The sequence below is a fragment of the Vibrio methylphosphonaticus genome, assembly GCF_023634655.1.
Lineage (GTDB): Bacteria > Pseudomonadota > Gammaproteobacteria > Enterobacterales > Vibrionaceae > Vibrio > Vibrio methylphosphonaticus.
The window spans coordinates 1-57,671 of the sequence record NZ_JAMKMS010000021.1 but is presented as its reverse complement, the minus strand read 5'-3'; the positions used below and the strand labels follow the sequence as shown (position 1 = coordinate 57,671).

55 protein-coding genes (1 of these 55 running past the window's edge) are annotated in these 57,671 nt (G+C 44.0%); 23 read left to right on the top strand and 32 right to left on the bottom strand.

All coding sequences use genetic code 11. From position 1 onward, the window contains the following. The 6 genes from sstT to M9196_RS19775 all read right to left on the bottom strand — a co-directional run. Positions 1-191 carry the beginning of a serine/threonine transporter SstT gene (sstT, locus tag M9196_RS19800; RefSeq protein WP_250619240.1) on the bottom strand. The gene continues 1,027 nt to the left of window position 1, outside the view, so 191 of the gene's 1,218 nt are visible here — the first part of the coding sequence; its start codon is at positions 189-191; its stop codon lies off the left edge, out of view. A 252-nt stretch (positions 192-443) separates the two neighbouring features. After that, on the bottom strand, positions 444-1,499 hold the full coding sequence (gene rsgA / locus M9196_RS19795; RefSeq protein ID WP_250619239.1) for a ribosome small subunit-dependent GTPase A: 1,056 nt from the start codon (positions 1,497-1,499) through the stop codon (positions 444-446). Positions 1,500-2,055: 556 nt separating this feature from the next. Continuing rightward, positions 2,056-2,514 (bottom strand): copper chaperone PCu(A)C, encoded by a 459-nt coding sequence (locus tag M9196_RS19790; protein WP_250619238.1) that lies wholly within the window; start codon positions 2,512-2,514, stop codon positions 2,056-2,058. A 29-nt stretch (positions 2,515-2,543) separates the two neighbouring features. Next, on the bottom strand, positions 2,544-3,155 hold the full coding sequence (locus M9196_RS19785) for an SCO family protein (RefSeq protein ID WP_250619237.1): 612 nt from the start codon (positions 3,153-3,155) through the stop codon (positions 2,544-2,546). Further along, positions 3,152-3,574, bottom strand: coding sequence for a hypothetical protein (locus M9196_RS19780; RefSeq protein WP_250619236.1), 423 nt, complete (start codon positions 3,572-3,574; stop codon positions 3,152-3,154). Before M9196_RS19780 ends, M9196_RS19785 begins: the two co-directional genes overlap by 4 nt. Positions 3,575-3,941: 367 nt before the next feature. After that, positions 3,942-5,798: an ABC transporter ATP-binding protein gene (locus M9196_RS19775; protein WP_250619235.1), complete on the bottom strand. Its 1,857-nt coding sequence runs from the start codon at positions 5,796-5,798 to the stop codon at positions 3,942-3,944. A gap of 540 nt (positions 5,799-6,338) precedes the next feature. On the opposite strand from M9196_RS19775, the gene M9196_RS19770 reads away from it, so the two are divergent. The 3 genes from M9196_RS19770 (at position 6,339) to M9196_RS19760 (ending at position 9,506) form a co-directional block, all read left to right on the top strand. Further along, a complete protein-coding gene (locus tag M9196_RS19770) occupies positions 6,339-7,334 on the top strand; it encodes an arginine deiminase-related protein (protein ID WP_250619234.1) in 996 nt (331 codons plus the stop codon). Between the two features lie 188 nt (positions 7,335-7,522). Beyond that, positions 7,523-8,974: a catalase gene (locus M9196_RS19765; RefSeq protein ID WP_250619233.1), complete on the top strand. Its 1,452-nt coding sequence runs from the start codon at positions 7,523-7,525 to the stop codon at positions 8,972-8,974. A gap of 349 nt (positions 8,975-9,323) precedes the next feature. Continuing rightward, a complete protein-coding gene (locus M9196_RS19760; RefSeq protein ID WP_250619232.1) occupies positions 9,324-9,506 on the top strand; it encodes a hypothetical protein in 183 nt (60 codons plus the stop codon). Between the two features lie 9 nt (positions 9,507-9,515). Here M9196_RS19760 and M9196_RS19755 read toward each other — a convergent pair whose 3' ends face one another. Continuing rightward, entirely contained in the window at positions 9,516-9,890 is a 375-nt protein-coding gene (locus M9196_RS19755) for a YybH family protein (protein ID WP_250619231.1), read from the bottom strand. A 108-nt stretch (positions 9,891-9,998) separates the two neighbouring features. Here M9196_RS19755 and M9196_RS19750 point away from each other — a divergent pair, with 108 nt between their 5' ends. Next, positions 9,999-10,865: a LysR family transcriptional regulator gene (locus tag M9196_RS19750; protein WP_250619230.1), complete on the top strand. Its 867-nt coding sequence runs from the start codon at positions 9,999-10,001 to the stop codon at positions 10,863-10,865. A gap of 196 nt (positions 10,866-11,061) precedes the next feature. On the opposite strand, the gene cspE is transcribed toward M9196_RS19750, so the two are convergent. Continuing rightward, a complete protein-coding gene (gene cspE / locus M9196_RS19745; protein ID WP_102468123.1) occupies positions 11,062-11,274 on the bottom strand; it encodes a transcription antiterminator/RNA stability regulator CspE in 213 nt (70 codons plus the stop codon). A gap of 522 nt (positions 11,275-11,796) precedes the next feature. On the opposite strand from cspE, the gene M9196_RS19740 reads away from it, so the two are divergent. Then, positions 11,797-12,894 carry a DUF3080 family protein gene (locus M9196_RS19740; RefSeq protein ID WP_250619229.1) on the top strand — a complete coding sequence of 366 codons (1,098 nt, stop codon included), beginning with the start codon at positions 11,797-11,799 and terminating at the stop codon, positions 12,892-12,894. 112 nt (positions 12,895-13,006) lie between these two features. On the opposite strand, the gene M9196_RS19735 is transcribed toward M9196_RS19740, so the two are convergent. Together M9196_RS19735 and M9196_RS19730 are read right to left on the bottom strand one after the other, a co-directional pair. Continuing rightward, the gene (locus M9196_RS19735) at positions 13,007-13,732 is read right to left on the bottom strand and encodes a nitroreductase family protein (RefSeq protein ID WP_250619228.1); all 726 of its coding nucleotides are present in this window, start codon (positions 13,730-13,732) and stop codon (positions 13,007-13,009) included. 52 nt (positions 13,733-13,784) lie between these two features. Next, positions 13,785-14,843 carry an acyltransferase gene (locus M9196_RS19730; RefSeq protein ID WP_250619227.1) on the bottom strand — a complete coding sequence of 353 codons (1,059 nt, stop codon included), beginning with the start codon at positions 14,841-14,843 and terminating at the stop codon, positions 13,785-13,787. 296 nt (positions 14,844-15,139) lie between these two features. Here M9196_RS19730 and M9196_RS19725 point away from each other — a divergent pair, with 296 nt between their 5' ends. Continuing rightward, positions 15,140-15,307 carry a hypothetical protein gene (locus M9196_RS19725; RefSeq protein ID WP_250619226.1) on the top strand — a complete coding sequence of 56 codons (168 nt, stop codon included), beginning with the start codon at positions 15,140-15,142 and terminating at the stop codon, positions 15,305-15,307. 171 nt (positions 15,308-15,478) lie between these two features. On the opposite strand, the gene M9196_RS19720 is transcribed toward M9196_RS19725, so the two are convergent. After that, complete coding sequence (locus M9196_RS19720) at positions 15,479-16,147, bottom strand: pyridoxamine 5'-phosphate oxidase family protein (protein ID WP_250619225.1); 669 nt, start codon at positions 16,145-16,147, stop codon at positions 15,479-15,481. A gap of 93 nt (positions 16,148-16,240) precedes the next feature. Between M9196_RS19720 and pdxR the strand changes: the two genes are divergently transcribed. After that, positions 16,241-17,701: a MocR-like pyridoxine biosynthesis transcription factor PdxR gene (gene pdxR / locus M9196_RS19715; protein WP_250619224.1), complete on the top strand. Its 1,461-nt coding sequence runs from the start codon at positions 16,241-16,243 to the stop codon at positions 17,699-17,701. Here pdxR and M9196_RS19710 read toward each other — a convergent pair. Further along, positions 17,681-18,217, bottom strand: coding sequence for a hydrolase (locus M9196_RS19710; RefSeq protein ID WP_250619223.1), 537 nt, complete (start codon positions 18,215-18,217; stop codon positions 17,681-17,683). The two genes, pdxR and M9196_RS19710, sit on opposite strands and share 21 nt — an antisense overlap. Positions 18,218-18,237: 20 nt before the next feature. Beyond that, positions 18,238-19,119 (bottom strand): LysR family transcriptional regulator, encoded by an 882-nt coding sequence (locus M9196_RS19705; RefSeq protein ID WP_250619222.1) that lies wholly within the window; start codon positions 19,117-19,119, stop codon positions 18,238-18,240. A 188-nt stretch (positions 19,120-19,307) separates the two neighbouring features. Between M9196_RS19705 and M9196_RS19700 the strand changes: the two genes are divergently transcribed. Beyond that, positions 19,308-19,742, top strand: a complete 435-nt coding sequence (locus tag M9196_RS19700) for an Mpo1 family 2-hydroxy fatty acid dioxygenase (RefSeq protein ID WP_250619221.1) — start codon at positions 19,308-19,310, stop codon at positions 19,740-19,742. A 38-nt stretch (positions 19,743-19,780) separates the two neighbouring features. On the opposite strand, the gene M9196_RS19695 is transcribed toward M9196_RS19700, so the two are convergent. Continuing rightward, the gene (locus M9196_RS19695; protein WP_250619220.1) at positions 19,781-21,340 is read right to left on the bottom strand and encodes a hypothetical protein; all 1,560 of its coding nucleotides are present in this window, start codon (positions 21,338-21,340) and stop codon (positions 19,781-19,783) included. A 255-nt stretch (positions 21,341-21,595) separates the two neighbouring features. After that, complete coding sequence (gene nhaD / locus M9196_RS19690) at positions 21,596-23,053, bottom strand: sodium:proton antiporter NhaD (protein WP_250619219.1); 1,458 nt, start codon at positions 23,051-23,053, stop codon at positions 21,596-21,598. A gap of 169 nt (positions 23,054-23,222) precedes the next feature. Here nhaD and M9196_RS19685 point away from each other — a divergent pair, with 169 nt between their 5' ends. Beyond that, complete coding sequence (locus tag M9196_RS19685; protein ID WP_250619218.1) at positions 23,223-23,789, top strand: SPOR domain-containing protein; 567 nt, start codon at positions 23,223-23,225, stop codon at positions 23,787-23,789. Positions 23,790-23,830: 41 nt separating this feature from the next. Here the strand turns inward: M9196_RS19685 and M9196_RS19680 are convergent, their stop codons facing one another. From M9196_RS19680 to M9196_RS19665, 4 genes are all read right to left on the bottom strand, one after another. After that, on the bottom strand, positions 23,831-24,697 hold the full coding sequence (locus tag M9196_RS19680) for a glycerol kinase (RefSeq protein ID WP_250619217.1): 867 nt from the start codon (positions 24,695-24,697) through the stop codon (positions 23,831-23,833). A 7-nt stretch (positions 24,698-24,704) separates the two neighbouring features. After that, entirely contained in the window at positions 24,705-25,340 is a 636-nt protein-coding gene (thiE, locus tag M9196_RS19675) for a thiamine phosphate synthase (protein ID WP_250619216.1), read from the bottom strand. A gap of 8 nt (positions 25,341-25,348) precedes the next feature. Further along, positions 25,349-26,140: a hydroxyethylthiazole kinase gene (gene thiM, locus M9196_RS19670; RefSeq protein ID WP_250619215.1), complete on the bottom strand. Its 792-nt coding sequence runs from the start codon at positions 26,138-26,140 to the stop codon at positions 25,349-25,351. Positions 26,141-26,272: 132 nt separating this feature from the next. After that, entirely contained in the window at positions 26,273-27,229 is a 957-nt protein-coding gene (locus M9196_RS19665) for an AEC family transporter (protein ID WP_250619214.1), read from the bottom strand. Between the two features lie 295 nt (positions 27,230-27,524). Here M9196_RS19665 and M9196_RS19660 point away from each other — a divergent pair, with 295 nt between their 5' ends. The 3 genes from M9196_RS19660 to M9196_RS19650 all read left to right on the top strand — a co-directional run bounded on the left by M9196_RS19660 (position 27,525) and on the right by M9196_RS19650 (position 30,784). After that, positions 27,525-28,121, top strand: a complete 597-nt coding sequence (locus M9196_RS19660) for a TetR/AcrR family transcriptional regulator (RefSeq protein WP_250619213.1) — start codon at positions 27,525-27,527, stop codon at positions 28,119-28,121. An 81-nt stretch (positions 28,122-28,202) separates the two neighbouring features. Next, entirely contained in the window at positions 28,203-29,072 is an 870-nt protein-coding gene (locus M9196_RS19655; protein ID WP_250619212.1) for an alpha/beta fold hydrolase, read from the top strand. A gap of 323 nt (positions 29,073-29,395) precedes the next feature. After that, on the top strand, positions 29,396-30,784 hold the full coding sequence (locus M9196_RS19650) for an SLC13 family permease (protein ID WP_250619211.1): 1,389 nt from the start codon (positions 29,396-29,398) through the stop codon (positions 30,782-30,784). A gap of 140 nt (positions 30,785-30,924) precedes the next feature. Here the strand turns inward: M9196_RS19650 and M9196_RS19645 are convergent, their stop codons facing one another. From M9196_RS19645 to M9196_RS19635, 3 genes are all read right to left on the bottom strand, one after another. Continuing rightward, entirely contained in the window at positions 30,925-31,539 is a 615-nt protein-coding gene (locus tag M9196_RS19645) for an SGNH/GDSL hydrolase family protein (protein WP_250619210.1), read from the bottom strand. Positions 31,540-31,733: 194 nt separating this feature from the next. Beyond that, positions 31,734-32,390 carry a DUF2057 family protein gene (locus tag M9196_RS19640; protein ID WP_250619209.1) on the bottom strand — a complete coding sequence of 219 codons (657 nt, stop codon included), beginning with the start codon at positions 32,388-32,390 and terminating at the stop codon, positions 31,734-31,736. Positions 32,391-32,511: 121 nt separating this feature from the next. Continuing rightward, the gene (locus M9196_RS19635; RefSeq protein WP_250619257.1) at positions 32,512-32,943 is read right to left on the bottom strand and encodes a PACE efflux transporter; all 432 of its coding nucleotides are present in this window, start codon (positions 32,941-32,943) and stop codon (positions 32,512-32,514) included. A 432-nt stretch (positions 32,944-33,375) separates the two neighbouring features. Here M9196_RS19635 and M9196_RS19630 point away from each other — a divergent pair, with 432 nt between their 5' ends. After that, the gene (locus M9196_RS19630) at positions 33,376-34,551 is read left to right on the top strand and encodes a BamA/TamA family outer membrane protein (RefSeq protein ID WP_250619208.1); all 1,176 of its coding nucleotides are present in this window, start codon (positions 33,376-33,378) and stop codon (positions 34,549-34,551) included. A 126-nt stretch (positions 34,552-34,677) separates the two neighbouring features. Continuing rightward, entirely contained in the window at positions 34,678-35,553 is an 876-nt protein-coding gene (locus M9196_RS19625; RefSeq protein ID WP_250619207.1) for a LysR family transcriptional regulator, read from the top strand. 149 nt (positions 35,554-35,702) lie between these two features. On the opposite strand, the gene M9196_RS19620 is transcribed toward M9196_RS19625, so the two are convergent. Both M9196_RS19620 and glgX read right to left on the bottom strand, forming a co-directional pair. Further along, a complete protein-coding gene (locus M9196_RS19620) occupies positions 35,703-37,463 on the bottom strand; it encodes a sensor domain-containing diguanylate cyclase (RefSeq protein WP_250619206.1) in 1,761 nt (586 codons plus the stop codon). 156 nt (positions 37,464-37,619) lie between these two features. Continuing rightward, positions 37,620-39,581, bottom strand: a complete 1,962-nt coding sequence (gene glgX, locus M9196_RS19615) for a glycogen debranching protein GlgX (RefSeq protein ID WP_250619205.1) — start codon at positions 39,579-39,581, stop codon at positions 37,620-37,622. A gap of 433 nt (positions 39,582-40,014) precedes the next feature. Here glgX and M9196_RS19610 point away from each other — a divergent pair, with 433 nt between their 5' ends. The 4 genes from M9196_RS19610 (at position 40,015) to M9196_RS19595 (ending at position 44,845) form a co-directional block, all read left to right on the top strand. Beyond that, on the top strand, positions 40,015-41,403 hold the full coding sequence (locus M9196_RS19610; protein WP_250619204.1) for a carbohydrate porin: 1,389 nt from the start codon (positions 40,015-40,017) through the stop codon (positions 41,401-41,403). Positions 41,404-41,490: 87 nt separating this feature from the next. Beyond that, complete coding sequence (locus M9196_RS19605; RefSeq protein ID WP_250619203.1) at positions 41,491-42,330, top strand: MalM family protein; 840 nt, start codon at positions 41,491-41,493, stop codon at positions 42,328-42,330. Positions 42,331-42,594: 264 nt separating this feature from the next. After that, a complete protein-coding gene (locus M9196_RS19600) occupies positions 42,595-43,791 on the top strand; it encodes a tetratricopeptide repeat protein (RefSeq protein ID WP_250619202.1) in 1,197 nt (398 codons plus the stop codon). Between the two features lie 343 nt (positions 43,792-44,134). Beyond that, the gene (locus M9196_RS19595; protein ID WP_250619201.1) at positions 44,135-44,845 is read left to right on the top strand and encodes an oligogalacturonate-specific porin KdgM family protein; all 711 of its coding nucleotides are present in this window, start codon (positions 44,135-44,137) and stop codon (positions 44,843-44,845) included. Positions 44,846-44,954: 109 nt separating this feature from the next. Here M9196_RS19595 and M9196_RS19590 read toward each other — a convergent pair whose 3' ends face one another. The 3 genes from M9196_RS19590 to M9196_RS19580 are packed head-to-tail and all read right to left on the bottom strand — an operon-like array spanning position 44,955 to position 47,935. Next, a complete protein-coding gene (locus tag M9196_RS19590) occupies positions 44,955-46,055 on the bottom strand; it encodes an ABC transporter permease (protein WP_250619200.1) in 1,101 nt (366 codons plus the stop codon). Continuing rightward, on the bottom strand, positions 46,052-46,978 hold the full coding sequence (locus M9196_RS19585) for an ABC transporter ATP-binding protein (protein ID WP_250619199.1): 927 nt from the start codon (positions 46,976-46,978) through the stop codon (positions 46,052-46,054). Before M9196_RS19585 ends, M9196_RS19590 begins: the two co-directional genes overlap by 4 nt. Beyond that, complete coding sequence (locus M9196_RS19580; protein ID WP_250619198.1) at positions 46,979-47,935, bottom strand: HlyD family secretion protein; 957 nt, start codon at positions 47,933-47,935, stop codon at positions 46,979-46,981. Positions 47,936-48,357: 422 nt separating this feature from the next. Here M9196_RS19580 and M9196_RS19575 point away from each other — a divergent pair, with 422 nt between their 5' ends. The 4 genes from M9196_RS19575 to napH all read left to right on the top strand — a co-directional run bounded on the left by M9196_RS19575 (position 48,358) and on the right by napH (position 51,577). Then, the gene (locus M9196_RS19575; protein ID WP_250619197.1) at positions 48,358-49,311 is read left to right on the top strand and encodes a M23 family metallopeptidase; all 954 of its coding nucleotides are present in this window, start codon (positions 48,358-48,360) and stop codon (positions 49,309-49,311) included. A 14-nt stretch (positions 49,312-49,325) separates the two neighbouring features. Next, entirely contained in the window at positions 49,326-49,649 is a 324-nt protein-coding gene (locus M9196_RS19570; protein ID WP_250619196.1) for a bactofilin family protein, read from the top strand. Positions 49,650-49,961: 312 nt separating this feature from the next. Further along, positions 49,962-50,729, top strand: coding sequence for a ferredoxin-type protein NapG (gene napG, locus M9196_RS19565; protein ID WP_284677233.1), 768 nt, complete (start codon positions 49,962-49,964; stop codon positions 50,727-50,729). Between the two features lie 2 nt (positions 50,730-50,731). Continuing rightward, positions 50,732-51,577, top strand: coding sequence for a quinol dehydrogenase ferredoxin subunit NapH (gene napH / locus M9196_RS19560; protein WP_250619195.1), 846 nt, complete (start codon positions 50,732-50,734; stop codon positions 51,575-51,577). Between the two features lie 103 nt (positions 51,578-51,680). Here napH and M9196_RS19555 read toward each other — a convergent pair whose 3' ends face one another. The 5 genes from M9196_RS19555 to M9196_RS19535 all read right to left on the bottom strand — a co-directional run bounded on the left by M9196_RS19555 (position 51,681) and on the right by M9196_RS19535 (position 56,829). Continuing rightward, positions 51,681-52,463, bottom strand: coding sequence for a hypothetical protein (locus M9196_RS19555; RefSeq protein WP_250619194.1), 783 nt, complete (start codon positions 52,461-52,463; stop codon positions 51,681-51,683). Between the two features lie 53 nt (positions 52,464-52,516). After that, the gene (locus M9196_RS19550; protein WP_250619193.1) at positions 52,517-52,870 is read right to left on the bottom strand and encodes a hypothetical protein; all 354 of its coding nucleotides are present in this window, start codon (positions 52,868-52,870) and stop codon (positions 52,517-52,519) included. A 70-nt stretch (positions 52,871-52,940) separates the two neighbouring features. Next, complete coding sequence (locus M9196_RS19545; protein ID WP_250619192.1) at positions 52,941-53,687, bottom strand: Crp/Fnr family transcriptional regulator; 747 nt, start codon at positions 53,685-53,687, stop codon at positions 52,941-52,943. Positions 53,688-54,152: 465 nt separating this feature from the next. Further along, entirely contained in the window at positions 54,153-54,755 is a 603-nt protein-coding gene (locus M9196_RS19540) for a 2OG-Fe(II) oxygenase (protein WP_250619191.1), read from the bottom strand. Positions 54,756-55,017: 262 nt separating this feature from the next. Further along, the gene (locus M9196_RS19535) at positions 55,018-56,829 is read right to left on the bottom strand and encodes a PLP-dependent transferase (protein WP_250619190.1); all 1,812 of its coding nucleotides are present in this window, start codon (positions 56,827-56,829) and stop codon (positions 55,018-55,020) included. 142 nt (positions 56,830-56,971) lie between these two features. Here M9196_RS19535 and M9196_RS19530 point away from each other — a divergent pair, with 142 nt between their 5' ends. After that, positions 56,972-57,427, top strand: coding sequence for an Lrp/AsnC family transcriptional regulator (locus M9196_RS19530; RefSeq protein ID WP_250619189.1), 456 nt, complete (start codon positions 56,972-56,974; stop codon positions 57,425-57,427). The last annotated feature ends 244 nt before the right edge of the window (positions 57,428-57,671 follow it).

Here is a 57,671-nt window from a genome sequence, read left to right as displayed (position 1 = left end):
GCGACCAAAATAAAGACTAAAATGGGTGCAACGGCTTTCAATGCTCCAACAAACAAGCTACCAAGCATCCCGAAGCTTTGTGCTGTTGAAGGAGAAACGATCGCCAAGATAACACCGAACATGATGCCCGCAAGGATCTGGAGCACCAGATTGCCATTGGCATATCGGGCCAACAAGCTAGAGTTCTGCATTTTTTGTACCTTTATAATTGTATTGTAAGAATGTGTGTTTGCAGTTGTTATAATATAGTTGCGAACATATGTGTCCAGTTTTAATTCAGATGCAGTATGAAATAGTGCTTCATGTGCATTTTTATAGTGTTATATGTTAATTATTTGTTTTTAATTAGTGTATAAAGAAGGCCCTGGTAATTAGGGCCTGTGGGAGGTGACAATGAAACTAGTGGCAAGGCAAGTGAGCCAAATTTTTACATCGTAGGATGCCTAATAGCCTTTTTTAAGACTGCGGCTTTCGGTTTGAACAGAGCGAATAAATTTACCAAACTGCTTATCATTACTGCGTTTCTCTGCCAATGAAGCACTATTATGAGCTTGCTCTCTAAGCAGTTTGTAGTAATTGTCTAAACGCCTTGCGTCCACATTTCCGGTTTCTAACGCAGTGCGTACTGCGCATCCTGGCTCGTTACCGTGCTGGCAATCACTAAAGCGGCATTGCGCGATTAATGCTTCAATATCGCTAAAAGTTTCCGCTAGTCCATCTTCGCTTGCCGTAAGTTGTATTTCACGCATACCGGGTGTATCCAGCAACAGTGCGCCTTGCGACATCTTGTGCATAGAGCGGGAGGTTGTGGTGTGACGCCCTTTACTGTCGTCTTCGCGAATACCACCGGTTGCTTGGATTTCGGATGCCATTAGGGTGTTGACTAAGGTTGATTTTCCTACTCCAGATGACCCCATAAATGCCACGGTTTGACCTTGGTGGCACCACGAAGCGAGCCCGCTTAATGTACCAGCGTCCAACGCGTTAACCATTTCAATGATTAAGAAAGGGTCTAAGCTCTGTACTTGTTGGCGCTTTTCATCGGCATCGTGGCATAAATCAGACTTGGTGAGCACAATGACGGCTTCAGCCTGAGATTCATTAACAAGGGTTAGATATCGTTCAATTCGACTGAGGTTAAAATCGTCATTGAGTGAGCAGACAATAAATACACTATCGACGTTGGCAGCAATAAACTGCTCTTCCAGTTTTGAACCTGGTGCTTTACGGCTAAATAAAGATTTACGTTCAAGTAGGCGAACAAAAAACTGATCGCTGTCTAGCAATATCCAATCACCGACGGTCATGGGAGGGTGCTGAGTGTGGTGCTCTAAATGAAGTTCTTGCTCCTCAGTACAGACGATATAACCACTGCGATGATGGGCAATAATACGACCGACTACCGTGTTGTCATAGTCATCAAGTGTGAGTTGTTGTTGGAAGTACGATTTCCAGCCAAGTTCGTTGATGGAAATAGGATGAGTGAAAATAGAAGTCATGGTTGGTACCTAAGCGTTTTACACTATTTGAATATTTCTAATAGGGTTAGGTACTTACACATGTAAGCGTGTGCAGTATGCACGTAACCCCTGTTTATCAACACCGGGCTATCAGTCGTTAAGTAATCAAGAAAATGGAAGATTACATAGTGGCGACTAATGCTGTCAGGTGGGTGTGTAATACAATCATGAAGTCACCTTTAATGAGTGGAATCTTACTCATGTTAGCATAATAGTGATCGGCATCGTGAACGAAGGGCGTTGTAAAGCCCCAAATATAGATGCTGCCTTGGTGAGCGAATAAACAACGCACTGACGGAAAAGGGTGGGCTGAATGTAATTAGCTATCATCTTAAGGTGCTTTTCATGGTGCTTTGTTGAGAATTGCTTGGATGAGCGTTTGCCAGTGAACAACGCGGCTTTTTCACGTAAAAAATCCACCTTATCAGAAGGTGGATTTTTTAAACGTAAGTGTGTTGGATCGTCACTTAAATGAAATACTAACCAATTCTCAAGTCATAATGATGACGGGGAAGCGCAATAATTAAGGGAGGTATTAATGATGCGCATGTTTCATTTTGCTCATGCCCGCCATGACTTTTTTCACTGGTACCGTCACCACTTGTACTTCACCATTAGCAAATGTCAATTCAACATCAATCGTTTGGGTTTCTATTAACGGTTCATTGATATCCAGCAGCATGATATGCAGGCTGCCGGGTTTTAACATGATATGCCCATTAGCAGGGATCTCAATACTCTCAACTTGACGCATTTGCATCACTTCACCGTCCATAACCACATCATGAAGTTCGACCACCGCTGCGGCTTGGGAATTTGCTTTAACCAAGGTTCTGGCATGGTCACTGGTGTTTTCTATGGTGGCAAACACCGCACTGGTTGTCGCATTTGGCGCGGTAGCACGTGCGTAAGCGTCATTCACATCAATTGCCGCGTTGGCAAATGATAACGGTGCAAGGGCAAGAAGAGATAAGAGTGTTTTGTTGAGCTTCATGTGGATTCCGATTCTTGTTGTAATGGTTTCTATCCCTGATTATTCAGTCGCTTAATCGCCTCAATAATAGGAGCTGGAGTTAGGGTGTGAGGCACTTTCTCAATCAAAGTACCATCGGGTTTTAGAAAATAGAAGTAAGAGCTATGGTCAAGGGTATAGCCAAGCTTGGAGCCTTCTAGTTCTGTTTTGCGAAATATGACGCCGTAGCGATGAGCCAGTGGTGTGGTAACGTCTAGTGGGGCGGACAAACCTTCGATCATCGGGTGGAAATAGTGAGCATATTCAGCCGATGCAGTGGCGGCGTCGCGCTCAGGGTCGAGAGAGATAAATACAGGCCGAATGGTCGCTTTACTTGCTTCATCAATCTGATTGAGTGCGCCAGCGAGCATGGCCAGTGACGTTGGACAAACATCGGGGCAGCGCGTAAAACCGAAATAGACGATACGGGTTCGGGGATCTTGTTGGTCAAAGACAGCGATAGGCTTATCATTTTCTCCATACAATACTGCATTTGATGTTTTCTCGATCTGACGTTCAGCCTCGGCTTGTTGGCCGGATTCTTTTTGTTGTTGCAGGACGATATTCGCTGCGATACCAACAGCAAAAGCGCCAACAAGTAGCAGTAACCATTTTTTATTCATCGCGTCATCCTTACTGCCGCTTGCACTGAGTTCTCGCCTTCAGCGATGGTGCCGTACCATGTCATACTATCTTCAGTACAGACTGGCAGAACAATTTCACCTTGATAGACATTTGGTTTAATCATGTCTAGTTGGTATTTCACCACACCCATATCCATTTCTTTACCTTGTAAAGACACGAGTAGCTGCTCGGCTTCAGCATTTGGCCAGAACACTTGTATTTCAACGGGCATCAATGGGTGAGCTCGGTCTTTGTTGAGTTGAATTTTAACGCCATCTTGCTCACAAAGTTTGGTCGATAACATGCAGTATTCACTTAAGTCGACATGCATGGTTTTCGCTTTATTGAGCAAATTAGGCAGCACAAAGCCTGCACCGAGTGCAAGCGCAATGAATAAAAACTTTACTTTGTTGTTCAAGTTGTTATCAACCCTGAAGAAATTGGTAGGCGCATCGTAACATAATCAGCAATGGCCGCCGTGCGGTTACTTCAAAAATACGAAATACTTGATGGATATTTATCAAGACGATTGTGCAATAGTGGCAACGATAGTCCCAGAATATGGCTTATGGCTTATGGCTTATGGCTTATGGTTTACGTCTTATAGCTTTACGTCTTATAGCTTATGGTATTAGGAAGCGAATTGATCGATGCTTTTGGACAATAAAAAGAAAGCCACTAATGTTTAGCTAATCGCCATGGTTGGCAGCGAAACGAAGTGGCTCTGTTCGGTGATTGTTCACCTTAAAATATATGAATAAGTCGATTGATAGAGCCTGGGTGGATTATGCTGTACTGTCCTGCTCAACGTCGTCTTCACCACAAATAAACCCACCAGTTTGATGCGCCCAAAGCTGCGCGTAAACGCCTTTTTGTTCAATCAATTCTTGGTGTGTACCTTCTTCAAGCACTCGGCCTTGGTCTAATACAATTAAACGGTCCATCGCGGCAATGGTTGATAGGCGATGGGCAATCGCAATCACGGTTTTACCTTCCATTAGCTCATTTAGACTTTCTTGAATCGCCGCTTCGACTTCAGAATCGAGCGCCGATGTCGCTTCGTCTAGAATCAAAATTGGGGCATTTTTGAGCAGGACACGTGAAATAGCAATACGTTGTCGTTGCCCTCCAGAAAGCTTCACGCCACGTTCGCCGACTTGCGCATCGTAGCCAACATTGCCAAATGGGTCGGTCAGCGTTTCTACAAACTCATTGGCATGAGCCTGTTTGGTTGCAGCGATAAGATCATCTTCCGAGGCGTCCGGACGACCATACATGATATTTTCTCGGATAGAACGGTGCAACAATGAGGTATCTTGCGTGACCATACCAATTTTACTGCGTAACGAATCTTGTGTGACATCTGAAATTGTCTGACCATCGATACGAATCCGACCGCCCTCGACATCATGGAAACGAAGCAATAGATTCACAAGAGTTGATTTTCCAGCACCAGAGCGGCCAACTAGCCCCACTTTCTCGCCCGGTTTAATGTTGAGATTGAGGTTGCTAATTACGCCTTTATTCTCACCATAGTGAAAGCTCACGTCATCAAACTCAATGCCGCCTTGAGCGACGACAATCGGCTTGGCATCTGGTTTATCTTGGATAGCGATAGGTTTAGACATTGTTTTAATGCCATCGACGACAGTACCCATATTTTCAAATAACGCGCCCACCTCCCACATGATCCACATCGACATGCCATTGATTCTCAGGGCCAAACTAATCGCGATGGCGATAGCACCAATGGTAATGGCGCTCTCCATCCATAGGTAGATGGAAATACCAGCGATAGAGAATAATAAAATGTAGTTCGCCAGCTGCACACAGACATCAAACCCTGTCACGAGACGCATTTGTCTGTGGACGGTATCGAGAAATCCATCCATGCCTTCTTTAGCATATTCCGTTTCTCTTTTACTGTGAGAAAAGAGTTTAACAGTCGAGATATTGGTGTAACTGTCTACGATCCGTCCTGTCATCAAAGAACGAGAATCCGCTTGCTCTGCTGCTACTTTTTTAAGTTTAGGGACAAAATAAAGTTGAATTCCGATATAGGCGAACAGCCATAAGAGCATTGGAAGCATTAACCAAAGATCGGCCTGCGCCAAGATAAACAGCATTGAAGTAAAGTACACCATGACATAGACAAAAACGTCAGCCGTTTTCATCACTGTTTCGCGAACTGCTAAGGCCGTTTGCATGACTTTAGTCGCGACTCTTCCAGCAAAATCATCTTGGTAAAAGGACAAACTTTGCTTTAGTAAATAGCGATGCATTTGCCATCGGATCGACATGGGGTAGTTGCCAAGTAACGTTTGATGAGTCAATAACGAATACACCAAAATAAGGGCTGGCATGACGAGCAGAATAACGAGCCCAACCCAAAAGAGTGTGCTTCCGTTTTCTGCCATAAAGGTTTCTGGTGTGCTTGCTGTTAGTAAATCGACCAATTCACCCATGAAGCGAAATAGTGCGACCTCAATAATAGCAACGGTTGTGCTGAGGAGTGCCATAAGAATTAATGGCTTTTCGAACCCGCGAGTATAGTGTCGACAAAAAGCAATGATGCCCTCTGGCGGTTGCTCGGGCTCCTGCTTTGGGAAAGCTTTTGTGAAAGATTCAAAGCGTTTAAACATGGTTCACCTAGGTGCTATAAATGCTCGGGAGCATTCAGAATAAAACGAGGAAATCACGCCATATAGGCAGAGAGAACTGTTAATTAATAATGTGTTGTCGAAGTTGGTTTTCTATTTTACATGGCGAAGATTCCATTTCGCAGAGGCGCACAATGGGGTGCATTAAATTTATGACGAAATTGCAACGCCGACGAAACGGAAACTATTACAAAGTTCAAAAGGCTACGAAATTAATTGTATAGCTTTCAATCTACTGTCTCAAGTTGTGTCATTAGATTTGTTTAAACATGAAGCAATATTGTTAATTTTTTATTGCTGTTGTCTGGCGTGTAGGAAAACGTGGCAGATAGAGAAGCCGTTACTCGATAATTTTACTGACTTGATTGGATATTCAGTAAATATAGCTGCATATATCTTTATAGGCAGCTAATTTACTTGTTTTATTGTGTGGAATAGGGGTGAATTCAGTTAATTGACAATTAACATTTTGCTTACAATTCAAAAATGGTTGATGAAGTTTGTAGAATGAGTGGACTCAATATGAATCAAGGAACTGCTTTACATCTAAAATGGCCACGCCAATCGAAACCACAACGCTCAGTTCAAAATGCGAATTGTGTTGTGATGGTGCCGCCCAAAGAATTTGGCTTCAATGCTGAAACAGCAAAAGATAATGAATTTCAACAACCAGTGACCATGGACTCGGTTGCTGTACGCTCAGCTGCAATGAGCGAATTCAACACTATGGTCGCGTCGTTGCGTAAAGTTGGCGTGCAAGTGGTCGAGTTTGATTACCCTAAATCAGACCAAGAAACGCCCGACGCTGTGTTCCCAAATAACTGGTTTAGTACCACGCAAGATGGAGCGTTTTATACGTTCCCGATGGCGTGTCACAACCGTCAGCATGAAGTCCGTCCTGAAGCGTTAATGAAATCACTACGCGCCGCTGGGCGAGTAGTGATCGCAACGGATTCCTTGGAAAGCTACGCCAAGCAAGACGCGTATTTAGAAAGTACGGGTGTGATGGTTAAAGACCATGTTAACCGTACCATCTATGCTGCGTTATCTCAGCGCTGTGAAAGAGAGGCGCTAGAAGATTATGCTAAGCGTATTGGTTACCATCGTGTTGTCTCTTTTCAAACGGCACTCCCGTCTGGACTACCGATTTATCACACCAATGTGATGATGGCGATTGGGGAAGATTTTGCTGTTATATGCGCTGACCTTATCCCTGAATATGAGCGCCGATTTGTGATTAAATCTTTGGCGAAGTCCAAGCAAGTGATCACCATCAGCGAGCAGCAGATGAATCATTTTTGTGGCAATATTCTGCAACTGGAAACGGTGAATGGAGACAAAATCATTGCCATGTCGCTGTCGGCATACCATGCGTTTACTCCCTCTCAACGACAGCAATTGGGCACCCATGGGAAACTACTCCCTTTCGACGTTTCTACTATTGAGACAATTGGCGGTGGAAGTGTACGTTGTATGTTGGGTGAGGTGTTTTTACCGTCGCGAGTTAAATCACTGTAACCGATGTGTTGTTTTCATTAGCTGAAAGGATTTGTTGGCACCGTTATGATTTCCTTAGTTAATTGTGGCGAGTAATTCGATAGATTTTTCTTATTGAATTGATAGCTAGATTCCGTTGTCTATTTCCAATATCCACGCATATAGTAAGTGTATTCAATCGGCGATGATTTGATCACTAAGGATTTACGATGACTAAGAAATTAACAACAGCAGCAGGTTGCCCTGTTGCGCATAACCAAAATGTGGCAACTGCAGGTAAACGTGGTCCAATGCTACTGCAAGATGTTTGGTTCTTGGAAAAGATGGCGCACTTCGACCGTGAAGTAATTCCTGAGCGTCGTATGCATGCTAAAGGCTCAGGGGCTTACGGCAAGTTTACCGTAACCAATGACATTACCCAGTACACTAAGGCGGCTATTTTTTCTGAGGTAGGAAAAACGACCGAGTTGTTCGCTCGTTTTACCACGGTGGCAGGTGAGCGCGGTGCCGCGGATGCGGAACGCGATATTCGCGGTTTTGCGTTAAAATTTTATACGGAAGAAGGAAACTGGGATTTAGTTGGTAATAATACGCCAGTCTTCTTTTTGCGTGATCCACTCAAGTTTCCAGATCTCAATCACGCGGTGAAACGCGATCCTCGCACTAATATGCGTAGCGCAGAAAACAACTGGGATTTTTGGACGTCATTGCCTGAAGCATTCCATCAAGTCACCATTGTAATGAGTGACCGTGGTATCCCGGCGACCTACCGTCACATGAATGGCTTCGGAAGTCATACTTTCAGTTTGATTAATGCGGACAATGAGCGTGTTTGGGTGAAGTTTCACTTCCAAACGCAGCAAGGGATTCAAAACTTAACGGATCAAGAAGCGGAAGCGCTAGTTGGGCGTGATCGCGAAAGTCACCACCGAGATCTGTATGAAAGTATTGAAAATGGTGAGTATCCAAAATGGACAATGCAGATCCAAGTGATGACTGAAGCTCAGGCTAATGTGAGTAAGTTTAATCCATTTGATCTGACTAAAGTATGGCCTCATGGAGATTTCCCACTGATCGAAGTTGGTGAGTTTGAGCTTAATCGTAATCCTGAAAACTTTTTTGCCGAAGTTGAGCAATCGGCATTTAATCCAGCGGCGATTGTTCCGGGAGTCGGCTTCTCTCCAGATAGAATGTTGCAAGGTCGATTATTCGCCTATGGGGACGCCCAGCGTTACCGTTTAGGGGTGAACCATCACCAGATCCCAGTTAATGCACCACGTTGCCCAGTACATAGCTATCACCGTGATGGAGCGATGCGTATTGATGGAAATTACGGCTCAACAAAAGGTTATGAACCTAATCAGTATGGTGAATGGGCTGAGCAAGCCGAGTATGCAGAGCCAGCGCTAGCAATCGAGGGAGACGCGGGTCATTGGGATCACCGTGAAGACAGTGATTACTTCACCCAAGCCGGTGACCTTTTCCGCCTGATGACGAAAGAACAACAACAACACTTGTTTGAAAATACGGCTCGTTCTGTCGGTTCAGCCTCTAAACCTATTCAACTCAAGCATATTTGGCATGCGCTGCAAGCTGATCGTGCATACGCAGAGGGGCTTGCTGCGGCGTTGAACATTGATATGGTTGATGTGGAGGGTTAGCAATGAAATGGTTGGAGAGAGTATGCCAGCTGGACCATGTCTTTTTTAGCATTGACAACAGAGTGGTGAAAACGTCGATGCAGTGCCAGTATTGTTATTAATATCACTTCTATAGTAATGCCTGGGTATTATCCCAGGCATTTATTATTTCAGCTCGTCAATTAGCACGAAGTTCTTTGTGAACGCCTGGTAGTGATGGCCTGTCTCGCTCCGGTATCCCAACGTTTACATCACGGTTGCACCGCGTCTCATTTATTCTTCACTTTTGATCTAGATCAATTATGTAATTTCTAGTGATGAAGTTTATACTGATACAAGATTGGGAATAGAACCGTACAAAAGGAATTGTATGTTCAAAGTAATAGCGGTGGTAATGGTATTAGCCGGTGTCGTTGTTGGCGCAAAATACAATAGGGAAGTGAATGAGGTACTCGACGTTGAACGCTATGAGTATGTCATGGATAAAGTGCTTGAAAGTCATCTTGTTTTTGAGGAGCTGGGCGAAGAACTCACCCAGCTTTTTGAACCATAACGAAACGGGCTATCGCTCTCCCTGAACTTCAAAGTCATCGCTAATAAGTCGCGCTTGACCGTCATCTTCTACAACCCACAGCTCACGATGAACTACCCCGAAGGCTTTATTCATTGTCCAGTTTGACGTCAATATATAGCCATTTTCGCCGTGAGCTTGCCACTGCGTGTCTGTGTATTCAACCTCTTTAAACCCTTGGTCCATAATGTTTTGCCAAAATGCTTGTATGGCGTTTCGGCCTTCGAATGTACCAAAAGGGCGAGCATGCATGATGCAATTTTCGTTATATTGTGCCGCACAGCCTTGCGCATCTTGATTGTTAAATGCTTCTTGCCATGCTGCGATACCTTGTTTGCAGGCGTTGAGTATTGATTGGTTTGACATAAGGAGCCCTTATTTAAATAACGGAATATGGGTTTAGCATAGCGCTATGATTAGTTCGGAAAAATAGCTATATTAAAAAAGAATGTTTAATAAAACAGAACAATAATAATGAATCGCTTAAGACAAATGTCCATTTTCGCTCGTATTGTGGAGGCTGGCTCTATTTCAGCAGCCGCAGACACATTAGAAGTATCAAAGTCGGTTGTGAGTCAGCACCTAAAGGCACTTGAGACAGAGTTAGGCTTAACGCTACTCAAGCGAACAACGAGGCGACAGACGCTCACAGAGGCAGGTCGCAATTTTTATTCTCGCTGTAAGGATCTCAATGGCATTATCGATGCAGCTTGGTCTGAGGCTCAAGAGTTGGTCGAAGAGCCAACAGGACGAGTCAGAATAACAGCGCCAAACGCTCTCATGGAAACGCTCATAACGCCGATTATTGGGGATTTAATGCAGCAATATCCGCGTTTAGAGCCAGAATTGATAAGCAGTGATCAACATATTGATTTTTATGAGCATGATATTGATTTGGCGATTCGAGTAGGGCAGTCGAAAAGCAGTAATTTAAAGCAGCGACGTTTGGGTCAGTTTCGAGATGTGCTATGCGGGGAAGCATCGTTGGTGTCTCGCGTGGCGCTTGATGACCTCAACTATATATCTAATCACTGGCAAGGGCGGCAGATCCATCATGTTTTAACAAACACAAAAGAGGGCAGTGTGGAATACCACAAAGAGGCGCGCTGCATGACAAATTCATTCCATAGTAGCTTATCACTAATCTCTCAGGGTGCGGGGATAGGGCTGGTACCTGATTTTTATCTGCCATTGGTGAGCCCAAAGCTCGTGCCCGTATTACCAAACCATCATTTGTCACTAAATTCTATTTATGCGCTTAATCCATTTAGTCATAGCGTACCGATGTCAGTAACGGTATGCACTCAAGCAATTGAACAGCAACTCATCAAGTTAGTTTAATTTGCCTAAAATACTGGAAATATAGAAATATAGAAATATAGAAATATAGAGAATGACATTAAAAAGAGGCAGTGTGCGTTTTTGTTTTGTTTAGAGTACTTAAAGCTGAGGATTAGCGCTTGGACGTAACGAAGAGGTATAACGAGAGAGGATAAAAAAGTGGCGCAAACAGTAAACTGTTTGCGCCGCTCTTAAATTAGATAGCTACTACGTTTGCAGCTTGTGGGCCTTTTTGGCCTTGCTCTACTTCAAAAGACACTTTTTGGCCTTCAGCAAGAGTTTTGAAACCTTCAGAAGCGATAGCACGGAAGTGAACGAATACGTCAGCACCGCCGTTGTCTTGAGTAATGAAACCGAAACCTTTCTCTTCGTTAAACCATTTTACGATGCCAGTAGTTTTGTTAGACATGAGAGCCCCTTAATATATTTAATTTCATAAAGTTATCGCGAGATTGCGATGCGCTGATAGCTCGGAATTATTAAATGTTACGATGAAGCAAGGGAAACACTGAGGATAACAACACTAACGTGGGCATTCTAAGGCTTTACTTTTACTTGATGTTTCATTAATAACTCTGTTCAACAGAGCGAGACAAATCATACCCGACCCCTGTGGTAAGTAAAGCGTTATTTTGTTTTTTTCGGAATATATTTCACTATATTTTCTATCGTAATTGCAGCTTCTCGCGCTTCTGGTTGATTTTGTAGATTTATATGGCTGATTTAAAACAATTATTGTCCGTTAAAGACGAGGCCTATAGTGCTGGGTCAGGCGGTTAAAATAGTTTCAATGAATCATGTAAAAGCGCGTTCAACCTTGGTGAAAGGTGGAGTATTGACTCTATAGATTAGAGGTCGTGGGGTGTACATTAATCGATATTTTTGTCAGCGATTGTGAACGATAGTGGGCTAGTCTTACGTAACAAACTCTATGTACAACAACCTTCGGTGGAAAATGGTGTTGTTGCCAAATTTAACCTCTGTGAGGTCGATAAAACGCGGCGCGCTACTTATAGTTAGTGCGGCAAGCGTATTTGGATGCTTTCAATCTAATGACCAAAGCGAGCTCTTTAGTGATTATCAAAGCCGTGTTGCCTCGGTTCAGGATCAACCGGTTCTTAGTGTGCCTGCTGTCGGCTTGGTAAGCTTGCCTGCTAAGCGCGATATGGTGAGGGCGATCCCTGTGACGACTTTAGGCCTAGTACAAACCTATCAGCTACGTAACTGTGGATTATTTGGGCTGGTTGCAGAAAAGAACTCGTCGCTTGGCAAGGTGCAAGATGAGTTTCGATTTTTTGATTACCAGATAAAGCTCATTGCAGGATTAGAAGCGTGCTTAATGTCGGACAGTATTGACAGCGATCTTAAGTCCGAACTTCAAACAATACTCGACAGTAAATATCAACACCTGCCCTATTATTTCTCTAACCTTGTGCTATCCAGCGACGCAATGAGATCTCAATTGAATAGCGATGGGTGGTTGGCATCGGACGTGAGTCGAATGGCGATTTATGTCCAGCCTGCTTTGGCTCAACTCAATCAAATGTCGGATTACATCATTGGCATCCAAGCGGGAACCCAAATATCACAAGAGAGGCCAGAGTCACTAATAGAGTATCAAGAGGTCTTAGAAAAACAGCGTGTGATTGGTAACCTGCTGTTTTCACTGAAAGCAAGCTCGAAGTGGCTCAATGCTATTACCCATCAGCTAAGAGAGTATGACTCAAAGGTAGTTTGTGGACCAGGCAGAGACATGACTCGATTTCGTTACTTGGTGAACGTTTTTAATCAAATATTCATCGCAAACGTCCAGCCTTATTTGTCGTTGCTTAATTCTGAATATCGAGTAATTGAGTTGGATCTTCGTGTCATTGACTCGGCGTTGCTGGCCGGTAACCATGAGCTTGTTCATTACCCGACTCACGACATCTACCAGCAATTTACTAAAGCGACGCAATCACACGTAGGGTATTGGAAAGCCTTGTTTCGACGCTGTGGAAAAACGCTGAAGGACGTCCGTAATGACTGAAGGTATGAGGCGAATCAGGCGTTATGATGCCGCCTGATTGACGCTTACGCATGGTTGGTATGGAGACGAAGTGCGTTATCAGCACCGTCAGACCGACAGCGATGAACGATCATCAATGCTTAAACACCACCTCAGACAGGGGCACTCGGTGGCGCTCACCATATATGCCGTCATCAGCACGCACACCACAGCTAATGATCATCGTGATTTCATGTCGTGCATCTATTGCTAGTAATTGTTTGGCGCGAAGTGAATCAAAGCCTTCCATAGGGCAGGTGTCATAACCTTGTTCGCGCATGGATAGCATAAAAGTCATTGCCGCCAATGCAGCACTTTTGTGCAAACAAACACGTACATCTTCCTTACTTACCTCTCTAACCATGGGTTTGTTACGGCCAATCCAAAAACTAAACAGTTTGCGTGCAATGCCTCGAAGCCCGATTTTGTCGTTGTTGTATAGTGTGGGAATGAGCGAGTCATAGTACTTAAGCGCGCGTTTGGTGGTGGTATCTTCGCGCCCAGCAAACGCGGCGCGAACTTTTTCCGCATTCATATGAGCGCGCTGTTGCCAAATGTTTGGTGTTACGGTGACGACAACCAGTTCATTTGCCGTTTTTGCAGCATTCTGTCCCATACAGATTTCAGCCAATTTTTGTCGTTTGTCTTCACTTATTACGCGATGGAATGCCCACATTTGCATATTACTGCTGTTTGGGCTGAGTGTTGCAAGTTCTAGCGCTTTGTTAACCGCGTTATGGTCAAACTGAGCTTCGGTGTCGTATTTGCGCACTGAACGTCGAGAGTTAAGAATGTGTTCTAGAGATGGAGACTGAATCATAATAAAGTGACCAAACAGGAAGTTTGGTCACTTTCTAACAGTTATTGAGGGTCTATTCAAGCTGCTGAGAGGAAGGCGGTTTAAGCTTTCTAAACGATGCTGTCGACAAAGGCGTCTTTTCTAGCAAAATAGCGATAGCTGGAGTGAGAATAAGCGTACCAATGAACACCAATGCATCTCGAGAGAAAAATTCTACGCCTAGTATCCCCGCCAGGTTATTTAAGCCAATGATAATAAGCAAATGCACGACATACATAGGAAGCACCAGTTTTGCTAACTTATGGACGATAGGGTAATTGCCGAGTTGTGGCTTACTTTGTAGCCATAAAAAGATTCCTGTTGCCCAAAATACCGTCCCAATCAAAAAGTCGTTACTATTAAATTCATGCCCTAATTGATGCAAATACAAGGCTTCAGAATAGTGTAGAGCGATTCCTAAAGCTGCCAACAATATCGCTTTCGAGGCCGATAACGTCCAGCGCCGACGGCGAATTTCAAACCCAATGGAAACCATTAGGAAGCTAATAAAAGGACCATTTCGAGTAAAAATAGCAGTTTCGTCGTGAGTGATTACCTGATAGCTACCTGCAATAAGGCCGTAGGTATAAATGATGGCAGCAAACGGGATAAGCAAGGTTCGGCAGTGGTTGTCAACAAACCATGCGATCATCAAAACAGCCAAACATAATGAAGGTAAAAACCACAAGTGCACTAGCCCACCTTCGAACAGTGAGTTTAGTGGATTTAGCAGTAGGTAGTTCCAGTATTGCTGACGTTCGGCAAGGTAACCAAGCTCACTGACAACCGCGAGGTTAAAGGGAGTGAGCAAGTAGACCACACTCCACACTACCCAAATTATCATAATAGGATAACTGTAACTTCGCGCTGTACTATAGGGATTATCATTGAGTTTTGGCTGTATCAGATAGCCAGCAATGATAAAAAATAGAGGAACAGCGAAGCGAGCCGCTTGGTTAGTGACATAATTGAACCATGGCTCATCACTAACGAACCCGTGGGTTAAAAATAGCTGACAATGTATAGAGATAATCGCGATTAGCGCAACAATTCTGGCCAGTTCAAAGCTACTCACGATCTTATTATTCGACACACCAACCCCTTGTAAATGATGATAAGAAAACGGTAACGCGCCTCTTAGAGATTATCTCATGTGTTATATCAATAGTTGTCGAATTTGCTTGCAACTAAGTGTAACAATTGGCGGTAGACCGCATATTTACGCAACTTCAACGACAAATAGACGACATCTTGTTGGGCTTAGTCTGATAAAAGTTCGCCAAATAGAATAGTTGTTTAGTTAATCTGAACGCTACTTTAAAAATGCTTGATATTCTGAACGAAAAGGCTGAGTTAGCATTCAATGAACCATAACGCGAGGAGACGCATATGTGTAAGTTGGATGACGGTTACGAAGATCTTATGTTTGAAATTGACGATGCAGATATAGAAATGCTGGGCTGGGATGACAAAGAGTGGTGGTTTGAATTGATAGTCTTTTTGCTGATTTTAGCCTGCGCGACGGTCATTGCTTTTTTCCGTGTCATCGGTGATTAATGTCATGAGTGCCACATTAGAGTGGCAAGTAGACAAACTTAGCACTGAATCGAAGGTTAACGATGGAGTTGGTAGGGATTGACCAACTCACATGAAAAGACGGGTTTATTTCAAGAGTACGAGATGCAGGTGTTTACTGGCCAGTCAACCTGCAGCAAGACATAGGTATGTTCATTGATTGGATTCGTCATACCAACGGTTAGGGTAGGCGTGATGATAATCGGGTTCTTCTATCTCAGGATCTAGTCCTACACACGCTTCAAGCGGGCCAACGATGGTTCGGTAGGGCAAAATACCTGCCCATGCTTTAATACTCATATCCGCGTCATCATCATTTACCCCGTGACGCCCAATTTTCACTGAGGCTTCACTCAATTCAATGGCGAGTAAATCCGTGGCAGCCAACTCTTTTTTATTACTCAACCTTACCTCTTGGGTTCTGCCAGGGGCAATATGTTCGATAAAGTGATTTAAGATTCTATCTTTTTCATTGATGTCATCAATGGCCGTGAAACGACCAAAAACCATAGCGCTGCGATAGTGAGCGCTGTGATGAAAAGCGGAGCGGGCTAATACCCAACCATCAAAAAGCGTAAAGGTTAAACAGGTTGCTTGCCCGGATTTTAATGAACGCAATAGTCGACTATTTTTTGCACCATGAATGTACACATGATTGTCTAATCGCCATGCCAACATAGGAATCACAACAGGCCCCTGCTCATTTGTGATAGCAACATGGGCAATCAAGGACTCATCAATGATATCGTGCAGTGCTTGTTGCTCAATTACGGCTTTGTGGCTGCCCTTTTTTATTTCGGTACGTTTAGTTTGTGACAACATGCTGTTTCGCTCCCTATTCAATGTGATACCGTTAAAGTAGTAAATATCTGGCACCATTAAGAGTGCCAATTGGTAGATAAATGTGGATCCAAAATGGCTGACATTGATACGGCAAACCTCGTTTTAGTGAATGAAGGGAAGACACTTCAACAAGCGTTATTTGAGCAGATTAGAGAGAGAATTCTTTGTGGTTCATGGCTAGCGGGAGCAAGGCTACCTTCAACACGCGCGTTGGCTTTGGAATTAAATGTGAGTCGAAATACCGTCATACATACTTATGATCAACTATTGGCAGAAGGCTACTTGGTTTCTAAAGCCAAATCTGGTTTTTTTGTTGCGGTGACGCCTCCTGATAAGTTTCTAACCACAATCGGGTCGAAATCACCAGCGAGTCAAGGCACTAATAATTCACCAAATAACGGTTTGTTTGCACCCGGTGTCGCTGATTTTTCACAGTTCCCAACCAAACAATGGAACCGATACTTGCAGCGTCATGTTGGGCGTTCTTCGCTTTTAGGAACCCAAGATTTACAAGGCTTGATCGCGTTAAGAGAAGCACTGGCGGCTTACTTAACCAGTAGTCGTTCGGTTGAGTGTTGTGCCGACCAAGTCATCGTCACATCAGGTGCTCAACAATCCATTGCCATCGCGTTATTGGTGACACAATCAGCGAGTACGACAAGGCCGTTTTTGGTTGAATCCCCTGGTTATAAACAAGTGGTTAAAGTGCTGGATCTCTTTAACATCAACTATGACTATGTAACCGTGTCGTCGGTATCTGGTCTTGATGTGGATGCTGTGCTGTCTAGCTCAGCATCAGGGGTTTATTTAACGCCTAGCAACCAATATCCGATGGGGTGCTCGCTCAATACGGATCAAAGGTTGCAGCTTATAGAGTGGGCGAAACGTGGTAAGCGATGGATCATAGAGGACGATTACGACAGTGAGTTTCAGTTTGACAGTCGGCCTTTTCGAAGTATGCAAGGTTTGGCGGCGCATGCAAGTTCCGCCGATCAAGTAATCTATATCGGATCGACGAGTAAGGTGATGTTTAACGCACTTCGATTGGGCTACATGGTGGTCCCAAAGCATTTAGTAGCAAGGTGCTTAGAGGTTAAAGATGCCTTGTCTGGTGATACGCCGTCGCAGACTCAAGCTGCTCTCGCTGATTTTATATCCGAAGGAGGATTGGTTAGGCACATTCGTAAGATGCGTCGTATCTATGAAGCGAAATTTCAGGTAATAAAAACAAAAATTAAGCAACGATTTTCTGGCGATTGGGTAGTGGTATCCCAAGGTGCTGGCTTACACATTACCGTAGAGTGGCGTTCAAAGGTGGATGAGGTGTTGTTTGCCAATCAAGCGGAGCAACGGGGTGTAGTAGTGCGACCAATGCGTTTTTACCGGCCTGAACAGGATAAAGACATACCGCAATGCGAGGGGCGTAATGGTGCGATCGTGCTTGGGTTTGGCAATGCCGCTATTGATGACATTGCTCCAAGTATTAACCAGCTATCGATTCTTTATTATCAGTTACTTAATGATCTTGAGTAATGCCCTGAATTGGTCGCCTTCCGCTGTCTTTTGCAGTTCAAAAAGAGCCATTTCAGTCGAGGTTAACGTAGCGCCGGCGTGTGTTAAGCGTTGAATCGCCAATGCCTTATTTTCTGGTGTGCGTGAAGAGATAGCATCGGTGACCAAATGAACGTGAAAACCTTGAGAGAGTAAGTCTATTGCGGTTTGGTAAACACAAATATGTGCCTCAATACCGACCAGTAGTATATGTTTTTTATCCGGGTCGACAGCACGGCGAACGGCGGCCTCTTTCCAGGCACTAAAGCTGGTTTTTGCGATGGCTTTTCTATCTGGCAGTTCATCGCTTATCTCGTTGATTGTTTTGCCTAATTTTTCAGGGATTTGTTCTACCCACACAATGGGTAAGTCCATAAGCAGAGCAGCTTTAGTCATGGTATGTAAGTGACCAAACAATGCATCCCTGTCATGCATGATTTGAGCAAGCTTGCCTTGCACATCGACAATCATTAATTGGGTATCGTTTTTCTCTAACAAAGTTGCCTCCATTCTATATTCTATCGTTCCAGTATTGCTTCAATGAACCAGCTTCCCGCTTGGCCTAAGCCACTTCGCCAAGTCATCTCCACCGGCCAAACCATCGCATTATCATAACGACCTACATCAAGTTTTTTAACTAGACCAAGGTCTAGGTAAGGCTTGGCTAACTGTTCTGGATATAAACTGAAGCCAACACCGAGAGTGAGTAAGTCATGCAATTGATAGCTGCTTTGATAGCGAATGAGTTTGGGACTGAATCGTAAAGACTCGACCAGTTCCGTCGTGGCAATTTGACCTTCGTCAGTGAGAAGCTGAGGGTAGTGTTCCAAATCTTGTTGTGTAATTTCCCCCTTGAGTGCCGCGAGTGGGTGCGTAGGGGACACGATAAAGCACCATTGGATCGAGTCGATGACCGCGTGGTCTGTTCCTCGTATGGGATGAAGTTGTGCCGGGGCGATCATAATATCCGCGCCGAAGCTTTCTGAGTTTAGCGCCAAACCTTGGGTTTCAGCATCAATAAGATTCAAGTCAACATCAGGAAACCGTTGCAGCATCTGAGCGATGATATCGACGAAACGGGGATATAACGTCATGCTGTGGGTCGCGATAGTAAGTTGAGTTTCTTCTCCTCGTTGTAGCGAGCGTGCTTTTTGTTCAATGGCAGTATGGCGAGGCATTATATCAAGCGCTTGAAAGTACAGTGCTCTTCCTTCATCACTTAGTGAAGGACTTTTTCCGGCTACTCGTTCAAACAACACGACACCTAAATCCAATTCCAAGGATTGCACTGCCTGATTGACGGCTGAGGCACTCACACCTAACTGTCGTGCCGCAGCAGAAAAGGATCCTAGCTCAGTGATGGTGACAAGATATTGAAGCCTTTCAAAGGTTAGTAACATGAAAATCCCAGATGAAAGTAAGCGGTTAGAGTTTACACTGTAAACCTATTTGATCGATTTTTCTTGACCATGTATTCGCAAATCGACGCTTTTCCCGTTTTGCGCCAAATAGGTAATGATCAGCAGGCAATGCTTGGCTTTCTGTTCTAGAGTAATAATTCCACAAAAGAGAGTGAACGAGGAAGAGAATGAAATCGTTACAAGAATGGTTGGATGCTTATGGGGAAAGTCATCAAAATAACACGAATCGGAAAATTCATAAGGTGGCGGTACCTGGAATCTATCTATCGATCGTTGGGCTCATTTGGTCACTACCTCCATTGAGCCTAGGGGAAATGAATATTAATTGGGTATGGTTAGTGATGTTACCGGTGATGGGATTTTATGCTCGACTATCTAAATCCGTGCTGCTTCAGATGTTGTTATTTACTTTAGCATGCTTAGCCACGATATCCTTTTTGACCCTATTCGGCGTTCCGATTCTCACCTCATCTGTTGTGCTTTTTGTTGTACTTTGGTTGTTACAATTTGTTGGACACCATATTGAAGGAAAGAAACCTTCATTTTTTGATGATATTCAGTTTTTACTGATAGGGCCTATCTGGGTATTTCGCCAAAAGTAAATTTGGCCTCACAGTTATCGAGGCCAAAATCATAATGTTTACTGAACTAAAGTGTCATGATAATCCAGAAATGAATTTCCGATAGTTTGCACCGAGAGATGACTAGGTTGGTTAAACCCAGAGTTATCCCCTTGCCAAGTAAGATGCCCCAATATTGATGTCACTGTTTGTCCAGAGTTAATCGGGTCAAGGTATGACACTAAAGGTTCGGCAGAGAGGTCTTGGCATTGAATTGTACTGTCGTTTCCTAAATCGTTTAGCGTGCAGTCAATACCATCTATCGGCTGCCATCGCCATAAATGAGCAGGCGTTGTGAGCTGTACAGTGACAGAAAACGGTTCAAGAGAGTTTGTATAATAGGGTGAAATGATACCTTCTAGTTGGATCTGGTCATGTGTGGAGTCCCACCAAGTTAGTGTAATGTGGGCGGTCGGGGTATCGTCAACATTGTTTGGGTCTGAAAAACCAAGAAATTCACTAAGGTTTGAAAACTGGTCGTTATCTAAGTCTTCCTCACTGTCATTTACGAGAGGGTTGAGACCAAACAGTATTTCATAACCATCCCACATTTTGTCATTATCCTGGTCATTAAAATTAATCAAAACTGGGTTGCTGAGCATCCAAGATGGAATTGTTTTTTCAAAAGTGAGGGTATCATCGACGGTATTTCTAAGGACAATATGACTCGTCATTTCAAATTGGTCTGGCATATCAGCGCTGGGTTCAGTCTTATGATATTGCGCGGTGAGCAGCATAGTATTATCGACAGATTTAAATTGTAAACTTCCCCCAGCAAGAACTAATGGCGTCCCAAGCGATCTTGGTAGATTAGAGTCTTGCTGGAAATATTCTAAATTTATCGATGAGATATCTATATAGCCAGTATCAGATAAATATATTTTCCCTGAGTGGTTAGTATAATTGGTAAAGAAGATGTTATGTGAGTTTGAGAAATATGCAGAACTTTTTACGTCAACTAATATTGATTCGATAGAGGTATTCGTATTAATACTGATGTTATTTTCTTTAATATGCTGGCAAGAAGCTAAATGTGAGTCTTTGATCGTGCCATCAATTTGAGTATAACTACCATCAGGTTGGGTAATTTTAAAGTTCGCGTATGAGGTGCTCATTGTTATCGGTTGCATGAGCTGTATATCAGATTCATACACATTGATCTGTAATGTCCCATTTAAGGTTACACCACTGCCATCAAGGTCACATTGCTGATAGCGTTGAATTTGATAACCCGTCTGAGTGAGAGTATCAATGTGAGTCGTAGTAGTGCCGGTGCCACTGAAACAGTTCAGTCCTTGTTCTTCTTGATTTAATGGGGCGACAGAATTCTGAGAAGCATAGGTTGTGACATTTGAGGTATACGGTGAACTGTTAAAAAGTAATGTATTGCTGAGTGTCGCAGCCAATGTTTCCGGTGTAATAAGTTTGGCCTGTTCCATATTGCCTTGGTAGATCGGCTGTGTATTCAAGGATGGAAAATTTTGGCTATTATTAGCACTTCCATCACTGCTTCCTCCACCATCACAGGCGGTAAGTACACTTACTGCTATTGATGCGGAAATATAAAATTTAATATTCATTCTTGTATCCAATATCGATATGTAATTTGCCAAAAATGAAAGTATTAATAAAAGATATTATTAATACTTTCATATCGCGAAGGGGGAGTTACACCTACTCGATTTTGGTAGGTTTATATTATTGATAAGGGAATGTTATATTAAGGCAGGGTGTACAGAACGTGATTATATTCGCGTTTGTAAAATAACCTGTAAATTATAATGTTCTTGTTAAAGAAAAACGAGAATAACTTACGTTACTCTCGCTCTACTTCTTTAGAATAAATGACCGTTCAAACTAAGATGAAGTAAGATACTTGCCGCATAACCAAGTGCGATAACGGGGGCCCATTTTAAATGACCAAAGAAGGTATATTTTCCATGAGCCGCACCCATTAAAGCAACCCCAGCGGCCGATCCGATAGAGAGTAAACTACCGCCGACCCCTGCGGTTAAGGTGACTAATAACCAGTTGCCTATTGAAAGCTCTGGGCTCATTGTCAGAACGGCAAACATAACCGGAATGTTGTCGACAATGGCAGACAGTATGCCAACCATGACGTTAGCCCAGACGGGATCCCATTGGGTGTACATGATTTCAGAAACTACACCAAGGTAACCGAGTAAGCTCAATCCCCCCACACACATCACCACGCCATAGAAAAATAGCAGCGTATCCCATTCGGCATGGGATACTCGGCGAAATACATCAAAAGGGACAATTGAACCTAAGCGTTTGAGTGCCATTTCATCATTATTGGCAATGGCCATGGCTTTCTTTTTTGCAATAGAGCGGGGCAGAGTTCGGCGTAGGAAAAATCCAAAAAACTGTAGATAGGCAAGCCCCATCATCATTCCCATTACTGGTGGGAAGTGCAGTACTGCATGAAATGCGACGGCGGTAGCGATGGTGAGTACAAACAGACCAACAATCCTTAATGCACCGCGCTTGAGCTCAATATGTTCGTGAACCGCGTCAGGTTGTGTCTTTGGAACAAAGAGAGACATAATGACTGCGGGGATAAGGTAGTTAACGACAGAAGGCAGAAAGAGTGGCATGAACTCAGAAAAAGAGACATGTCCTGCCTGCCATACCATTAACGTCGTAATATCGCCAAATGGACTAAACGCTCCGCCAGCATTGGCGGCGATAACAATGTTAATGCAGGCAATGTTGACAAACTTCAGGTTACTTCCACCCACTTTAAGCACAACAGCGCACATCAACAGAGCTGTGGTTAAGTTATCGGCAATAGGGGAGATGAAAAAAGATAGGATGCCGGTTAACCAAAATAACGTTCGAAAATTGAATCCTTTGCCTACCATCCAAGATTGAAGGGCATCGAACAGTCTCCTCTCTTCCATTGCGGATATGTAAGTCATGGCAACGAGCAAGAACAATAGCAGCTCTGCGTATTCAAGCAGGTTGTGCTCTAAAGCGGCTTTGGCGACGTCAACTTGATCGAATTCTTTATAAACGAATCCAATGATGATCCATATAAGACCTGCAGCGAGTAATACCGGTTTGGATTTTCGTAGTTGTAGGTACTCCTCCATCATCACTAAGGCATAAGCGAAACCAAAAATAATCAGCGCAGCGTAGCCAGCAGTTGATTGGGTTAGGTTTAGTGGCTCAGTAGAGGCGATAGCAGAAGCAAAGGCGGAGTGAGAAAAAAGAGTGCTGGCAACTAAAAAGAGTAGAAAAAAAAAGGGTCGTTGACGCGTCTTAATCATGTTTTGATCCTTCAAAAGCAAATAAAATCAGTCGTTAACATTAAGTACACGATATTTTAAAGTGAAATCAACAAAATCGTTGTGAGCTAACTCTTATCTAAAGAAAACGCTGTTCATTTTTTGACAACCTTCTCTTCTCATCTAGTCTCTTAAAGAATAAGGAGAGAATATGTCATCTAAAGGATTGATACTGCTTCTATTATTGCTTGTTACCAAAACGGTTAATGCAGAAGTGAAGGATTGCTATGCGGTCAGTGACGTTGCTGGGTCTCGTCAGTCTGCAACGATGGTACCTACGCTTGATGCTGAATGTCCGATTGGGGATGGGTTTTGGGGAGACGTTGAAACCTCGGCTAAGCCACAGACATATTGGATCCAGTGTGGCTTTTTTCGCTCTTCTATTAGCGTGGATGAGTGGCAGCGGCTTCAGCAAGGGTTAGGTGTCAGTGTCTGGGTTAAACCAGAAAAAGAGGGCTCGCGCTGTTTGATTGGGCCATACGATAGTTATGCCCAAGCCAAGGTTGTGAAATCTTCACTGCAAGCGCTACCTGACTATAAAGATGCCTTTCTGAGAGCTCTACCACATGGTGTCAGTGTTAAAACGATACACTCGACCAAATCAGCATTGGCCGATAAAAAAAGCGAGGCTTCGTCAACGAATGCCAAGTGGCAAGTGGCAACCCCTTATATGATTGCGGGTGAACACGCCCGGCAAGATTGCTTGTGCTTTTTTTAGCCATTACAACGCAATGTGGTATGGCGACTGATACCATTACATTAGTAAGCGCGGATACCAAACGGTCTGAGTTTTAGCGGTAGTATGGTATCGAGTTGGTCTAACTCATCAGGGAAAATTTCAATGAGATCAAACTCATGGTCGTGATACAGCTGGCGGGTTTTTTCAATCGTCTTGGTATCGATAGGGCCGTTATCGGTTCCCCAGAATTGAATGTACACTTTGCCTTGTGGCAGGTAAAAGTCGCTAATCACATCGGTGTCTATCGGAAGTTGGCGTTGATAGGCGTGCAGTACACTGCCCATATAAAGCCAGTTATCGATGATGAGTTCGCCTTTGGATTGGACATAATGTCCATCTAGGGTGCGGTGTTTTGCCGAAAACTTTTGTTTAAATCGAGAAAAAGAGCGGTCTGTTGATTGACTATCTGCGTCGCTGCCTTTGAACTCCCCCACAGATTGCTTTAGCCTTTTATTGCGAAGTAGGCTAGGGTGCCAAAGCACAAATGTGGCATCCTTTACTGAGTCGACACGCTGATAGGCGCCTGCTCTTAAGCCGCTTTGTGTTACTAGCCAATGTTGTCCATCTCGTTTAATCCAGCCCAACTCGCTGAGTAGCAAATTAATTTTTTTGGCGGGCATGGAAAAATACTCGCCGATTTGAGTCGCACTGATGTGCGCGTCTGAAATGAGAGTATCATCAATAATCAGGTTTGTTGGCCAGACAATAAAGCGCCCATATTTTTCACTTTCTCTATACTCCCCACCAAAGCGAAAGCCGATGTCAGTAAGTAGCCACTTCGACTCATGCCAAGAGACGTATCCCGCTTGCTTCAACGTGGTGAATAAATCTTTGGCAACCATATCTCGGTGTTTCGCCAACGCGGATGTGGAGAGTTTATCGTTCATTGTAGTCCTAGAGTGGTGGCGATTGGGCCAGTAACAGTGTTAACTCACGGGCGGCTTGTTTCGGAGAGCTTGCATGGCTAATGGCAGACACGAGCGCAATACCATGAACGCCAGTTTGGGCGATGGCAGAGATGTTTGTCTTGTTGATACCCCCAATCGCGACAATCGGTAACGTCGTTTGGGTGAGCGCATTTTCCAGGCCAGCGAGCCCCCATTGCTTTTTGATATTACTTTTAGTGGGCGTCGCAAAGATAGCGCTCAATCCAATATAATCAATGGGCAAGTGATTTGCCTGCTTAAGCTGCTGTTCATTCTCAATGGACAATCCGAGTAGCTTGTTTGGTCCGAGCAATTGACGTGCGAGTTCAACAGGCATATCGGATTGGCCCAAATGAACCCCATCAGCATCCATGGCTAACGCGACATCAACGCGGTCATTAATGATTAACGGTACGTTCGTGCGTGCTAATAGCGTCTTTACCGCCGCCGCTTTGTTAATAAAGGCACGTATATCATGATGTTTTTCTCGTATTTGCACCATGGTCACGCCACCTTGAATTGCCTGTTCCACGACCTTGAGTAGGGTTTGAAGATCCTGTTGTTCATCGGTGACGAGATAGAGACTATAGGGGGTTAGGGGCATGTTGAGTCCTAGATCTCGTTGATATTTAATCGTGTAGATAGCGTCTCAGCGTCAAGCTGGTATAAGGTATCGAGTAAATTAAGTTGCAGTGAGCCTGGTCCCTTTGATTGCTCGGCTGCTATTTCACCGGCTACGCCAAATACCGCTGCAGCGGCCGCGCCAGTATTATCACCAACCGCCGCAAAAGCGCCAGTTACCGCCGATAATGAACAACCCATCGCAGTCACATAGGGCATCATGTCATGACCGTTATTTAACGCAATCGTGGATGTTGCCGTCACAATGTAATCTGTTTTACCGGAAATAACGACACTACATTGGTATGCATCAACGAGTGCTTTAGCCGCGGTTAGTGCTGTTTCACTGCTATCTAAGGAATCCACGCCTTTATTGTGTCCTTGCTCTCCTGCCATCGCGATTACTTCAGAAGCATTACCGCGAATAATTAAGTGCTTTGCTGTTTCTGCAAGTTGGCGAGCGGTGGAAGTGCGAAGTTGACTTGCTCCGCAACCAACGGGATCCAGTACGATAACTTTATTGTGCAGATTGGCTTGCTCGACGGCAAAAAACATACCTGGTCGCCATACACTATCGATGGTGCCGATATTGATGACCAATGCACCAGCAAAAGCCATCATTTCTGCCATCTCTTGCTTTGAGTGCGCCATGATAGGCGAAGCGCCAACGGCAAGAAGCGCATTGGCGGTATTGTTCATAGCAACGAAATTAGTGATGTTAACCACAAGTGGTTTGGTTTCACGTACTTGCTGTAAGTACTCGACAATTTTAGTTGTGTTCATTATTAGCCATTTTTAAGTGAGATATGGCAAGTATTCTAGCAGAGAGTGGTTGGTTTGCTACGCAATTTACTTGCTCACTACATGTGGTTTATCGTCGATAAGTAACCAGCTTGCTGCATTGTTCGTGGTTTGTTAAAGAAGTGCAAACGATGACAAAATAACAATACCTAGCGTACAAGTGAGTGCAGACAACACCGTGCTGAAAGCGATGATGTTGGCGGCGAGAGCAGAGTTGCCTCCCATTGCTCGTGCCATAACATAACTGGCGGCCGCGACTGGAGCCGCATTCATGAAGAAAATGATACCCATTTCTATGCCTTTAAAGCCCATAAGATAGGCGGCGGCGGTGATGCTTATCGGTGCTAGCAGCAGTTTATAGCCTGTGGCAAACCATGATGCAGATTGCTCTTTTTTCATCGAGCCTAGGTTTAACGAACCGCCGGTGCACAGTAGCGCCAAAGGTAATGTCATTCGTGCAAAGTAGTTCCCCGCATCGACGGCAATGTCAGGGACGGGGATAGATAGGCTGTAGAATACGAGCCCGGCTACAATGGCGATGATAAGTGGATTTTTTGTAAGGGTTCGAAGCATGACTTTTCCCGCTTTTGCACCGGAGGCTTCAGAGCGAGGCGTCAGACAAATAACCGCCTGAATATTGTATAAAAATGTGGTAGCGGCAACGTAGAGGGCGGCAAGAGCAACCCCTTGGTCACCGTAGGCATTCGCGACATACGCCAGTCCGATAATGGCCGTGTTGGAACGAAATCCACCTTGAATAATGACGCCTTTGTCTGGTGAGTTCCTAAACCAATAATTCACCGAGACGGTGGTAAAAACGTAAAACAAGATGCTGGCAATCAGACCAAATCCCACAAATTGACTTGCTGCAGAGAAGTCATGTTTAGCGGTCACTATGCTTAAAAATAGCATGGCAGGTAAGGTGACCTGAAAAACCAGTTTTGATGCGACATCGATAAAATTTTCGTTGATCAAACCAATGCGTTTAAAAACGAAACCAAGAACCAGCATCAAGCAGATTGGACCGGTGATAGATAAAGAAAAATGCAGTTGTTCCAGCAGAACATTCATAACGCGTTCCATATTGATTGAGAGAGGCTGTAGCGGTTATTTTGAGCGATAGTAGTGTCCCATATGTGGGCATATAATTAAACGTTTGCATTGCATTGAATCCATGCGTATGAGGAAATGCGCCGTGGCGGGACAGAGCAGACGCTAGCAGGCAACCAAATGCTTGTAGATAATCAAAACATTTATTGGCATCGGTGTTGTAGGCAAATAGTGATAACGGTTATTGATAAATAGTACGACCGTGCTAAATTAGAAGTAGCGAACCTGTTTAAGGGAAAATGAGTTTGAGGTAAAAATGAGTAAGGGCAAGATAACCAAAGAATACATCCTCGGCCAAGCCTTCGAGCTAGCCAGTCGTGAAGGTCTGGAAAGCTTAACGATTGGCGGACTTGCCAAACAGTGTGGGCTGTCGAAAAGTGGCCTATTTGCCCATTTTAACTCAAAAACAAACCTACAAGTGGCAGTGGTTGAATACGCCGATGTTACCTTTCAACAGCGCGTGATTGGTCCAGTCAGGGCGCGTGAATATCAACAGGCTCACATGAAAATCAATCACCTGATTGAAAATTGGATGAGTTGGAATCAGTCGTTTCAAGGCAGCTGTATGTTTATCGATGCATGGCGTGATAGCCAGCAGGATGAATTACAGGCGGCATTGCGTAGCACGATTTACCGCTGGATAAACTACCTGACGATTCAAATTGAAAAAGGGATGGTGAGTGGTGAGTTTAAGGCGGATTTGGACCCAAGGCAGGCAACGTTTGAACTTTACGGGCAATACCTGAGTGCCCACGTGTTTTATTCACTTGTTGGAGAGCAGGAGAGCAGTCAGCGTTTTAGACAAAGTGTTGAACGTTTGATGAACTCTTGGGTGAATCCGGACATTAAGTAGGCTAGAGATAATGTATTTATCCTAGCAGCAATTTGGCATAAAAAAGCACGATCGTACGAATTCATTGAAAGGAAGCGAGTCATGAGCGACAAAATATATTTCAATACATCAAAGAAATTTAGCTTTAAAAAGCGATTGGTGAACTTTACCACTCGTACTCACTACATATTAGCTCCGAATCATGCCAAAAATATGGCAAGAAAACTGCTGTTAACACCAGTACGATCTACCCCCAAAAATGCCCAGCCTAATGGTTTGGTCGTAGGGGATGTTGTCACGGCGGAAGGGGTATTGAAAACATACCGCTTAGGTCAGGGACCGGTTTGGATTTTGACACATGGTTGGTCTGGTACAGCGAGTCAGTTCTACCCTTTGATGGAGTATATTGCTCAGCAAGGTTTTACTGCGTTGGCGTATGATCACCCTGCTCATGGGGAAAGTGAAGGCCAGTATGGGCATATTCCAGCTTTCATTGGAGGGTTAGAAGGGCTTTTGGATAGCGAAGACGAGGTTGCAGGTTTAGTTGGGCATAGCATGGGAACCGCTGCTGCGCTTGAGTGCAAGCACGCTAAGCTGGTGGACAAGCCTTTATTGCTCATTGCTCCGGTGTTGGATTATGTCGATAATTTATTCAGCAGTGTTGCTCGCTCGGGATACTCGATGCGTCTTTTTGAAGCGGTGGTCGGGGATATAGAAGATCAGTATCGTTACCCCATTCAGTCCATTGACCCCTATCAAAAGTTGTCACGCCGTCAAGCACAAACCATCATTGTTCATGATGAAAACGATAAGTTCACCAAGTATGACGTGTCCGAAAAGGCATCAATTGAAATGGAGCGAGTCACTTTAGTCACGACTCAGGGTCAGGGTCATGGGCGAGTGATGCAATGTCAGGAGACAAAGGAGAGTTTCAGCCGATTACTGGTTAATATGCCCACAGATAGGTCGTGAACCTAAAGCTAAAGGGCGTCGTGCTGATAAAAATGAACAGGGATAGTATGTTAGGCTAAGTTGTTGTAAATATATCCATATTGTTGATGTGGTTAACAGATTGATAAATTTGTATTATGCGCTTGGTTGGCTATGTGGGATCATCATTTGGTTCCACAAGTCTTAACAATCGAGAATCAGCGCTTTACCCTTATTCTAATTTTTATATTGGGCAGAGTTAGCTAACATGATCGCACTTAGATGCCGATTTTTATTGAGATTTGTGGTTTTGGGGAATTCACCCCAGGGGACTCCACCCCAGTTAACAAAAGGAAGCCATAATAATGAATAGAAATGATAGTGTTCCTCTACCCTCCAATACCCGAGAATGGTTTTTAAACCGCAATAGTCTAATTATTCTTGCTGATATCGTGCTGTTTTTTGTCCTTTATAAAACCTTACCATTTGACCCCAATGTTGTGCTTGGAATTAGCATTCTGTCCTTTGTTGCTGTGCTCTGGTTAACAGAAGCCCTGCACGTGACAGTCACAGCAATACTTGTTCCTATTATCGCGGTGTTGTTTGGGATCTTTGATACTCAGACTGCGCTAAATAATTTTGCAAACTCCATCATTTTCCTGTTTTTGGGGGGCTTTGCTCTCGCTGCAGCGATGCACCGGCAAGGGCTGGATAAAGTTATTGCTGATAAAGTGTTAGTGGTTGCTAAGGGGCGGATGAGCGTTGCGGTGTTCATGCTGTTTGGCGTCACTGCCGTGTTGTCGATGTGGATTAGTAATACGGCGACAGCGGCGATGATGTTGCCATTGGTGCTAGGGGTGCTCAGCAAAGTTAATGAAGAAAGCGGTCATAACACGTATGTATTTGTGCTGTTAGGCATCGCTTATAGTGCCAGTATTGGTGGCATAGCAACCATGGTTGGTAGCCCGCCTAATGCGATTGCAGCAGCTGAGGTGGGGTTAACGTTTACCGATTGGATGAAGTTTGGTTTGCCGACAGCGATGATTTTACTGCCGATCGCACTAGCGGTACTTTTTGCTGTGCTAAAACCAAAGTTAGACGGTGAGTTTGAAATTAATCATCAAGCGGTTGAATGGGATAAAGGTAAAATTGTCACCTTGCTTATCTTTGCCGTAACGGTGTTCTTTTGGATCTTTAGTAAACCAATTAATGCCATGCTTGGCGGATACCCAAAATTTGACACTATTGTGGCACTAGGGGCGATCGTCGCGGTGAATTTCGCCCGTGTTGTCCATTGGAAAGATATCGAAAAAACGGCGGATTGGGGCGTTTTATTGCTATTTGGCGGTGGTATTTGTCTAAGTAATGTATTGAAGGCAACGGGGACCAGTGTATTTCTCGCCAATGAGTTAAGCGCACTTATCTCTCAATTTGGCTTAGTGCTGATTATTTTTGTTATCGCCGCATTTGTTGTGTTCCTAACGGAATTCGCCAGTAACACAGCCAGTGCCGCATTGCTTATACCGGTCTTTGCCGGTGTTGCAGAAGCTTTTGGGTTGTCACCTGTTGTGTTATCTGTGCTTATTGCTGTCGCGGCATCGTGTGCATTTATGCTGCCGGTAGCCACGCCTCCTAATGCGATTGTTTTTGCTTCTGGTCACATCAAGCAACAAGAAATGATGAAGATTGGTATTTTGTTGAACATCGCTTGTATTATGGCATTAACGCTCATAGTCATGATGTTCTGGGCATAGGGATGCGCGCTTCCCCCTTTTCTGGTCGACAGCTAAGGGGGCAGCTGTCTAAATCTCTAAATTTCTCATTATGAGCTGCAGCGTAATTTGGATAGATTGCAACGCGGTTAGTCTAATAGCTCTGTAATTTACAGATCTATTTACGCGATAAGTTTGGCAACGACATCTTTGAGTTGATTAAAAATGACCTCAGCGCCAACGGCAGATAAGTGAATGCCATCGTCTTGATAGAGCGCCGAATAACCATGTTCTAGCGCGTACGCTTCAAATGCTTGGTAAATGTCGACCACTTCAATGCCTAGAGGACCATGGCCATACATGGTGATCAAACGTTTGCTGTATTCCGAGCTTAATGTTGCAATGGCATCGCGAATACTGTTTACCGTTTCTTGTTGGTGTGCAAACAACGGTAAAGAACCAATCGGGTCAATCGGTGAGGTAATAATCACGATCGGTCGAATGTTATGATGCTGTGCTTGTGCAATCATTGCGTTGTAATTGCAAGCAACCTCATTAATTGGCGTACCCCAGTTTAGATCGTTTAGACCACCAAAGATCACAACCACATCGGGTTGTTGTTCTATCACTTGCTGTTGGAAGCGTGACAGCATCCCTGTTGTGGTATCACCCGGAATTCCCAAGTTAATAAATTGACTCTCGGCAAATGTAGACGCGAGAGATTCGGACCAGTTTAGCCCTTTTTTTAGCCCCCAACCTGCGGTCAGGCTATCGCCAAGTAACGCGACTTTTTTCATGAATCATGTCCTGTTGTGTCGTCTTTGCTTAGTTTCTTGTTGCTTAATTGCTTAATTGCTTAATTGCTTAATTGTTTAAGTTAGCGTGTAGTTAGCGGCTTAGATCATGTGACTGGGAATGCGACAATTGAAAAAGCTGAATACAAAAAGCCGCTTAATAAAGCGGCTATTGAGATGGCTAAGTGGCGCCAGAACTAGTGTTGGCTGACATACTCTTTAAAGCGTGCTTTTGTTGCATCATCCGCTTTGTTGTACCAAAAAATGAGCATCTCTTCAGCGGTACTATCTCCAGCAGGTGTATTGACGTTAGCGGGCAACGTGACTGGGGTAGCCGTGGTTGCAACAGCGCCAGCGGCGGCAATTGCTGCGATGCCCCCTTTGCGGTTGTAATCTTCCGCTTCACGGCTGTAATCACGACCAATTTGCATTCCGTCTTTAACGAGTACATCTTGCTCTACTGCAATCACATTACCTTGCTCATCTTTTAATGACCAAGCAAAGGTATCAATATCTTTTTTAGCCTGTCGCTCGTTTTGATAACTTGGGACTTCTAGCGTCAGTGTCGTGTTACTTGCATCAAATCGGGCAATGACCACTTTACTTGGTATGCTGACACGTTCCTCGCGATTCAGATCAAAGTAAGGTTCAAAGCGAAACACTATTTGATTGGTACCATCAGGCAGTGTTGCAGTCTCGCCAGACGAGAAAAACCCATTTGACTTTGAGTTAGCCTCACCAGCGTTGACAGACAGTAAGTCAACTGACTCAGGGATGTTAATCGTAACGTCAGCGACTGCGAATGTGCTACTGCTTGCTAAAAGAGCGCAGGTAAGAATTTTAAGTGCTTTCATTATGGGTGTCCTTCAAGGATTATTCTCTGTAGTTTAGCGCATCCTAGCTTGCCTACATTGCATAATGAATGCAATGAGTTACTGAAGGAACCAATAGAATTTGACAAAAGTTGACATCGCTCTATTTATTGTCGAGTTGTAAATCAGGTAATGGGTAAATATTGTCGTACATCAGATTGAAAAAATAAGAGTAGAACAAAGCAATAACAACGAAACCAATGTCAGCCACAATCGCATCAATAAGAGACAAATTTAATGACCAAGCAAGCAAAGGAATGGTGGCAAAGAGCAGCCCAAATTCAAATAGTATGGCGTGGAAAACACGCTGAGTGCTGCTTTTTTTGGTTGTGCCATTTAATTTGTACAGGCACGCATCGAATACATAATTGTATATAAAGTTCCACAGCATCGCGATGAGGGAGAGCCCAACCGCTGTAATCGTGGCGGTTTCTGCACTGGCACCAAATATAAACATGCATATAGGTGCTGCGATTATCAGTAGAAATAACTCGAATAATATAGTGTGTCTCAATCTATCTGCGGGGGTACGCATCGCTTTCCTTGCTGCCATTAGTCCGATCTCTGTCACAATTCAACATATTTTGTAAATTCTATACGATTTGTTTAACACCTGAAAGGATTAAGTATCTATTTTTCGAATTGGTCGGAAGTGTGATAACTCTAATAAAATTTTTTATCTATACTACTGTATAATAAGGAATTGATGATATCTCCCTAACTTATTCCAACAACGGATACCATAATATTGGTGAATTTTTAGCGGGATTTTGAGTGATTTCCTTACGTTTTTTAATAGTATCTATATGTATTTCTAATGGGTTGGCTTTATCTACGAATGTTATTTTAGTAGCATCGCTGTTGCTCAACGTAGAGCACCCACGAAAGGTACGATCCATTGATATCAGTACCATGAAGAAAGGAATCTTAGTGTGGTATATAAATAACACGACTAATTGAGATTTCCGTGCATACATCCCATACCAGAGCGTTATTACTGCCCCTCGCACTCCTCACTGCAGCAACTTCTGTCTGCGCAGAAGATACAACGCATTCGACAGAACACCAAGAATCGACGTCGCTAACGAAAGAATTAGAACATAAGCCTTCCCATGGGCAACCTAGCTCTGAGGGATCAGACGACGAAGCGCTACCAGATAGAAAGCTTGCCGCTTTTCCTGTCCCTATTACTGATGATGCACTTGGCGTTGGCTTAGGGGTCAATGCGATGTATTTGCATGACCGAGCAGAAGGCGCGACAAACCCGTCTACGAGTATGTTTTATGGTCAGTACACCGACTCTGGAAGTGGCATGGCGATCGTCGGGCATGAGCATGTTTTCGCCCATGACGCATGGCGTGCAGGATTCTGGGCTGGACATTTTAGTTTGAATCTAAAATACACGGGTCGTGTAGGGATGCAGTTACCAAAAGCGGCAAAATATGCGAGTTATTCAAATTTTGTATACGGCGAAGTTCGCAAGCAAATAGTCGATGATTTGTATTTTGGTGTTCAAGGGCTGTGGAGCGGGGGTAATGCGGATCTTAAGGAGAGCGCAACCGCCGAGGAAAAGAAAGAGTTTGAACGTCAAATGAGTGGCCATAATGGCGCATTAGGTCTGTTACTGACCTATGATTCTCGTGACAATATGATGGGCGCCACTCAAGGTCTTAATTTAGACTTGAGTACCTTGCATTACTCAAAAGACAGTCGGACGGGCAAACGGTTCGATCGATATGATGCAGAAATGAGTCAGTATTTTCCTGTGGGCGATGACGTTTTTGCATATCGTGTGATTGGTAAAGAAATTGTGGGTGACGCCCCAGAAAACGAGTTTGTGACACCGGATTTACGTGGCGTCGACTGGAATAAATATCGTGGTACCGCCACTTATCAGGCAGAAATTGAATACCGGCATAAATTTTCAACATTATGGAGTGGTGTCGCCTTCGCTGGTGCCGCTATTGTTGAAAATGAAGATCGACACCTTTCCAATAGCGTGAAGTCTGAAGTTATTCCTAGTGCCGGCGTCGGCGTAAGATACCTCTTGAATGCGAAAGAACGTTTTTCAATTGGTGCGGATGTTGCCGTGTCTAAAATGGGCAACACGAGCTTCTATATTCGATTTGGTGAAGCGTTCTAGTAGAGGGTATTCCCCTCATCAATGCACTATCTCTTATTATTGATTTTGTCGATAGGTTTTGGTGCAGTTATTGTGCTATTGTTTTACGATAGTATGGTTATTAATAAGTGATTCAAAGGGTTGGATATGCTGAATATTGAACAGCTAGTGGCGTTTGTTGCAGCAGCAGAGCAAGGTTCCTTTTCCGCCGCGGCGAGACATCTCGGAAAAAGCCAAAGCTCGGTAAGTATTGGTGTGAATAATCTTGAGGTTGATCTCGGTATTAAGCTGTTCGATAGAAGTACGAAGTATCCTAAGCTGACTCCTCAGGGAGAGCGGATGCTTTCACAGGCAAAGGTACTTTTGAGACAAGCGGAACGTATTCGTAATTACTCGCGAGCAAGCGTTGAGAACGTAGAGGATACGTTGAGAATCGCAATTGATCCATTGTTACCGTTTAGCTTACTTGAGTCAGCAATTGAAAAGATGTCACAGCGGTTTCCATTTACTCATGTGGACGTCTCTCGACTCAGCGCCAATAAACTGACTGCAGCTATTGCAAATGACGAAATAGAGCTTGGATTCAATATTGCTGCTGATGCGGTGCCAGAGGGGTTGGATTTTGTCTCTATTGCTAACATTGAGTGGGTATGTATCTGTAGCCCAGATTCGATATTTGCTGACATGGCGCAAGTAAGTAATGAAACCTTAATAGGGGAAAGGCAAATTGTTTGCCGCAGCATGATGCTTAACCCGGTATTGAATGCGCAAGGTGCTTTTTCACAAGATATTTGGCAAGCGGACGATCAAGAAGATGTGATTAAGCTGGTTGAACAGGGAATTGGATGGGCAATAATGCCAAAGGATTTCATTGTTGAAAAGCAAAGGCTCGGAACACTAATCGATTTTAGGCCAGAATTTCAACGCTACGAAATGTTGAATTCAGCCGACGCGCTTTGGAAGTCAAATGCACAGTTAGGACCAGCGGCTAAGTATTTATGTGAAGTTCTCGGGGTCATCTAGCCTGGAACGAGATTTGTAAAAAAGCCTTATCTGAACACTCAGATAAGGATTTTTTATTACCGTGTTAACGAGGCTGTTAGCTAAAGAGCTAAAGAGCTAAAGAATTACAGAGCTAATGAGTTACAGAGCGAAACAGTGAAGCTCGCTGATTACTGATAGAAGCAGACAATATTTCTTCCTTTCAATTTAGCTTGTTGCAAGCTTTGTTTTGCTCGTCCTATTACCGCGTCAGGTGTATCACCGATAACCGTTGCCCCAATGGTGACAGAAGCCTCGATCCATTTGTCATGCATATTGATTGGCTGCTTCTCTATGAGCTGTCTGAGCCAATCGAGCTGTTTGCTCGCTCCCTCTTTATTCTCGGCCTCGAATAGAACCGCGAATCCGCCATTCTCATCACGCGAAATGCAAATGGCACTTGGTTTCTTGAAGTTTCGCTTAATAGTATCCGCAATATACAAAATGATGGTGTCACCTAACATATCACCGTGTTGGGCGTTCATATTACCCAGCCCATTGATATCAATAAGCGCGTAAAATACGTTCTGATTGCGTAATTGCTGTGACAGCGCGTGACGCATGGCCTGTTTATTGTCGAGCCCTGTAAGTGGATCCTTACTGTGTAGTGCTTGAAACAATAACAAGTTAGATAGTGCGACTTCAGAAAAGTCTCTAATCGCTCGCATCACGCCCTCAAAAGCAAAAAATGAGCTCTTCAGGTAAATCACACCGATGAGTGTCTCTCTTTGATAGAGGGGCATTGTATAATGGCGTCCCTTTATTTGGAGCTTTCTTGCAATCGCATCGGAATCGGAATTGTATGAATAGTTAAGTTCTCGACGTGTTAGCACCGACGGCAGCGTCTCAGTGTGATGAATTATCTGAGTATTGCCGTGAAAGTCGATGGTCTTGACGTTGCCTGACTCGTTGTCATACAGGCAAAGTTGCATCCCTTTGTGAAAAGTAAATTGATTAAATATTGATTTAAGTTCATGTTTAAAATGGGAAATGTCTGGTGATGCATTGAGCTTGGCCAACGATTTATTAAGCTGGAACGTAATATAATTAATCGACAGTATCAATAAAAGCAATGAGAGCATGACCACAGCGGTTAATGATATTTGATAAGAGTTGAAGAGAATATCTGCACGATTTGTGCCTGATACAAACACCCAGCCACTTGGGTTCTGAGCATCAAAAATGCTCATTTTATATTGGCCGTTATAATAATATTCATACTTGCCACGTTTTTCACCTCCCTTGATTCGCTCCTGGAGTCCGCTGGAAAAACTAATAGAAGGCGATCCTATTCTTAATGGGTCAGGATGGAAGACCAATCGTCCCGTTTCGGCGTCAATCACAAAAACGTAACCCGTTTTCAACGTTTTTAAGTTCGCTAAATACTGGGTGGTATGTTGAACATCAAACTCTATCCAAACCTCACGTTGGTTTTTAATATTGGCCTGCTTGATGGCGAAAACCCAAAATCCATTGGCTTTTTGATAGATATTAGAGATGGCGTATACGTTGGAAGATGCCTTATATTCATGCCACTGTATTGCCGTTGTAATCACAGGGGAGAGCGGTACCCCATTTATGGGAAGGTAATCATTTTCCACAGAATTAAAGCGAACGATATTTTTATACAGATAGGTATTCGATAGGACATCGTTGGCGAGGGTATTAAATTGACTGGTATCGACATTGTTTTGTAATAGGTCCACTTTACCAAACGTTGCTTCAATTTGTGCCCAAACTAACGCCGATGCCATCTTTACGTTGGATTGCGATTGTTCCATGGCAAGATCTTGAGAGCGCTGATACTGTTGGTACGAGATAAAGATGAGCGTGGCGATAAGTCCAAAGGTGAAAGGACGGAAAACACGTAATAAAAACTTTGCTAAAGACATACGATATTCAATTAATTGAGCAAGTATGAGATATTACTACTGCTGGATAGTGTTTTTCAAAGGAATATTACCTAAATAAGCCGTATTTTTAATAGCTCTGCCAGAGAAAATAAAAGAGCTCAAATATAAAGCTCTTTTATTAACGTGAGTCGGGATTTATTGGTTAGGAGAAAAATGTAATATCGCCATAGACATAGGCGCTTGTAGAATCTCACCTTCTGCGTGACCGACTTCTGCGTCAGATATGTGGGTATCACAAATGGTTTTCCAGCATTGCTTTCTGTCACTCGGAAGCGAAAAGCGTGCGGGTGCTTTGGTTTGATTTATCAAATAAAGCATTTCATCGCCATCCTCACCAATACCGAGGTGCAGCGCAACGCTACTCAATCGATTCCAGTCTTCCATACTCATTAACTTTCCATCGACACGGCTCCAGAAGATCCGGTTATTGTTGCGGTTTTCACCACTGAACGCTTGAATGAACGGCACCATATACTGTTGGCGCGCGGTAATCATATCCGCTAACCAAGTTTTAAAGTGCTGTTTGGCTGCGCTTTGCTCCCAATTTAACCAACTTAACTCGTTATCTTGACAGTAAGCGTTGTTATTTCCTTTTTGAGAGTGAGAAAGAACATCGGCTGTTAAAATATGCGGAATACCAAAAGAAAATAATAACGTTGCCATAAAGTTTCGTTTTTGTTTTTCTCTGGTCGCTAGAATAACTGGGTTGTCAGTCTCGCCTTCCACGCCATAGTTTTCGGAGCGATTATCACCATGACCATCACGATTGTTTTCCCCATTGGCTTCATTGTGTTTATGCTTATAAGACACAAGGTCTTGCATAGTAAAGCCGTCATGATAGGTGATGTAGTTGACGGTAAGTTTATAAGGCCAGTTGGCAGCACTGTATAAGTCACGAGAGCCCATAATACGCGTGGCAAACTCTTTCAAATACCCTTGATCCCCACGCCAAAAGCTGCGTGTGATATCACGTAGTCGGTCATTACACTCGTTCCAGCCAAATGGAAAGTTGCCCACTTGATAGCCATTCGGTCCAATGTCCCACGGTTCGGCGATGAGCTTGGTTTGTTTCAGGGCTGGGTCTTGAGCAACGGCCCTAAAAAAAGCCGCGTCTTGGTTGAAGTTGTCACCATTTCGCCCCAATGTCGCCGCCAAATCAAAGCGGAAGCCGTCAACTTTAAACTCTTCTACCCAGTATCGAAGTGTGTCCATCACTAGGTTAAGTGCCGGTTGATAGTTAAGATCAACGGTGTTGCCACAGCCGGTAAAGTTGGCGAAGTACTCTCCGTGTTTGAGATAAAATTGATGGTCTAGTGCTTTAAGGTTAAATACAGGGCCATTGTCGCCACTTTCCGCCGTATGGTTATAGACCACATCAAGAATGACTTCGATGCCATTTTGATGCAGCGTTCTAATGGCCGTTTTAAGTTCTATAACCGCATCACGGTCTGCATATCTTGGGTCTGGAGCCATGAATACATAAGGGTTGTAGCCCCAGTAATTCACCTTGTCCATATTCAGTAGGTGCGGTTCATGCATACATGCAGCGACGGGCAATAGTTGCAGTGAGGTGATGTTTTGATCTCGATAAAACTTCAACATATCGTCAGTAACGAGACCCAAATACTTTCCTCGATGCTCAAGTGGCACGCACTCATTGAGTTTGGTTAAGCCTTTGACATGAGTTTCAAACAAAATCATCTCTTCACGAGGAATACGTGGTGATGTTGAGCCTTGCCAATCAAAGTTATCATCTACAACGACACATTTTGGCAGTAACGAACTCTTGGAATCATCAAAAGGAGGAATGTAGTGCAGAGGTTTATCCAATCCCTTTGCATATGGATCGGAGATAAATTGCAGTGAATCTGACTTCTCAATAACGAAGTTGTAACGTTGACCCGCATTTATTCCGTCAATACGAGTGTGCTTGATGCTGGCGTACTCTTCATCAAGCGAGAATAGCTGATAGTTGTCTTCGCTATCAAATATCGCCAGTTTGATTTGCTCGCAATCTGGCGCATGAATAGCAAAATTACATCCCTTGCTATCTAAAGAAGCCCCTAAAGGGTAGGGACTTGATTGAATTTTTGTCATAAGCGTTATTTTACTTTTTAGTTGTTGCTGACAGTGTTTGTTTTTAACAGTTAATAGGTTTGTCAACTTTAGGTCAAGCCTAGATCACAGAAATTTAAATGTAATTTTATTTCACTAATTTTACCAATTCGTTAAAAATAGTGACTTAAAGCGTACTTTGCGCGTCAATACATTACCAATATCTATACTACTCCCCCCCAAATCTGTGATCAGCGCAAAAAAAACAACGTGCGGTTATTTTTCTCATCCTTTCTCATCCCCCCCTTTATTACATGAAGGCGGAGGACGTGTTCCTCATACTACTTCGTTAATCTCCATATCGTTCAATCAATTCGGGACCCTAAACCGATATTTTCAAGTTTTGAGAGCGTGGTACTGCCTCCATCGCCCTCGACAAGAATGAATATAACAATAAGTTAAACGGAGTTTTCTAATGAAAAAAGTAAGTGTAATAGCTGCTGCAGTGGTTGGTGTGCTAGCGTCGGGCGCTGTAATGGCCGAAGATAAAGTACAAGAAGGTTGGCAAGTAAATGGTTATGGTCACCTTCTTTATAATGCTGGTGAATCGCTTCAACTAAATGAAACGTGGGAACATCGTCGCGACTATCGTGCTGCGGGTGCTGCGTTTTCTGGTAACCCAAACCAAGTTGAGTTCACGGTTACAAAAGGTGATAACTACGAGAATGGTGCATGGTCAAAATACGTTCTAAAAACGGAATACGGCAATAATGAAGGTGGTAATGGACGTGGTTTCTACGGTTCATCAGGTGGTAATGACGGTCACCTTCAATCTGGTCAATTAGAATTTAAAGAAGCGTATGTTGAACTTGGTGATTTGTCTATGTTTGCTGAAGGAACCAGCATTTGGACTGGTAAGCGCTACCTGAACCGTCAAGCTGGTATTATTACCAAAGAATTTTGGAAACAGTCATCAGGTCTGGGTGCGGGTGTTGAGTATACGTCACTAGGCTTTGCCGATAAGATTGGCTTTGCAGGTGTATCCGCAGATGTCGGTGATGGATACTGTGTTAATGGCAACGGTGAAACAGTGAACGGTAAAGAGTGTGGCACTGTTGGCAATGATAACCAAAGCAGTACGCTTACGTCTTTAGACTTATACCTGTACGGTGTGGAAGCGCTAGGTGGTAAGCTTGATTTTGATGTCAAATACCAAACTCGTGCAAATATGGATGAAGTAAGAGTAGACAAGAATAATCCAGATGCTGCAGACCGTGGAATTGGCGCTGGTATCTCATATTCTCGTGATTATTATGGGCTAGATGGTTGGTCGTTAACGGGTATCACTTACGGTCAAGGTATCTCCGCGACTAAAGGCACGAACTTCGGTAACTGGAATGGGGACTGGAACCAAGATGACCGTTCAATCTTCGTTACATCATACGGTGTCTTGAACATTACAGAAAACTTCCAGCTTGGTTCTGAATTGGTTTACTGGGATTTGAAAGCACAAGATGGCAAGCGAGTATTCGGCACTCAGTGGGGTCAAGAGACAGTTCAACGAGGATTTGTTGGATTGACACCGTCTTATAAAGTGAGTGAAAACTTTAGATGGGAAGCGGTTCTTACTTATGCGAACGAAACTGTTGAAGATGGCGCTCGTTGGGGCCGTGAGGATGACTCTACGTCGTTCTATACCGCAACACTGGCTCCAGTATTTACGGTTAATGCAGATTACTTTGGTCGTCCACAAATTAAGCCTTACGTAGCTTACATGTCTTCAAGTGATGACGGCTATAATTGGTCAAAAGAGTCTAAAGGGAGCGAAACTCGCTTCGGCATTGAAGCTGAAATCTGGTTCTAATCACATAATGTGATGAAACCGTATTGAGTTTCCAATGAATCAAAGGCAGTCTCATGGCTGCCTTATTCTTTTAAATGGTGGAATATTATGAATAAAAATATTTTGGCGCTAGTACTTGGACTAAGTGTTGTGGGTTGTGCGAGTCATACTGGTGTCGAACCCACCATTTCAATTGCGGATATGAACGCGTCTGATACGTGCTGTGTGAGTAAAAAAGACTTCGCATGGATCCCGCTTGATAAAACGGAAAATGTTGGCTTTTCCATCGATACTTCCTCGCCGGTATGGGAGTTTAAAACGGGAAAAAGCTATTTCAATGCGTTTGAATTTTCTCCTCAATCTGGCAATGTAAAAGTTACTATAGACAGTAAAATGTTAAATAAAGAGGTCTTTGCGCCGACGGTTCAATTATTAGATGCCGATTATAATGTGGTCCGCACTATAGGGTTAGATGACTTTGATGTTCGATTTTCAGATATGTTTGACGCCAATCGTTATGTCTCAAGTTTTGAGGTAGATGCCCAGTCCCTACCTTATATGGTTGTGTATACGAGACCATCAGATGTAGGAAAGGTTGTTTCAGTCCCACACCCTGCAAAAGTAAGAGCACAAGAAAGTGGGGAGCCTTTACCTATTGTGACGGATCCTAAATTTATTCAAAGCTATGCTGGTGAACTAAATCTTGAAGTAGAAACATTAACGTTGGGCGCTAGAAAAACTGAGCCTGCGGTTGTTAAAAACACATCTGCCGCCGTTGTTCCCGCTGCCGTCTTATCTGACACAGTCAACTATTATCACACCGCAATTCAAAAGGCCGTTGCACAAGACAACATCCCGAAAGCACTCAGCTTACTTGATGAAGCGAAAGCCTTAAATATCGAAGGTGCTCAAGAAGTATTTGTGAAGGCCATTAATAGTAAAAAGTAACATCACATACAGTTTTTAAACCCTGGATAACACATGATTCGCTCAAAGCGATTTCTGGTCCGGGGTTTTTTATTGCTTAGAATTATTTACAGGGTTTAGAATTTGTTGCTGGGAAAGGGGTAAAGTGTCGTTTTGGCGTTGGATTGAGCAATTACAGGGGAAAAGATGTAAAACCGTGTGACGGATCGTTAAAGACACTTCATTTAATGGCAAACCTGCCGTTACTATAACTAAGTAATTAACACTTAATGAGCTTTCTATTTTATGTCGACACTTTCTATCGCTATCGGTGCAACAAGCCTTTCGCTCATTTTGGCGTTTGTGTGGATGTTTTCCTTATCTATTCGAAAAAAACGTTTAGAGCAAGAACGCATCGCGCGAGAAGCAGCGTATCGACGGACGATTGAAAAGGCTCGACAGCAAGAGCGAAAAGATCGAATTTTTAAAGCTGAAACTGGTCATACACCAACCATGCTCTTTTTAGCGAAAGAAGCGGAGCGGAAAAACATCCAAGAAGCCTTGTATTGGTATCAAAAAGCCGCGCAGTTGGACAACATCACTGGCATGTATGGCATGGTTCGTTTAAGTGAGTCTAAACGCGAAGATATGGTGCTTCGTGAGCAAGCCAACTACTGGCGTTTGTGTATTGCGGGAGCTGAAGGCGATTTACACGCGAAGTTTGAGGCAGCGAAAGCCTTGGTTCATGGACGGGGTGTGGAGTGTAATATTCCTAAGGGCATTGCTGTGATTGAAGAGGTGGCGCAAGAAGGCAATTTGGAAGCCATGCTATTTATGGGAGACTGGAGTGTATCGCCTGACAATCCGCTGCCTTCACCAAAACAATCCACGCGGTGGTTCATGCAAGGCGCAGAAAAGCAAAATATGGAAGCCATGACAAAGCTCGGGCTTAATTATCTTAAAGGAGTAGGGGTCGAGCAAAGTACGGAGCGGGGTTGTTATTGGTTAGAGCGAGCCTCTGAAAAAGGCAGCGTAGAAGCGATGTTTTTTGCGGGAGAAGCCTGGCGAGACACGGCACCTAACGGGGCTGCTATTGCTTATATATGGCTTTTTATGTCAGCACATTTGGGGTATGAACCGGCTAAAGCCGTGCGTGATAGTGTTGGCTCGACGTTAGGTGTGGACTCTGTGGTTGGGTTGCAATCATTAGCAAAGCCGGTACTCAAAAAATTGCAATTAAGTTCCATGGTTAAGCATTCGCTTATTAAGGCCCTCAACAAATTATATAAACGTCAACTGCCGTTATTTGAATTAGAAGATAAGTTAAAGGAGGAAAACGAGAGTTTGACAGATTCTGCTCGCATTACGGCGGATGAGAGCCCAATGAATGATACGCAAGACATTCAAACTCAGGTAACGCCCGATGAAGATTTTCCAAGCAATTCTATGGAACCGAATTTCTCTGGTAGCTATTCAGGTTACCAACAAAGCTATGTCAAATAATTACCTTTAGAAACAAGCCATCTCTGTTATGGGAATGATTTCGAGAAAATCATAAATGAAACAAATACTTTCACTTTTAATTTCAGAAATCATTTGTGATTAATTGTTGCGAATATGTTGTGTTTTTTGGGGCTAATTTGTATTTGTAAAATCACCTTTCGTACTTTTCTTGTGACACTTATCACTTAAGCTTTTCTGTTGACACTTCCATGACATTACCACATCACAAATCCATATTCTGAGCCCCGTTCAGTGTTGCAATCAAGGATGCTTGGCAGTGGCCTTGTTGTTAGCACGTTAAATCTGATGCCCTTGGCATTCCTGTTCTATACGGAGCTTTATCATGAAAACTTTAAAACTGACTCTAGCAGCAACACTTGTTGCCGCTGTTGCTCTTCCTGCTAGCGCAACTTATGTTGACGTTCGTGGCGCATACAAAACAGAAGCAAAAACATACGAAACTCGTGTACGTGCGGGCTTTGATTTTGCGGAAGATTGGCAGATTCACCTTGAAGGCACACAAGCTCAAGGCGATAAGTTATTCAGCAACTCTGGTAAAAACGTTGCAGCATTTGAAACAGAGCTTAACTATAACTGGGCAATCAACGACAACGTGACGTTGACTCCTGGCTTCGTATACTGGAATGGTTCGGATCACACTGAATACCGTCCTTACCTAAAAGCGACCTACGCAACAGGTAACTTCTACACGGCAGCTCGTTACCGTTACCAAGCGGCGACAAACAGCGTTTCTGGCCAGACCACCAACGATACTAACCAAGTTGACGCTTGGATTGGTTACAACGTGTCTGATTTCAACCTAGAATATAACCCAGCGTACATCAACCAAAAAGATGGCGGCGCATACACGGGTACGGGTAATAACAAAGCAGATACTAAATGGGAGCACACGTTCCAAGTTAAGTACACTGGTTTTGAATCTTGGGCACCATACGTAGACTATCAAATCCTTGATAAGACTTACGCAAACGCTCAACGTACAGAATTCAAAACAGAAAACCGTGTTCGTGCTGGTGTAACGTTTAACTTCTAAGCATTATTGAATCGTCGTTTACCTTACGATGATAAAAATTTTAAAGGCAGTGCGATATCGCACTGCCTTTTTTGTGTTGCCAACAAAATAGCTTGCTGAAGACTGCGCGCTAATCCAAGCTCTTTTTAAATCGAGATGCCGCGACAACAATACCACCTAAGGTGAAACACACTAGCCACACCGTGTCCCTCCAAACATCAATTAAATCGGCACCACGTAAAATAATACCCCTAATCATGCGCATAAAGTGAGTAGCGGGTAGTGCTTCTGCAATCCACTGAGCGGCTTGTGGCATGGCTTCGTAAGGGAACATAAACCCGGACAAAAGAATGGAGGGGAGGAGTATAAATACCGTCATTTGCATGGCTTGAAGCTGGGTTTGCGCAATGGTGGAGATAACTAACCCTAATGTCAGACTGGCGGCGATGAAAAGCAGACTGCCTAGCAATATTTGACTTAACGCGCCGTTAATTGGCACATTAAAAATCAAAGAGCCAAGGCCGAGGATAATGAAAATCTGAATGAGGCCGATAAAAATATACGGCACAATTTTACCAATCATCAATTCAATGGAGTGGATGGGAGTAGTAATGAGTAACTCCAGATTACCGCGTTCTTTCTCACGCACGATCGCTGCGCTGGTAAACATGATCATAGTCATGGTGAGGATAACGCCCAGTAAGCCCGGAATAATATTAACAGCAGAGCGCTGACTGGGGTTATATAACAGCGTGGCTTCAAAGGTTTTTGTCTGATTAGCTTGATATCCCGCGATAGAGAAATCAGCAATAGGCATGGTTTGTAGTGCTAACAGCGCCGAACTCACCATGGTATCGGAACCATCCACTAACCATTGCCCAAGTATAGCGTTATGCGTGATACGTTGTCCAAGATCTGGGGGAATGATCAACGCGGCTCTCACAGTACCACTTTTAATCGCGGCTTCCGCTTCTGCCACTGTGGGATAATTGGCTTTGATGCTCACCACTTGAGTCACTCGCACAGCTTCGGTAATGATCCTCCCGGGAACCGACTCACTTTGATCCACCACGGCAATTGGGATGTTTCTGACGTCAGTGTTCATCGCGAAGCCAAATAACAAGAGTTGGATCAGCGGTATCATCACAACCATGCCAAACGTGATTCTATCGCGTGATAACTGGCGAATTTCCTTGACCATAATCGCGCTCATTCGAGATAGGCTTTTCATTGTCTTCCTTCTCCCGTTACAGAGACAAACACGTCTTCAAGGCTAGGCCTTGCGGGTGTCAGTTCGGCGTGTTGAAGCTCTGGAAACTGGCTACGCAACCAGCCAATTGGGTCAACGACAGATTGGTTAACTAAAATGCGCAGGCGGATCCCCAATTGCGCCGCAGAGCGCACTTCAGGTCGTTGCAGGACCTTTTCTTTCAAAGCACGGAGTTGGTCGGCTTTGACCTCAATGATATTGACGCCCATATTGTTCATCAAGATTTCTGGTTCATCATCGGCGCGCATTTCACCCGCTTCCATGATGGCAAGTCGATGGCATCGCTCGGCTTCGTCCATGTAGTGCGTAGTGACAAGAATCGTGGTGCCTTGATCGCTAAGATCAAACAACTGCTCCCAGAATTCTCGACGATTCTCAGGATCGACCGCCGAGGTTGGTTCATCTAGAAACAGTAATTCGGGTTTATGCATGGTGGCAGCCGCTAAGGCGAGTCTTTGTTTTTGTCCCCCACTCATGCCACTTACACGTTGCTTTTGCAGGTTACTTAACCCATAGACAGAGAGTTGCTCGTCCAAACGCTGCTTGCGCTCTTGTGCCGTCATTCCAAAGATTTGTCCGATAAACTGCAGATTTTCGTTTACCGTGAGATCGTCGTAGAGTGAGAACTTTTGTGTCATGTAACCGATTTTTAGTCGTAATGCTTCGGATTGCTCTGGAATACTTAAACCCAATACCTCAATCTCTCCGGTTGTGGGTTTTAGTAGCCCGGTAAGCATACGAATCGTTGTCGATTTTCCGCAGCCATTTGGGCCAAGAAAGCCGTAGATGCTGCCTTTTGGTATTGATAGGCTAATGTTATTAATAGCAGTGAAGTGGCCAAATTTTTTCACCATGTTTTGAGCCGAAACCGCGAGTTCAGACATCTATTTCAACCCTTCTAAGTCAACTTGTGCGGGCGCGCCACTTGGTAGCTGTTCAGCTTGGCTGCCAAGATCCACCTCGGCGAGATACATTAAGCGCGACCGTTCATCTTCTGTGAGCGCGTAATACGGCGTAAAGGAAGGATCGCTAGCCACCCAGCGTACCTTTCCTGGCAGGGGGGCCTCGAGCCCGTCTACATAAACGTTGACCTCAAGACCGGGAACAAATTTAATGCGAACGGAAGCGGGGACATAGACTCGCGCGTACGGGACTCGCTCTGCAAGCACCACAGCGACGAAGGCACCAACCGACACTCGTTCGCCTAAGTTGTAGGGCAGGTTATCTAACACCCCGTTACGCGTTGCCACGATGGTCAGTTCGTCGAGTTGCTGCGTTTGCAGTGCGACTTCAGCATTCACGGCGGCAAGTGCGGCCTCAGCTTGGGTAATATCCTCAGGGCGAGTCCCTGCGGTCAGCTTAGAGAATTCTTCTTGGCTGGAATTTAGCTCTGCTCTGGCAGCATCGCGGTTAGCGACCGCTTGATCTTTTTGCGATTGGCTAGCGAGCTTTTTTCGTACCAGCTCTGACGCCCGAGAATAGTTTTGTTGTGCTTCAGTCAAGCGTGCTTGTGCCATGTCTACTTTTGCTTGGGCGGCAGCGATGTCTTCTGGTCGTTCACCATTTGTTAATCTAAGTAAGTAGGCGCTAGCTTTAGCTTGCTCGGCGATCGCATGAGCAAGGATGGCTTCTTGGCGTTTAGTATCCAGTTTGACAAGCACATCTCCCGTCGAGACTTGGCTGCCTTCACGAATGGGTAACTCTCGGATAATCTCACTGGCGGTGGCAGAAAAGGTAATACGGTCGCGCTCAAGTGTCCCCAGTGCTTTGTTCTGTTCTTCAGATTGACACCCCAACAGTGTGACAATCAATGGAAAAATAATGAGATATAGCCGCTTCATATTGAGCCCTTTTTGTATCGTTATACGATCAATATTAGAAGGCTTCTTGCCGTTTTCTAGCCAATTTTCATGAAGTTATGATATGAGCGTGATTTTAATTACTTAAATAAGGGGAGTGATGTCAGTAGGCCACGTTCTTTTGATGTTTGGGTTGATTGATGTAATGCCGAGTAAGCGCGAGGGTGGAGGCTTGTTATTATGATTAAATCGAAGGATGTTGCGGCTCTTTTGTATGGATATTAAGGTTAACTTATTATTTTTATTAATTATTTGACAACAAGTCACGTCCTGACATTTCCCAGTTTGTTTAGACTAGTACCTAGCAAAACGATTGAGTAAATTAATAGCATTGCCACCGTTAATCGTGTTATCGCACATTGCTAGTCCTCCTATTCTCAGTCATGGAAAAGACAGATACGTACATGAAAGACCAGTTAACCATCTCTATTTCAACCATCAATGGCTCAACGCATTGGCAACTTAGCAAGCGGATGCGCCGCAGTCTTAAAAGTTTAGTGAGCATCACCGTCGTGGCGATAATGTCGACGCTGCTCCTTATTCAGCATTTATACAACAGCGTTGATGATGCGCAGCTAAAGCAAGCCAAACTGACCAATGAATCCCAGAGCATGGAAAGTGAGTTGGCAAACCTACAACACTTAAAACAAGCGTTAGAGCAGGATTTATCTGAACGGGAGGAGAGGATCACCCATGTATCTGAGCGACTAACGGAGTTAGAAATTGTGCTCGGTGTTGCTCAAGATGGCAGGGTAAACGAGTTGGATTCTCGGTTAGACACGGCGGCGATTCACTCTAATGTTCGTATGACAATGCTGACGCAAATACCGAGTGGTTCACCGGTTGGACAGCAACGCATTTCTTCTCAGTTTGGCAAGCGCATTCATCCGGTATCTAAAAAAGCCAAGATGCATCGGGGGCTGGATTTTGCAGTGAATACAGGAACAAAAATCTATGCGCCTGCTGATGGCGTAGTTGAGGTGACAAGGAAAAGCAGTAAAGGGTCTGGCAATTTTTTACGTCTTCAGCATGCCTTTGGCTTTTCAAGCTCTTATTCGCACTTGAAGGGTTTCAAAGTGAAAAATGGTCAGTTTGTTCATAAAGGCGAATTGATTGCCCTTTCAGGAAACAGCGGTTTGTCTTCTGGTCCTCATCTTCATTACGAAGTGAGGTTTGTTGGTCGAGCATTAGACCCTAAACCATTTGTGGATTGGGGCGTCAATGAGTTTGAAGAAATTTTTGAAAAAGAACGAGGAATACGATGGGAATCTTTAGTAAAAACAGTGGAACAACGAGCCGCGCAACAACTACAACTCTCATTGCCAAAGGCTGTACTATTAGCGGAAAACTCAAACTAGAAAATGACATTCAAGTGGATGGGTTTTTAGATGGGCAAGTGAATGTCGAAGGGGCGATTATCATCGCTGAATCTGGGCGTGTAAAAGGGGAAGTCTTCGCTAAGCATATTATCGTCAATGGATTATTTGAAGGAGATTGTCATGCTGAACATATCCAAATTTTGTCGAATGGTAGAGTAAAAGGCAGAGTGTGGAGCAATAATCTTAGCATTGAAACCGGTGGTAAATTCTTTGGCGAAACGGCAGAACTGGCTGAAACAGAGATTGTTGAACTGAGTGCGAAGAAAGGGGTGGATACCAACAACACCGCGAAAGAGCGCGGCATAAAAACGGCCTAGTCACTGAGTAATATTCTGATACTAAAGGTTAAGTGACATCGAAAGCTCATCAGTCACAACGTGGTGCCGATAACGACGACGTTAACGGCTATAATTTAATAGTACGTTAATAAATCTGACGTTGTGGCGGGTCTATGGATCGTAAAAATGTCAGCAGTGTGATCAAAGTGACCCGACTATCTTGATGTAAATCAAGCTACCTCATGTATTACCAAAAAGAGTAATGTTAATCGAATTAAACCACATTAGATTTATGGCATAAGTTGAACGCATAGCTCACGTGAATGACTGAGCGTAGTTGAGGCAATTGCGATGTCACGTTCGAAAATGTCGGAAAGCCGCCGACGATTCTTAAGAGATGCCACCAGAACCGCAGTTGGTGTGGGCGCAGCCGCTACATTACTAGGACTGCAATCTAAACAAGGTCAAGCCAAAACCAGTGGTGGCGTGCCTATTCGCCCTCCGGGTGCGCTGGAAGGCAATCAATTTGATGAAGCCTGTTTGCGCTGCGGGTTGTGCGTTCAAGCTTGTCCGTACGATACGCTTAAATTGGCGACGTTACTGTCGCCTGTCGCCTCTGGCACCCCTTACTTTACCGCAAGAGATATTCCTTGTGAGATGTGTGACGACATTCCCTGTGTCGTCGCATGCCCAAGTGGCGCCCTTGATCATGCATTAACGAACATTGATGACTCTCGTATGGGACTTGCGGTACTCATCGATCATGAAGAGTGTCTTAACTGGCAAGGTCTTCGCTGTGATGTGTGTTATCGGGTGTGTCCTTTGATTGATGAGGCGATCACTCTGGAGCCGATTCGCAATCAGCGTACGGGATACCACGCCAAGTTTATCCCTACCGTACATTCCAACGCTTGCACAGGGTGTGGAAAATGCGAACAAGCGTGTGTGACGGAAGTCCCGGTCATCAAAGTGGTGCCTATCGAGTTAGCCAAAGGCTATATGGGCGATCACTACCAACTCGGTTGGGAAGAAAATGTGGAGCTGCGAGACGGTACATTTCCTGAAACGCCAGAGATAGCGCCGAGTGAGCATATCCGCATTAATGATGGGAGAAAATAGTCATGGCTAAAAATCTCGCTAAAAATGCCGGTAAAGATGCCATTCGCGAACTTGGCTGGTGGAAAGCGCATCGTTTTTTGCTTCTAAGACGTATCTGTCAGGTGTCTATTATTGCGCTATTTATGATTGGTCCGACATGGGGTGTGTTAAAGGGCAATCTCTCATCCAGCCTGTTATTTGATACCATTCCACTTAGTGACCCGTTATTGGTGCTTCAAACCTTAGCAACAGGGCATTGGCCGGAAGTGAATGCCTTAATAGGTGTGACGATTGTTATTGCGTTTTACATGGTCATTGCGCCAAGAGCGTTTTGTGCATGGGTATGTCCTTTAAATTTGGTGACGGATTTAGCGGCATGGTTAAGAAGAAAGTTAAATCTAAAAGCCAGTTATAAATGGTCACCAAAGATTCGTTATTGGCTGATCCCTGTAATATTACTTGGCAGTGCTGCCTCTGGTTCATTGTTATGGGCTTGGGTAGACCCGGTTGCGACGCTGCATCGTGGGCTGGTGTTTGGTATGGGGGCCGGTTGGATACTTATCGTATTAGTGTTTTTACTAGACTTAGTATTGGTTGAGCATGGTTGGTGCGGGCACCTTTGCCCATTAGGTGCGACTTATGGTGTCATCGGTCGTAAAAGCGTAATCCGTATCACCGCCACCCATCGAGAGGCGTGCACCAAATGCATGGATTGCTACAACGTATGCCCTGAGCCAGAAGTGCTTCGACAGCCTCTTAAAGAAGGCGATCGCCGTGTCATGAGTCAGGACTGTATCAGTTGTGGGCGCTGTATTGATGTCTGTGCACTCAACGTGTTGGAGTTCAAGGTCAAACCTAAAGCTGATTAACCGTATCACGGTATCAGACAGCTACCCGGCAAGAGCCGATGGGCTCTATTCGTGTCGGGTAGTATTTGCTCCAGCCTTAGATAGTCTATTACCCATAATTAATTTATTGCCAATTGATGGGTTTAATATGGCAATGACGGTCTGCTGAAAAGACAATTAACCAAGCACTTTCTTGCCAGTTAACATAGGTATCATCAATCGCTTGATAATTAGTCGCTTGAACATTAAGGCATTGAATACTTAGCTGTCCTTCTCTTTTCAATTCTAGTGTTAAACTTCCTGCGTGCTTTGGCACAGTCAGTGGTTGTGACAGTGTTTTTCCTTCAAGCCCTTGGATGATTTGAGTGCCATTGAGATAAAGGTCCGATGCAGTGTGTTGATTAGGCGTAGACGCATCGATGACAAATACGGGTACCGTCTGTTCAGATTGAGTCACAACCGGTCTTGGGACGGTATACAGTGAATAGTTATTAGTGCTGCTATCGCCAAAAGCAAAGACCCAATAAGGTTGTTCTGCGTCGGCAATAATTTGCGTGCTTGCTTTCACGAGTTGTGTATTGCGGTCAAGCAGTGCAATGGTGATTTCTTGATTGTTTAACGTATTAAAATAGTAAGAAATAGTTGAGCGCGCACTGCTACTAAACAATATGTGTGGTTCAGTTAGGGTTTGCTGGTGGTTTTCATTGCTGTAGGCAATGACATGCGCCACTGAAAAGTCACTTCCGCCATAGACATAATCGAAGACATGCAGATCTTGTCGCACCTTGAATCCATCAATGTCAGGTGTCACGTTCACTCCGCCGTCACTGCTTCCACCGCCACAGCCATAAAGAAATAGGCTAGTGGTAAGCAGTACAAAAATGTCGAATGAGCGAAAATTATGCATAGTGTTGTTCTCGAATTAATAAAAGGTAAAAGCAAGGTGAGGCAAAAGCGTGGTCATTTAGTGAGAAAAAGATCGCGGCTTTTGATATATAAAGCCATCCTTGGGCATCGAAATGGTTTGAGGATATGTCGCCATCTTGGTTTTGGGCTGTTCGCAGTAACGGAATAATGGCTGGTCATATAATCTAACGTATCTTTAATCACTTGATCCCACTGCGAGTCAAATGCAGTGGTAAGTTGGTTCGATTTAGGGGACGTGCACCAGATCTTATTACTGATTTGTGGACAAATATAAATATGGCCTATTTCATCAACAATGACTTCTCCTTTTAATTGGCTATCCCGAAACTTTTTATTTACGTCATCTTGTGCATCGGTCTTGATTTCGATTGAATAGATATATGGCATGTTATTTTCCTATGGTTATACGTAGCCCTCAGGTGTCATCCTGATAAGCGTCTTTAATGTCAATTAGTGCTTAGAGAAAGTGGCGAGGGTCTCTAATACTTAGGTCAATACCATCCAGTTGGTTTGATAATTGCGAAACATCATTAATGATGATCTTACTTCGATTAAGCTCAACAAGGCGCGCTCGTTCAAGCTGTTTCATGACTTCATTGACCCGTTGTCTAGCAATACCCGTCATCTCACTGAGTTGCTGTTGCGAGATAGCGATTTCATTGCAGGTTCGATGTTGATCTAAGTGTGCCAAAATTTCTAGGATCTGATAAACCACTCTAACGTTAAGGGCTTCACTGTTTATTAGTTGGCTTTGTAGCCATTTCGCTCGTGATTCAAAGGTGAGCGAATAAAACCATTTGTATATTTCATGACTACTTTTGGTAATGTCTCTTAATTGCTCGTTATTAAAGTTCACCACTGTGCATGGTTCTATTTCGATAAAAACAAATGACGACAACGACGATGTACTATCAATATAGTTTCCAAACCAACCACCTTTGCCGATAATAATACAATTTGCAGTTTTTAAATTTGGTGTTTGAATACATACAGCCAACGTGCCTTGTTCAAGAAAGTTAACGCCTTGATTAATTAGGCGAGAGTTATCTAAATCCCGCTCTACAACCTGTTTTCGCTTAGCGAGTGTGACTAATTGTTGTTTTAAAGCCGAAGAAAGCTCCGTCGTCCACCTTAGGTTTTGACTGTCTACATTGTCGGTCATGCTTTCCTCGCCACTATTCATCAACGCTATTTTCTCTATCACAATCTACCATCGCGAGTTCAATCTTTAGCTCGTCACTGAACTGGCTGATTTATAAAGAAGTATACTGTCTACCTTGAAGTATAGTCACCTTGTATCCGCTTTGCTTACGCTGTAGAGCGTTTTGTACTCATGCCTTGATGTTGAAAGTAGTATAGAAGCAACGTTGTACAAGAAATATCCGTTAGCGGACACTTCTCAATAACAATTAAAAAAATAATCCGAAAGGGTTACTTTCTGACTCGTGGAGCAATTATTTTTAGCTAGTCGTAAAAAGGTAGTAAGTAATCAATAGTAAACGGGCGAAACCAAAACTCAGTATAGAAGAATCAAAAGGGCGGAAAGCACAGGGGGGATGGTTTGAACTTCAAAGCTAGCCTTGTAAGTAAAGAATGAGAGTGTATTGTTCGTGGTAAGCATCCTATTCGACCGTCAGTGACAAGAAGGTCGAATAGGAGAAGGTAAATGCTAGTTGGCAATATCGAGTTGGTTATCTTTCACGCCATTCGTTCTAAACCAGCCAGCAATGCTAAATCGCTCACGGTGAGTAGGAAGAACTTCATGCGGAAATTGCTCCGAGAAGAAAACCAGTAAACGTCCGGATTTTGGCGTAATACGGGTGAGCTCGTTGTCATCAAGATCGTAAACGACTAAGTCACCACCATCCTCTTTTGACCATTCATCATTCATATAAAATACGGTCGTGAGACGACGGTTTTCGTTGTCACGAAAGCAGTCTAGGTGTTTTTGGTAAAAGTCGCCCTTTTCATATTTTGCGAAATGCGCTTCGTATTCAAATAAGCCGAGAAAGAAGTTTTGATTGGCGGCTTGGCGAATCATTTCCATCTTGCTTAAAAATTGTTGCACGGGCTCGCCAAGATCCTTGGATAGCCAACAGATCTTATCACTGCGAATTGCGCTTTCTCGCACTTCTTCATCGTTTCGGCCAATACAGGCTTTTTTCCAATTTTCAGGCAAACACGCTTTCAGTGCGTCTACTTGTTCTGGAGAGAGAAAGTCATCCCAGATGTAATAACCTTGGGAGTCTAAGGTGTCGATAAGCTTTTGCATGATTGGCGCCGTGGTTGTCAGAAACAGGAGGGCGCTTTATAGAGAAAACTAAGACTGCTATCAATTCAGGTTTGTTATCGTCACGGTAGAAGAGGGTGATAGTCCCCTTGATAGTGGCATCAAGGGGGGGAGGGGCTGTGTAGTGTTATGTTGATTATAGAGCCCCAACCTTTATAGGGTGAAGCTCTAGAAATCGATACGATAGACCGAGGTTGTGCCACTGACTTCGTTGCCCACGCAGCCGTTGTTTGTTGGGATAGGGCTACGAAATCAACGAGGTAAACCTTGGCAAGCTGTGGGCAAATCGCTGGTGGACGTCCATGTAGGTTTGCATATAGATCTCGTCAATGGTGTCGGGGCAAGGAAAGCGGCTAGAAAAGTCCATGTGTTTGCGGTCAATAGACAACTTCGCGGCCTCGATGATATGTGCGATGAACATACGAGGATCTTCCAGTCCAATAGAGATTCGCATGGTCGTGGGTTTTATTCCAGACTCCGCTAGCGCTTCATCGCTAAGTTCAGAGTGCGTGGTGAGTGCCGGGCACAGCGCGACGGTATTGGTTTGTCCTAAACTCACTTGCATTCCAATGGCGGGCTCAAGCATGTCGAAGAACTGTTTAAACACGTCACGGTTAATCGGGGCGCGATCACCATTTCCTTCCATATCAATGGTAAACAGCGCGGCCGGTAAACCTAGGTACATATTGTGTTGGCAGTGCTCATAATTGTCACTATGTGGAAGGGCTGGGCATGAGACATTGATGTCGGGATGCGTATCGAATAACTTGGCTAAGGTTAGGGTGTTAATGGTCTTTTGAATGACTCTCATCTCGTAGGTTTTCATGCCGTTGAGTACTTCAAAGGCTTTATCAGCATCAAGAAATGCCCCTTTGATGTAGTAGACGTTCCAAAATAAGGTTTCGTTCCAAGGGATAGTCACGGCTTCGCCATTAGGCTTAGTGAACGGAATGTCCTCACCTTTTGGGGCAAACATGGTTTCATTACGTCCGATGACCACCCCCGCTGTCGTGGTGCCTGAACCTGCCAGCTCTTTCGTGTATGAATGAACAACAAAGTCAGGTCTCTCCATGGCATCATCGCGTTTTAATACCGGGTGCAGCAGAGGGGTTCCGACGGTCGAATCGACAATGACGTCCCAGCCTCTTTGGTGGGATTCATAGCTGATTGCCGCGACGTCTAAGACGTAGCCGTGCGGATTACACGGAGACTCTAAATAGACGTAGATTTTTTTCCCATTGGCTAAGCGGTCAGCGTATTTTTCAGCGATGGCATCTAGGCGCGTCGCAAAATCATCACCGCCGTATCCACCCACCCATTCGACGGCAATATTGAGGTTTGAAGACTTACCAAACCAATCTTCTAGTAGCTGATAAGATCCACCATAAATATTGCGTGAAGAGAGCACGATGTCTTCATAACCTAGTAGATGACTAAACAAGCCATCGATAGCAGCCATACCTGAGTTGAAGTTCCAAGCTAGGTATTCATTCGCTCGTTCACCCGCTTCAATATCCACCATATGATTGGCTAACGCGATAGACGTTGGGTTGAGCAAACGCGAGTAAATGTCATGTAATGGTTCTTTACCATTGAAGGCATCTTCAATCCATTCAGTACAAGCAAATAAGTAGGTCGCTGTGCGTGTGATCACTGGGCTGGCAGAGAATATAGCCGAGACATTATCGAATATTGGGTAAGCGCCCTTCGATGCAAAATGACCATTGTTGGTGGCAATAGACTGGTATGTGGAACGCATCGGGTTTTGCAAATTATCGAGAATTTTTGCAATCTGAAAAGATAAGAAACGCTTGGCATTAAACCACGCAATTCGGTCACTTTTATCGAGATCAGAAAGACCATCGATCGTCAGTGCCCACAAGTCATGAGTTTTACTGTTTGCTTGATAAAGCGTGGTCGCGAGCTCGACCAGCGTTGTGCCATATTCGCTGTTTGGGTCGATACCAAAATGCTTAGCTTGCTCAATGGCGAGTGTTTGTGCTTTTTCATGTTTGGTTGTTTTTCTTAGTGGGCTCAATTGGGTGGCGATGTTCATGTCTGGTTCCTTTTGACTGTTCTCCTTAAAGTCTAGAAATTCTCCGTGACGAATGATTGCGAGTTAACACTCTTAGTACTAACGTTAAGCAATATTATTGCGTTTAATTGGTAAAAATTGATGGATAATTGCGAGAAAGTTTATGGATGATATAGATAAGCGAATTTTACGAGAACTGCAAAATAATGCGAGATTGAGTAACCAAGAACTCGCTGACCGCGTGTCTTTGTCACCGTCACCATGTTTACGTCGTGTGCGCGCATTAGAAAGAAACGGCATTATAAAAGGCTACCATGCGAGCGTTGATCAAGAATCCTGCGGACTGCCAATTACGGTCTTTGTATTGGTAAAGCTTGAAAAGCCGACGGAAGAACAAATGCGCAGCTTTGAGCAACACGTTGAGTTATTGGATGAGGTATTAGAGTGTTTTTTGATGACGGGCAATCATGATTACTTGCTGCATGTCGTCAGTGGTTCATTAAAAACCTATGAGCAGTTTATTCGTAAAGAACTGACTCGGTTGCCTAATATTGCGGCGATAGAGTCGAGTTTTGCGTTTGGGCAGGTGAAAAGTAAAACCCGATTGCCTGTGACTTGATTACCTATCCATTGATTGCGTTTTATGACGCGCCAAAAGAGATGAGTTAAGTTCCAAAATTGGCGGTCTTCGATGTGACTTGTTATGCAGAAAAATGGTCAGTGCAAAAGCAACTGACCAAAAATGATACGAATTAATCGTTAGCGTGTGCGCTAACTCGTGACTCGCACGAGTTAGTACTTAAACGTAAGCGCGCAATTAAGCAGTGAGGCCTTATTCAGCCTCATCGATTTCCAGCGCCCAT

Excerpts from the sequence above, each read along its gene's own strand:
- rsgA (WP_250619239.1), bottom strand. The coding sequence starts at position 1,499 with ATGACTTCTATTTTCACTCATCCTATTTCCATCAACGAACTTGGCTGG.
- M9196_RS19790 (WP_250619238.1), bottom strand. The coding sequence starts at position 2,514 with ATGAAGCTCAACAAAACACTCTTATCTCTTCTTGCCCTTGCACCGTTA.
- M9196_RS19785 (WP_250619237.1), bottom strand. The coding sequence starts at position 3,155 with ATGAATAAAAAATGGTTACTGCTACTTGTTGGCGCTTTTGCTGTTGGT.
- M9196_RS19775 (WP_250619235.1), bottom strand. The coding sequence starts at position 5,798 with ATGTTTAAACGCTTTGAATCTTTCACAAAAGCTTTCCCAAAGCAGGAG.
- M9196_RS19770 (WP_250619234.1), top strand. The coding sequence starts at position 6,339 with ATGAATCAAGGAACTGCTTTACATCTAAAATGGCCACGCCAATCGAAA.
- M9196_RS19765 (WP_250619233.1), top strand. The coding sequence starts at position 7,523 with ATGACTAAGAAATTAACAACAGCAGCAGGTTGCCCTGTTGCGCATAAC.
- M9196_RS19760 (WP_250619232.1), top strand. The coding sequence starts at position 9,324 with ATGTTCAAAGTAATAGCGGTGGTAATGGTATTAGCCGGTGTCGTTGTT.
- M9196_RS19755 (WP_250619231.1), bottom strand. The coding sequence starts at position 9,890 with ATGTCAAACCAATCAATACTCAACGCCTGCAAACAAGGTATCGCAGCA.
- M9196_RS19750 (WP_250619230.1), top strand. The coding sequence starts at position 9,999 with ATGAATCGCTTAAGACAAATGTCCATTTTCGCTCGTATTGTGGAGGCT.
- cspE (WP_102468123.1), bottom strand. The coding sequence starts at position 11,274 with ATGTCTAACAAAACTACTGGCATCGTAAAATGGTTTAACGAAGAGAAA.
- M9196_RS19740 (WP_250619229.1), top strand. The coding sequence starts at position 11,797 with ATGTACAACAACCTTCGGTGGAAAATGGTGTTGTTGCCAAATTTAACC.
- M9196_RS19735 (WP_250619228.1), bottom strand. The coding sequence starts at position 13,732 with ATGATTCAGTCTCCATCTCTAGAACACATTCTTAACTCTCGACGTTCA.
- M9196_RS19725 (WP_250619226.1), top strand. The coding sequence starts at position 15,140 with ATGTGTAAGTTGGATGACGGTTACGAAGATCTTATGTTTGAAATTGAC.
- M9196_RS19720 (WP_250619225.1), bottom strand. The coding sequence starts at position 16,147 with ATGTTGTCACAAACTAAACGTACCGAAATAAAAAAGGGCAGCCACAAA.
- pdxR (WP_250619224.1), top strand. The coding sequence starts at position 16,241 with ATGGCTGACATTGATACGGCAAACCTCGTTTTAGTGAATGAAGGGAAG.
- M9196_RS19705 (WP_250619222.1), bottom strand. The coding sequence starts at position 19,119 with ATGTTACTAACCTTTGAAAGGCTTCAATATCTTGTCACCATCACTGAG.
- M9196_RS19700 (WP_250619221.1), top strand. The coding sequence starts at position 19,308 with ATGAAATCGTTACAAGAATGGTTGGATGCTTATGGGGAAAGTCATCAA.
- M9196_RS19695 (WP_250619220.1), bottom strand. The coding sequence starts at position 21,340 with ATGAATATTAAATTTTATATTTCCGCATCAATAGCAGTAAGTGTACTT.
- nhaD (WP_250619219.1), bottom strand. The coding sequence starts at position 23,053 with ATGATTAAGACGCGTCAACGACCCTTTTTTTTTCTACTCTTTTTAGTT.
- M9196_RS19685 (WP_250619218.1), top strand. The coding sequence starts at position 23,223 with ATGTCATCTAAAGGATTGATACTGCTTCTATTATTGCTTGTTACCAAA.
- M9196_RS19680 (WP_250619217.1), bottom strand. The coding sequence starts at position 24,697 with ATGAACGATAAACTCTCCACATCCGCGTTGGCGAAACACCGAGATATG.
- thiE (WP_250619216.1), bottom strand. The coding sequence starts at position 25,340 with ATGCCCCTAACCCCCTATAGTCTCTATCTCGTCACCGATGAACAACAG.
- thiM (WP_250619215.1), bottom strand. The coding sequence starts at position 26,140 with ATGAACACAACTAAAATTGTCGAGTACTTACAGCAAGTACGTGAAACC.
- M9196_RS19665 (WP_250619214.1), bottom strand. The coding sequence starts at position 27,229 with ATGAATGTTCTGCTGGAACAACTGCATTTTTCTTTATCTATCACCGGT.
- M9196_RS19660 (WP_250619213.1), top strand. The coding sequence starts at position 27,525 with ATGAGTAAGGGCAAGATAACCAAAGAATACATCCTCGGCCAAGCCTTC.
- M9196_RS19655 (WP_250619212.1), top strand. The coding sequence starts at position 28,203 with ATGAGCGACAAAATATATTTCAATACATCAAAGAAATTTAGCTTTAAA.
- M9196_RS19650 (WP_250619211.1), top strand. The coding sequence starts at position 29,396 with ATGAATAGAAATGATAGTGTTCCTCTACCCTCCAATACCCGAGAATGG.
- M9196_RS19645 (WP_250619210.1), bottom strand. The coding sequence starts at position 31,539 with ATGAAAAAAGTCGCGTTACTTGGCGATAGCCTGACCGCAGGTTGGGGG.
- M9196_RS19640 (WP_250619209.1), bottom strand. The coding sequence starts at position 32,390 with ATGAAAGCACTTAAAATTCTTACCTGCGCTCTTTTAGCAAGCAGTAGC.
- M9196_RS19635 (WP_250619257.1), bottom strand. The coding sequence starts at position 32,943 with ATGCGTACCCCCGCAGATAGATTGAGACACACTATATTATTCGAGTTA.
- M9196_RS19625 (WP_250619207.1), top strand. The coding sequence starts at position 34,678 with ATGCTGAATATTGAACAGCTAGTGGCGTTTGTTGCAGCAGCAGAGCAA.
- M9196_RS19620 (WP_250619206.1), bottom strand. The coding sequence starts at position 37,463 with ATGTCTTTAGCAAAGTTTTTATTACGTGTTTTCCGTCCTTTCACCTTT.
- glgX (WP_250619205.1), bottom strand. The coding sequence starts at position 39,581 with ATGACAAAAATTCAATCAAGTCCCTACCCTTTAGGGGCTTCTTTAGAT.
- M9196_RS19610 (WP_250619204.1), top strand. The coding sequence starts at position 40,015 with ATGAAAAAAGTAAGTGTAATAGCTGCTGCAGTGGTTGGTGTGCTAGCG.
- M9196_RS19605 (WP_250619203.1), top strand. The coding sequence starts at position 41,491 with ATGAATAAAAATATTTTGGCGCTAGTACTTGGACTAAGTGTTGTGGGT.
- M9196_RS19600 (WP_250619202.1), top strand. The coding sequence starts at position 42,595 with ATGTCGACACTTTCTATCGCTATCGGTGCAACAAGCCTTTCGCTCATT.
- M9196_RS19595 (WP_250619201.1), top strand. The coding sequence starts at position 44,135 with ATGAAAACTTTAAAACTGACTCTAGCAGCAACACTTGTTGCCGCTGTT.
- M9196_RS19590 (WP_250619200.1), bottom strand. The coding sequence starts at position 46,055 with ATGAAAAGCCTATCTCGAATGAGCGCGATTATGGTCAAGGAAATTCGC.
- M9196_RS19585 (WP_250619199.1), bottom strand. The coding sequence starts at position 46,978 with ATGTCTGAACTCGCGGTTTCGGCTCAAAACATGGTGAAAAAATTTGGC.
- M9196_RS19580 (WP_250619198.1), bottom strand. The coding sequence starts at position 47,935 with ATGAAGCGGCTATATCTCATTATTTTTCCATTGATTGTCACACTGTTG.
- M9196_RS19575 (WP_250619197.1), top strand. The coding sequence starts at position 48,358 with ATGAAAGACCAGTTAACCATCTCTATTTCAACCATCAATGGCTCAACG.
- napG (WP_284677233.1), top strand. The coding sequence starts at position 49,962 with ATGTCACGTTCGAAAATGTCGGAAAGCCGCCGACGATTCTTAAGAGAT.
- napH (WP_250619195.1), top strand. The coding sequence starts at position 50,732 with ATGGCTAAAAATCTCGCTAAAAATGCCGGTAAAGATGCCATTCGCGAA.
- M9196_RS19555 (WP_250619194.1), bottom strand. The coding sequence starts at position 52,463 with ATGCATAATTTTCGCTCATTCGACATTTTTGTACTGCTTACCACTAGC.
- M9196_RS19550 (WP_250619193.1), bottom strand. The coding sequence starts at position 52,870 with ATGCCATATATCTATTCAATCGAAATCAAGACCGATGCACAAGATGAC.
- M9196_RS19540 (WP_250619191.1), bottom strand. The coding sequence starts at position 54,755 with ATGCAAAAGCTTATCGACACCTTAGACTCCCAAGGTTATTACATCTGG.
- M9196_RS19535 (WP_250619190.1), bottom strand. The coding sequence starts at position 56,829 with ATGAACATCGCCACCCAATTGAGCCCACTAAGAAAAACAACCAAACAT.
- M9196_RS19530 (WP_250619189.1), top strand. The coding sequence starts at position 56,972 with ATGGATGATATAGATAAGCGAATTTTACGAGAACTGCAAAATAATGCG.